The following is a 57,671-nucleotide window of genomic DNA, read 5'->3' on the forward strand; positions in this document are numbered from 1 at the left end:
CTGGCCCAGGAGGAGGAGTCGACGCGGCGGTACGGCTTCGAGTAGCCGGCGCCGGGCACGACGAAGGCCCTCCACCGAAGTGGAGGGCCTTCTTGTTGTACCCCCGACCGGATTCGAACCGGCGCTACCGCCTTGAGAGGGCGGCGTGCTAGGCCGCTACACAACGGGGGCGTGGATCTTGCGTTTCCGCAGACCCGAGCTGGTCTACCAGGACTCGAACCTAGACTAACTGAACCAGAATCAGTCGTGCTGCCAATTACACCATAGACCAATATGGTTTAGACCAACCGCGTACCCCCGACCGGATTCGAACCGGCGCTACCGCCTTGAGAGGGCGGCGTGCTAGGCCGCTACACAACGGGGGCCCTAGCGATCCTGCATGAGAGTCAGCGGGTGCGACCCGGACTGTCTCCCTGGGAAGGATCTGTACCCCCGACCGGATTCGAACCGGCGCTACTGCCTTGAGAGGGCAGCGTGCTAGGCCGCTACACAACGGGGGCGTTGCGGAGTTGATCTCCGCGGTTGCAGATGAGCTCTGCGAGCTGGCCTACCAGGACTCGAACCTAGACTAACTGAACCAGAATCAGTCGTGCTGCCAATTACACCATAGGCCACTGAAACGCAATCCCCCGTGGGGATCTTGTTTTAGCTTGCGCCTCCGGTTCCCGGCCTTTCGGCCCGCTCTCCGGCGGCGCAGGAAGAACATTACCCGAAGGTGGACGGCGCTCCAAAACGACTATCCGCGCCGAGGATCGCGGGGAGTTCGGCCAGCGACGCGATCCGGCGCGGGCCGACCGGTCCGGGCTCGTCGGCGGTGTGAGCGCCGCCACGGTCTATCCAGAAGGAGAGCAGACCCGCGTCGGCGGCGCCGCGCCCGTCGATCTCCGGGTGATCGCCGACGTACGCGACCTGGTGCGGGAGCAGGCCGAGGGCGTCGCAAGCGGCGTGGAAGGCCTCCGCCGCGGGCTTGGAGACGCCGAGCTCGGCCGCGCACAGGACGGCCTCGAAGCGGTCGCGTACGCCGAGGACGCTGAGCTTGCCCTCCTGGACCAGGAGGCTGGAATTGGACAGCACGGCGTGTCGGTGGCTGGCCGCGAGGGCGTCCAGGGCGGGCAGTACGTCCGGAAAGAGGGTCCAGGCGGCTTCGTAGTGCGCGACGTACCGGTCGAACCACGCGTCGGCCTCCGCGTCGTTCAGCGGCTCGTCCAGGAACACCCTGACGCGCTGCCGGCGCTGGCCCTGCCAGTCCGTCTCCCCCGCCGAGAACCTCGCCCACTGGACATCGGTGATCCGCCGCCAGATCGCGAGGGCCTGTTCGACGGACTCGTACCCGTCGAGCAGGCCCTCGGCCGCCAAGTGCCCGCGCATCCCGGCCCGGTCCGCGGCCGTGTAGTCGAAGATCGTGTCGTCGATGTCCCAGACCACGGCCCTGATGCTCATGAACCGACCGTATCTCGGGCGTGGCGGGCGTGTCGTTCAGTTCACGGTTGTCGTTCCGGTCAGGGTCAGGTCGGGCCCTTGGCCGTCGCGCGGCGCGGCGGTGAGCTTCCAGGTGTACGTGCCGCGCGGCACATAGGTCCCGGAGTCGTTCTGGGCGTTCCAGGAGGCGCGGACCGCGGCGGCGGTGGAAGCGCCGGTCAGGGTGCGCACGACGCCGCCCGCCGTGTTGCTCAGGGTCAGCGTCCAGGCCGACGGCTTGTTCAGCTGCCACACGGGCCGCCACGGGTTGGAGGCGCTGGAGCCGCCTGGTTGGGGGTCGGTCTGCGCCTCCGTCTGCGCGAGCGGCGAGGTGGGGACACCCGCGGTGACGATCGCCACTTGGCCCTGCCGCGTCAGGTGGGCGACATTGCCGCCGAAGCGGTCGACGGCCCAGCGCCCGGTGTTGCCGCCGTTGTTCTGGTCCGCGGTGGGCAGCACGGCGATGGTCCGGGTGGTCGCCGTACCGGTGTGGAAGTCGGTGAGCAGCAGCTCGTGCGTGGTGCGGTTCTCGCGGATCAGATAGCCATCGGCGAGGCGGCCCTGCCCGGCCGGGACCGTGATGGCGCGGCCGGCCCCGCGGTCGTAGACGCCGGCGGGGCCGGCCGAGCCGCAGGACCAGTACAGCCAGGTGTTGACGGCCTGGATCTCGGTGGGCGTGCAGGGGGCACCGGTGTCGACGGTGGCGACGTTCTTCTTGGCCTTCAGGTCGTACGCGACCACGCTGCCCTGGGTGCCGCCGGGAATCCACAGGCGCTGGCCCCAGATCGCGGCGGCGGTCCGGGTACGGTCGAGCGCGGTCCCGCCGGCTGCGCCACGCGGGAAGTCGGCGACCTTCTGGCTGCCGGGGGTGCCGCCGTTGTACAGGACGTAGCGCCCGGAGCCGGTGCCCAGGCGGCCGGCCGAGTCCCCGGTGGGCTCGGTGGCGATGGTGCTCGTGTCGAGCCCGACGACGTTCACGGACTCCTGGCCGTTTGCGTCGGTCCACAGGTACGCGATCCTGCCGTCACCCAGCGCCTCGAGCTGGGGGCACGCGGCGTCGCCGGTGAGGCAGGTCGTGGGCTGCAGTGTGGGGCTGCGGCGGGTCTGCAGGCCGGTGGGCCTGCCCGTGGTGTCGAGCGGGATGCCGTAGAAGCCGTGGATGCCGCCGGCGTGCGTGGTGTTGCCGTACATCAGCAGCTCGCCCCCGGCGAGCGCGAGGCCGTCCACCCCGGCCTGCCAGGCGGGTACGTCGAGCACCTTCTGTGCGGTGGTCGCGCCGTCCTCGGTGGGGGTGACCCGGTAGACGTGCCAGTCGACGCTCGACGGTCCGGCCGTGACGAGGGCGCCACCGTCCGGGGTGGCCATGAAGGCGCCCTTGGCGTTGGCGAGGGCCGTGCGCGTCGTGTTGGTGGTGAGCGAGACCGCCGTGAGCTCGGGGGTGGCGCCGCCGGGCAGGAACGAGGCGTTGCCGGTGAGCAGTTGGTCGCCGATGACGGCCTGGGCCTCGCCGAGGTATGTCGCGGTGATAGTGGTGGGCTCGGTGCCGGGGGCGGAGTCCACCCGTATCGACTTGTTGCCGTTGACGAGCCAACGGTCGTTGAAGACGACGCGCGGCTCGCTGCCGACGTTCGTCAGGTAGGTGCGGAAGGTGCCGTCCGCGAGGTCGACCAGGCCCACGGAGGTGGCACCGTCCAGGGTGTAGCCGACGGCCAGGCGCCGGACGGATCCGCCGGTGACGTAGATGCCGTTGGGCTGGGCGCCCGAGGGGAGTCCGGTCACCGGGAGGTCCGAGGTGGTGCCTTCGGCGGCCGCGCGCAGGACGTGCAGGGCGCCCGCGGTGTCCTGGGTCAGCACGCTCCAGCCCGAAGCGGCCCGGTACGTCTGGCCCGCCGGGATCGTGACGGTGGCGCTCGCGCCGGTGGAGCGGTGCTGCTGTGCGACGGTCGTGCCCGACCTGGTGCTGATGACGTCGGTGCCGGTGGCTAGGTCGTCCGGGCCCGCGTGCGACGGCGGGGTGACACCCGGGTAGTCGACCTCGTGGGTCCCGGCCGAACCGCTCTCCGGCAGCCAGTACCGGAATCCGGAAGCTCCCGCCCACCGGTAGCCGACCTCGGTCGGCACCGTCATGCTCAGCTGCGCGGTGGCGACCGGAGTGTCCGCGCCGGGCGCGGCCTGTGCGGGCGTGGTCGGCACGGCGCACGTCAGCGCCACGGCCCCGCCGAGGGCCACTGCGGCAAGTCTTCGTGAACGGGTCACGTTCCCCTCCCCTGAAACATGATGAACACACGCATCATGTGCGCGGAGGACATACAACTTCTGCTGCGGGAGCGGGAGTTCACTGGACGGGTGAACTCAGGGTGACGGCTCGGTGCATACGAAGGGGGCGGCGTCCGAACCGGACGCCGCCCCCGTGCGTACGCCATGCGGGTACGCGCAGTGCTTGCGCTGCGACTACACCGGCAGCTTCGCCAGCGCCGCGTCGATGCGCGCGATCGTCTTCTCCTGGCCCAGGACCTGCAGGGACTCGAACAGCGGCAGACCGACCGTGCGGCCCGTGACCGCGACGCGGACAGGGGCCTGGGCCTTGCCGAGCTTGAGGCCGTGCTCCTCGCCGGCCGCGAGGACGGCGTCCTTCAGCGACTCCGGGCCGGCCCAGTCGGCCTGGAGCAGCTTGGCGCGGGCCGTGCTCAGCAGCTCGGCCGAGCCCTCCTTCATCGCCTTCGACCAGGACGCCTCGTCGTGGACGGGCTCGGCCAGGAACAGGAAGTCCACGTTCTCGGTGATCTCGGAGAGGACCTTCAGACGCGACTGGGCGTGCGGGGCGATCGCCTGCCACTTGGTCTCGTCGAAGTCCTCCGGCGCCCACGGGGCGAACGGGGCCCGCAGCCAGGGGGCGCAGCGCTCCGTGAAGTCCTTCACGTCGAGCAGGCGGATGTGGTCGGCGTTGATCGCCTCGGCCTTCTTCAGGTCGAAGCGGGCCGGGTTCGGGTTCACGTCCGCGACGTCGAAGGCGGCGACCATCTCGTCGATGGAGAAGATGTCGCGGTCCGCCGAGAGCGACCAGCCGAGCAGTGACAGGTAGTTGAGCAGGCCCTCGGGGAGGAAACCGCGCTCCCTGTAGAGGTTGAGCGAGGACTGCGGGTCGCGCTTGGAGAGCTTCTTGTTGCCCTCGCCCATCACGTACGGGAGGTGGCCGAAGACCGGGGTCTCCTTGGCGATGCCCAGCTCGGTCAGCGCCTTGTAGAGGGCGATCTGACGCGGGGTGGAGGAGAGCAGGTCCTCGCCGCGCAGGACGTGGGTGATCTCCATCAGGGCGTCGTCGACCGGGTTGACCAGCGTGTAGAGGGGCGCGCCGTTGGCTCGCACGATCCCGTAGTCCGGGACGTTCTCCGGGAGGTACGTGATCTCGCCGCGGACCAGGTCCGTGAAGGTGATCGTCTCGTCGGGCATGCGGAAGCGGACGATGGGCTCCCGGCCCTCGCCCTCGTAGGCGGCCTTCTGCTCGGCGCTCAGGTCGCGGCAGTGACCGTCGTAGCCGGACGGCTTGCCGGCGGCACGGGCGGCGTCACGGCGGGCGTCGAGCTCCTCCGTCGAGCAGTAGCAGTGGTACGCGTGCCCGGCGTCCAGGAGCTTTCGCGCGACGTCCTGGTAGATGTCCATGCGCTGCGACTGGCGGTAGGGCGCGTGCGGGCCGCCGACCTCGGGGCCCTCGTCCCAGTCGAAGCCCAGCCAGCGCATCGCGTCGAGCAGCTGGTTGTACGACTCCTCGGAGTCGCGGGCCGCGTCGGTGTCCTCGATGCGGAAGACCAGGGTGCCTTCGTTGTGCCGGGCGAACGCCCAGTTGAACAGGGCGGTGCGGACCAGGCCCACGTGGGGGTTGCCGGTCGGGGAGGGACAGAAACGTACGCGGACGTTCGCGTTAGCCACGCTTGATCACCTTGTTGGTGAGAGTGCCGATGCCTTCGATGGTGACGGCGACCTCGTCGCCGACGTTCAGGGGGCCGACCCCGGCCGGGGTGCCCGTGAGGATCACGTCGCCGGGGAGCAGCGTCATGGCCTCGGTGATGTTCACGATCAGATCCTCGATGGAGTGGATCATCTCGCTGGTGCGGCCGAGCTGGCGCTGCTGGCCATTGACCGTGAGCTGGATGGTGAGGTCGCTCGGGTCGAGGTCCGTCTCCACCCAGGGGCCGAGCGGGCAGGAGCTGTCGAAGCCCTTGGCCCGCGCCCACTGCTTCTCGCGCTTCTGGACGTCGCGCGCGGTGATGTCGTTCGCGCAGGTGTAGCCCAGGATCACGTCCTTGACGCGCTCGCGCGGGACCTCGCGGCACATGCGGCCGATGACCACGGCGAGCTCGGCCTCGTGGTGCAGCTCGTTCGAGAAGGACGGGTACTGGATGTCGTCGCCGGGGCCGATCACCGAGGTCGACGGCTTGAAGAAGGCGAACGGGGCGTCGGGCACCTCGTTGCCGAGCTCCTTCGCGTGCTCCGCGTAGTTGCGGCCGAAGGCCACGACCTTGTTCGGGAGCACCGGCGGCAGCAGCCTGACCTTGCTCAGCGGGACCTTCGTACCGGAGAGCTCGAAGTCCGCGAACGGGATGCCCTTGATGATGTCGAGGACGAGCTCGTCCGGCTTGTCGCCCTCGACCGCGCCGAAAGCGACGTTGCCGTCGATGGAGAACCTGGCGATGCGCACGGGATCCTTGCGCCCCTCACTGAGCTGGCTGAAGTCTGACGCTCCAGGCTAACGCGGGGAGGGGTGCGAGCTTCGCGTATATCGACCGGCACGGTGAGCGCGCGGCGCGGTGTGTGCGTACTACTCCGCGACGGAGGCCATGACCGGGGCTTCCATCAGGATGGTCCGGCGAGGGTTGGCGGTCTGGGCGGGGAGGTCGACCGAGTGCTCCGGCTGCTCCTGCGTCTGCAGCTCGTCGGCGTCCTCGAGGTGCGCCAGCGTGGTGCGTCGCGGGTTGGCTATGTTGCGGAACATCATCGTCGTCTTCACTGTTGTACTCGACCTTGTCGTCCTGGGCGCCGGGTGGGCTCAAAGGCCCCGGTGCCCGGCGCGGGTTGTCGGATTCGCCATCCCTGTAAAGCGCCAGGCTAAACATGCAATTCCCTGGCGAAGCCGTGAAGGCGCCATGATCGCTGTGTGAGTTTCCTCACTTACTAGCAGGCAATCCGGTCAATTCAGGCCCTCAACTCGACCCGATGAAACGGACATTGCTCTGCTGAAGCAGACATTCCGCTCCTGATCATGGCGACTGGGACACCCTGCACACCACAACACCTCGTAGGCATACGCCCGTTATGTACGAGATCACTTTCTACGTCTCGTAACGCAGCACTCACAAGCTGTCACGGAGGTCACAGCCTGGTACTCGGGCCTTGTTGGAGATCCGGCACTGTGCTGGAATTCCACGGACCGCCGCGGGATCGAAACCGGCGCGCAGGGGCGCAACGCAGCGCCGAGTGGCGGCGGGAAGGGGGAGCCTGCGCCGGTCACTCACGACCACCAGGGGGCGCATCTGCGCCCCTGTACGACGCCGACACCGTCCCGCCGTTTTCGCGGAGGGGCGCCTGGTCCAGAGGTTGCGACGCTAGTGCAGGGACGTTTCAAGAGGGATGGCAGCGCTTCGGCGGAGCCGGAGCCGCACGGCGGGACCGACCGCGGTTCCTCGCCCCAGCACGCCCAGAACCCGGGACCGGCAGAGGTCGGCAGCGGCGGTGAACACTCCGCTCGCGCCGGCGCCAAGCCCAAGGCTCCCGCCACACCGGCCACGAAGCCGACGGGCCCCACGGGCCCCGGCACGCGAATAGCGCTGCGCAACTGGCGCATTTCGACGCGTCTGGTCTCGCTGCTCGCGCTCCCCGTGGTCGCGGCGACCTCGCTCGGTGCGCTGCGCATCAACGACAACATGGACAGCATTCAGCAGCTGGACAACATGAAGCTGCTGACGGACATGACCCAGCAGGCGACCGAGCTCGCCGCCGCGCTCCAGAAGGAGCGCGACCTGTCCGCGGGTCCCCTCGCGCACGGCGCCACGGCCAACGACTACACGGTCAAGGGCGTCCGCGACGCGACGGACGTCGCCAAGAGGCACTTCCTCGAGGGCACCCAGGAGATCGACGACGCCACCGCGAACGGGCAGCTCTCCGGCGTCCGGGACAGCCTGGTCGGCATCGCGGGCGAGCTGTACAAGCTCAGCAGCATCCGCAAGGAGGCCTACGCCGACCCCAAGAACTCGACGCAGACGGTCGAGGCCTACCACCGCCTCGTCACCCAGCTGCTCGCGCTCTCGCAGGACATGGCCGAGGCGACCAGCAACCCGGAGATGATCCAGCGCACCCGCGCGCTGTCCGCCTTCTCCTCCGCCAAGGAGTACGCCTCCGTCCAGCGGGCCGTCCTCGCCGCCGCGCTGCCGGAGACGAAGGCCACCTTCGGCTCGCTGTCGGAGAACGACCGGCAGTACGCGCTCTCCGCACAGGAGAGCCAGGAATCCGAGATCAGCGGCTTCAAGAACATCTACGGCGACGGCTTCGCCTACCTCCTCAAGCCGATCGAGGGCGGCAACCCGACCATCGAGTCCGCCGACCAGTACGCGAAGCGCGTGCTGGGCAGCCCGGACGGTCTCAAGACGCAGACCAAGCGCTCGTACAAGGACTGGGTCGACGACGACACCTCCAAGATCCAGAACATGTCGACCATCGAGACCACGCTGCTCGGTCAGATGGAGCAGAAGGCGCGTGAGCTGCGCAACGAGTCCGAGAGCGAAGCGATCATCTCGGGTGCGCTGATCCTCCTCGTGCTCGGTGTCTCGCTCGTCGGCGCCTTCGTGGTGGCCCGCTCCATGATCCGTTCGCTGCGCCGCCTGCAGGACACCGCGACCAAGGTCGCCCAGGACCGGCTGCCCGAGCTGGTCAAGCAGCTGTCGGAGTCGGACCCGCAGGACGTCGACACCTCCGTCGAGTCGGTCGGTGTGCACTCCCGGGACGAGATCGGCCAGGTGGCCGCGGCCTTCGACGACGTGCACCGCGAGGCCGTACGACTCGCCGCCGAGCAGGCCCTCCTCCGGGGCAACGTCAACGCGATGTTCACCAACCTCTCGCGCCGCTCCCAGGGTCTTATCCAGCGTCAGCTCTCGCTGATCTCCGAGCTGGAGTCCCGCGAGGCCGACCCGGACCAGCTGTCCTCGCTGTTCAAGCTCGACCACCTCGCGACCCGCATGCGCCGTAACGGCGAGAACCTCCTCGTCCTCGCCGGTGAAGAGCCCGGCCGCCGCTGGACCCGTCCGGTCCCGCTGGTCGACGTGCTCCGTGCCGCCGCCTCCGAGGTGGAGCAGTACGAGCGCATCGAGCTCGCCGCGGTTCCGACCACCGAGGTCGCAGGGCGTGTGGTCAACGACCTCGTGCACCTGCTCGCAGAGCTGCTCGAGAACGCGACCTCCTTCTCCTCGCCGCAGACCAAGGTCAAGGTCACCGGTCACGCGCTGCCCGACGGCCGCGTCCTGATCGAGATCCACGACACCGGTATCGGCCTCTCCCCCGAGGACCTCGCGGCGATCAACGAGCGGCTGGCCTCGCCGCCCACCGTGGACGTCTCCGTCTCCCGCCGCATGGGCCTCTTCGTGGTCGGTCGTCTGTCGCAGCGCCACGGCATCCGCATCCAGCTGCGTCCGTCCGACTCCGGTGGTACGACCGCGCTGGTCATGCTGCCCGTCGACGTCGCCCAGGGCGGTAAAAAGGCTCCGGGCAAGCCGGGCCAGGGCGGTCCGGGCAGCGGTGGTCCGGCCGCCGCGCAGGCCTCGGCCGGTGTCGCCGCGGCCCGTCGCGGAGGCGGTTCGCAGGGCGGTCCCTCGCTCGGTGCCGGTGCTCCCGCAGCCGGCGGTGGCCGCCTCGGCGCCCCGCCGCAGCGCGGACAGGTCGGCGCGGGCCAGGGTCCGCGGGCGGCACTGCCCGGAAGCAACCAGGGCGGCCCCGCGCAGCCGGGCGGCAACCAGGGCAATCGCCCGGGTGCTCCGGGCGGAGCACGTGGACCGCAGGGTCCGGGGAACCCGCAGCAGGGCCGGCCGGCTCCGGCCGGTGCCGGTGCCTTCGGGCAGAGCACGCCGGGTGGCCCGCAGGGTCTCCAGGCCGCCGGGACCGGTACGCCGCAGGGCTTGGGCGACGGACCGGGGGCGGGCCGGAGCGGATCCGGTAACCGTCAGAGCGGCTTCGGTGACAGCGGTCCCACGGCCGCCCCCGCGCAGCAGCAGCCGTCGGGCGGCAAGGGCAGCCGTCGCCGGCCGCAGCTGCCGGGCCGTGGTGGCGCGCGCGCCGAGCTGCCCGGTGCCAACCCGCAGCCCCGTACGCCGAGTTGGAGCGACGACAACGCGCAGCCGCCGGTGCCGCGCACGTCCCTCGACACTCCGCGTGGCCACGAGGAGTCCGAGGCCACCTCGCGCATGCCGCGGATCGACGACCGTCAGGGTCCGGGTGCCACCTCGGAGATCCCCCGGATCGATGACCGCCAGGGTCCCGGCTCGACGTCCGAGTTCGCCCGACCCGACTTCGACGCCCCGCGCCCCGGTGCGGGTGCGCCGCAGAACTTCGGCCAGAACAGCGGCCAGAACACCGGGCAGTTCGTCCGCCCCGACGTGTTCGGCACCTCCAACCCGTCCACCAGCACGGGCCAGTTCGCCACCCCGGGCTACGGCGCCTCTCAGGATCCGTCGTCCACGGGCCAGTTCGCCCGGCCGGGCTACGGCCAGGACCCGTCGTCCACCGGCCAGTTCGCGACGCCCGGGTACGGCAACCGCCAGGACCCGTCGTCCACCGGCCAGTTCGAGCGGCCGCAACAGGGCACCGGCCGGGACAACGCCGACTTTGGCGCTCCCCGGCAGCCGGCCCCGCAGCGTCCGCAGCCGCAGCAGCGGCCCGCCCGTCCGCAGGAGCCCGAGGCGCTGCCGCCGGCGTCGGGCCCCGGTGACGGACGTACGCCGCTGTACGACACCCTGGAGACCAACTGGTTCCACGGTCAGGCGAACGGAGCCCCCGCCAACGGTGCTCACCACAATGGTTCCCAGGGTTCGCCACAGGCCGCGCAGCAGCAGCCGCAGGCTCCCTCGGCTCCGCAGCGGCCGGCTGCCGCACCGGCCCCCGCCGCCCAGGCCTCCTGGCGCAGCTCGCCGAACGACGACCTCGTCCGGCAGGCAGAACGCGTCCGTCAGCCGTCGGCGGGCGGGGTCACCACCTCAGGCCTGCCGCGCCGCGTCCCGCGAGCCAACCTCGTCGCGGGCACGGCACAGCAGCAACAGCACCAAACCGGTCCGCAGGTCTCGCGTGCGCCTGATGACGTACGCGGCCGGCTGACCAATCTCCGTAGGGGCATTCAACAAGGTCGACAGGCCGCTCCCAACGGCCAGACCGGCAGCTTCCCCAGCCCCACTCACCAGCAGGAGCGTTAGTTGAGCCCGATGAGCCAGGCGGCACAGAACCTCAACTGGTTGATCACCAACTTTGTGGACAACACCCCCGGGGTGTCCCACACCGTCGTCGTGTCCGCCGACGGACTCCTTCTGGCACTGTCCGAAGGCTTCCCCCGTGACCGCGCCGACCAGCTCGCGGCCGTCGCTTCCGGGCTCACCTCGCTGACGGCCGGGGCATCCCGGATCTTCGAGGGCGGCACGGTGGCCCAGACGGTCGTGGAGATGGAACGCGGCTTTCTCTTTCTGATGTCCATCTCGGACGGATCGTCCCTGGCGGTTCTCTCCCACCCGGAGTGCGACATCGGCCTTGTCGGCTACGAGATGGCGCTGCTCGTCGACCGCGCGGGCGCAGTGCTCACGCCGGACCTGCGCGCCGAACTGCAGGGAAGTCTGCTCCACTGACGGCCCTGGGTTCTACCCACAGCACGAAATCACCGTCCGGCCGCCACAATCCCCCCACCGGCCCCAACAGACGGCACGACTGACCGACTTGCTGTCCCGCCCGGAGGATTCATGACCCCGCCCACCGCCTCTCATGATCCGTACGCGCAGTCGTACGAGGATGAGGGCGACCAGCCGCTGGTACGTCCCTACGCGATGACCGGCGGCCGGACCCGGCCGCGCTACCAGCTCGCCATCGAGGCTCTGATCAGCACCACGGCCGACCCTGCGCAGCTGATGGGGCTGCTCCCCGAGCACCAGCGGATCTGCCACCTCTGCCGAGAGGTCAAGTCGGTGGCGGAGGTGTCGGCCCTCCTGTCCATGCCGCTCGGTGTGGCCAGGATCCTCGTCGCGGACCTCGCGGAGGCCGGACTCGTCGCCATCCATCAGCCGGGTGGCGATGAGAACAACGGTGGCGCGCCGGACGTGACTTTGCTCGAAAGGGTGCTCAGTGGACTTCGCAAGCTCTGACGGAGGTCGTACGACCACCTCCGCGAAGATCGTCGTGGCGGGCGGCTTCGGCGTCGGCAAGACCACGTTCGTGGGCGCCGTCTCCGAGATCAACCCGCTGCGCACCGAGGCCGTCATGACGTCCGCTTCCGCGGGCATCGACGACCTCACGCACACCGGCGACAAGACCACCACCACGGTGGCCATGGACTTCGGCAGGATCACCCTGGACCAGGACCTGATCCTGTACCTGTTCGGCACCCCCGGTCAGGACCGCTTCTGGTTCATGTGGGACGACCTGGTCCGCGGCGCCATCGGTGCCGTCGTCCTGGTGGACACCCGCCGTCTCGCCGACTGCTTCCCCGCGGTCGACTACTTCGAGAACAGCGGCCTGCCCTTCGTCATCGCCCTCAACGGCTTCGACGGGCACCAGCCGTACAACCCCGAAGAGGTCCGCGAGGCTCTGCAGATCGGTCCGGACGCCCCGATCATCACGACGGACGCCCGACACCGTGCGGATGCGAAGAGCGCGCTGATCACGCTGGTCGAGCACGCGCTCATGGCACGGCTGCGGTAGTAGCCAAGTCGACAGTTCCATAAGGCAGTTGTCGTAGACGCATTGGAGCCGGCTGTGTCATTTGACACGGTCGGCCACAGTGTTCATAACGTTTCGACAGAGAATTTCACTGGCACAGACACGCATCGCGGTCACCCGGTGCCGCTGTGCTCACAAAAGCCCCGCCTTTTGGCGGGGCTCGCTCTTTATGACCGTTTTATCTGGGGCTTACATCACTCGGAACCCCTGGTTCCGAGTGTTTGGAAGGGCGCCGCCTGACGTGCTGGAATGCGCTGAACTGCCCAGTAGTCAAGGGCGCTGGAGACACCGCGGCACAACGTAGGTGCCGACGCCGAGAGGTTGTTGGTCGAGTGAGGCGAAGCAAGAACGGTCCCGAGCCGTCGGCACGGGGCAACTTCACCCCGCCGCCGCGCGGAGCGGCGCCCGCACAAGTGCCCGGCCCGGAGCCCACGGCGGCGCCCGCGCCGAGCGGCGGTCGCTTCTCCCCGCGCAACTGGCGCGTGCCGACCAGGCTGAACGCGATCCTGCTCATACCCGTGGCGGTCGGCCTTGTCATGGGCGGCTTCCAGGTGAAGAGCTCGATCGACACCTGGCAGGAAGCCCAGGACGCGGAGAAGACGGCACGTCTGGTGCAGGCGGCGCTGACCTACGGCGACAAGCTGTTCGTCGAGCGTGACGTCACCGCGGAGCCCCTGCTGAGGAACAAGGGGGGCCAGGGTCAGAAGGATCCGGCCGTCGTCAAGGCCCGCGCGGACACGGACGCGGCCGCCGACGCCTTCGACGAGGCCGCCCAGAACATGCCGAAGACGGCGGGCCTGGAACGGCGCCTCAGCGTCTTCCGCAAGGTCGAGCCCGGTCTGAGCTCCCTGCGGAAGGTCGCGTACTCCTCCCAGCTCACCGGTGTGAAGACCGAAGAGGGCTACCTCCAGATCCAGCACCCGCTGATGGAGTTCGCCAACGAGCTCGGCCTGGGCACCGGAAACATCACCAGCTACGGCCGTACCGTCTACGCGATCTCGCTGTCCAAGGCCGCGCTGTCGCTGGAGCGGTCCATCGGCATGCACATGCTGATCAAGCCGGGCCCCGGCGCCGGCAGCCTCGCCAGCCAGCGCGTCGCCCTCTCCTCGTACGCCTACCTCGAAGGCATCGCCGTCGAGGAGTACATCGGTGGTGGCACCCAGGCCGACGCGGACAAGCTCAACGCGGCCAAGGCCCAGATCAAGACGGAGCTCACGGCCCAGGCCACGAAGGCCCGCGCCGCGAACCCCAGCTACGTGCCGCCGCCCAAGACGATGATCTCGGACCTGGCGCAGCTCAAGTCCCCCCAGCAGACGGACCTCGACGAGCTCGCCTCGACGGGCCTCACCGCGCCGAACTGGTGGGCGGTCAACACCGCCAAGTACAACGCCTACCGCCAGATCGAGTCGGACCTCGCCGACAAGGCCGTGGCCGAGGCCGCGGACATCTCCGACAGCGCCAAGACCGACGCCTTCATCACCGGTGCCGTCGTCGTGGTCGCCCTGCTCGCCGCGTTCATCCTGGCCGGCATGGTGGCGCGCCAGATGAGCCGCTCGATGCGCCAGCTGCGCAACGCGGCCTTCGGGGTCGCCGAGCAGCGTCTGCCGATGCTGGTCGACCAGCTCTCCCGCACGGACCCGGGCCGCGTCGACACCCGCGTGCAGCCCATCCCGATCACCAGCACGGACGAGATCGGCGAAGTCGCCCGCGCCTTCGACCAGGTCCACCGCGAGGCCGTCCGACTGGCCGCCGAGCAGGCCCTGCTGCGAGGCAACATCAACGCGATCTTCACCAACCTGTCGCGCCGCAACCAGTCGCTGATCGAGGGCCAGCTGACTCTCATCACCGACCTGGAGAACAACGAGGCCGACCCGGACCAGCTGGAGAACCTCTTCCGCCTGGACCACCTCGCGACCCGTATGCGCCGCAACGGCGAGAACCTCCTCGTCCTCGCCGGCGAGGAGCCCGGCCGCCGCTGGGACCAGCCGGTCCCGCTGGTCGACGTGCTGCGCGCCGCCTCCTCCGAGGTGGAGCAGTACGAGCGCATCGAGCTCTCCGGCGTCCCGGAGGCCGAGATCCACGGCCGCGCCGTGACCGACCTCGTGCACCTGCTCGCCGAGCTCCTGGAGAACGCCACCACGTTCTCCTCCCCGCAGACCAAGGTCCGCGTCACCGCGACCCGTCTCCCGGACGGCCGCATCATGGTCGAGATCCACGACAAGGGGATCGGCCTCACCGCCGAGGACTTCGCGGACATCAACCACAAGCTGGCCAACCCGCCGACCGTGGACGTCGCGATCTCGCAGCGCATGGGCCTCTTCGTGGTCGGCCGGCTGTCCGACCGGCACGGCATCCGCGTCCAGCTGCGCCCCTCGGGCGAGCAGGCCGGTACCACCTCGCTGGTCATGCTTCCCGACGCGATCACCCACGGTGGTGGTGGCGAACAGCAGCCGATGCGCGACGAGTTCACCGTTTCGCAGATCATCCCGGAGCAGCGGGCGTTCCAGGGCGAGGACTTCGGGGGTCAGCAGCAGCCGCCGCTGCGCACCGCCGCGGAACTCGGCTTCGACGACAGCCGCTACACCGAAGTGCCCGACGACATCCGCGATCTGGACCCCGTGGGCCGCTCGCTGATGCGTGACGAGCGCCGCGCGGCCCTGGAGGCACAGGCACAGGGCCAGGAGGCCATCGAAGGCCCGCAGGGCTACCGGAACGACTTCGACGCCCAGCAGCCCGGGTACGACAACGGGCGGCCGTCGTACGACGGCGGCCCCGCGTACGACAACGGGCAGGGCGTGTACGAGGAGCAGCAGACCACGTACGACCAGCAGACGGCGTACGAGGAACCGCGGCAGGCGTCGTACGACGAGACGTACTTCCCGTCCAATGGCGGCTACCCGGAACCCGGTTATGCGGAGCCGGTCCAGGAGGAGCACTCGGGAGCCCGAGGTGCCGCCTCGGAGACGTTCTCCGCCTTCGAAGAGTCGTCCTACCAGGACGACTGGCCGCAGCAGGACACGCACCAGGGTTCGTACCGGTCCGAGTACGCTCCGGAAGCGGAATCATCACAGGCCGCTGACGTGAGTGAGCAGGACCGCGTAGGCTTCACCCGTCCGGGACCGGCCCCCTCCGCCACCCACGCGCTGACCGACGCCGGACTGCCCCGCCGCGGATCCACCGGAGGCGGCAACGGCAACGGCCGGCGACCCGTGGACCAGCGGGAGCAGGCGGCGCCGGCGGCCACGGCTTCGGCCGCGGAGAGCAACGGTAACTGGCGCTCGTCCAACGACGACCGGTGGCAGCAGGCCGCACAGCTCCGGAAGCCCAAGGCGGGCGGGGTCACCTCGTCCGGTCTGCCGCGGCGGGTGCCCAAGGCCAACCTGGTCGAGGGAACCGCGGAATCGACCCCCCAGGGCGGCCCCCAGGTCTCCCGCGCTCCCGAGGACGTCCGGGGCAGGCTGAGCAACCTGCGCCGCGGCGTACAGCGGGGACGCAATGCAAGCAGTGACACGAACGGCCAGGGCTTCGGTCCTGACAGCACCTACAACCAGGAGCGTTAGTGTGAGCCCGATGAGCCAGGCGGCACAGAACCTGAACTGGTTGATCACCAACTTCGTGGACAACACCCCAGGGGTGTCCCACACGGTGGTGGTCTCCGCCGACGGACTCCTTCTGGCGATGTCCGAAGGCTTTCCCCGTGACCGCGCCGACCAGCTGGCGGCCGTCGCGTCCGGTCTGACCTCGTTGACCGCGGGCGCCTCCCGCATCTTCGAGGGCGGCCATGTGAACCAGACAGTTGTGGAGATGGAGCGGGGATTCCTCTTCATCATGTCCGTTTCCGATGGTTCCTCGCTCGCCGTCCTTGCACACCCGGAGGCGGACATCGGTCTCATTGGGTACGAGATGGCGCTTCTGGTGGACCGTGCGGGTACGGTCCTGACCCCGGATCTTCGAGCAGAGCTCCAGGGGAGCCTTCTCAACTAGCAGACAGACGGTGCGTATTGGCGTCCCGGGGCCGTAAGGTTTCGGGACGCGGTCCCACAGTGATGGGTGCCCGGCGCAGTCGGAGGAGGAGAGACAGTGGCAACACCCCCAGGCGGTTCGTCTTCGGGCAACTGGTCGTACGGCCCCGGCCAGGGGCAGGGCGGCCAGGGTGACGGTTCGCAGAACCCGAACCGGTACAACTTCCCCTCCGCGCCCAGCCACCGGCGTCAGCCGTACACGCCCCAGGGCCCCCAGGGTCCCGGTTCCTCGCCGTACGACCAGCCTCCGGCACCGCGCATCCAGCCTGTGCAGCCGCAGCGACGCTCACCCGAGCCGTCGCCCGCGGGGTCGTCGAACAACCCTCTGGTGCGCCCGTACGCCATGACGGGCGGCCGCACCAGGCCCCGCTACCAGCTCGCCATCGAGGCGCTGGTGCACACCACCGCGCAGCCGCACCAGATGCAGGGCCAGCTGCCCGAGCATCAGCGAATCTGCCACCTCTGCCGGGAGATCAAGTCGGTCGCCGAAGTCTCGGCGCTCCTCACGATCCCTCTCGGCGTGGCCAGGATCCTCGTCGCCGACTTGGCGGAGGCGGGCCTGGTCGCCATCCATCAGCCCGGCGGCGACGAGAACGCCGGCGGCCAGCCAGACGTGACTTTGCTCGAAAGGGTGCTCAGTGGACTTCGCAAGCTCTAGCGGAGGGCCTTCCCGCTCCACCACGTCCGCGAAGATCGTGGTGGCGGGCGGCTTCGGCGTGGGCAAGACCACGTTCGTCGGCGCCGTCTCGGAGATCAACCCGCTGCGCACCGAGGCCGTCATGACGTCCGCTTCCGCGGGCATCGACGACCTCACGCACACCGGAGACAAGACGACGACCACCGTCGCCATGGACTTCGGCCGCATCACCCTGGACCAGGACCTGATCCTGTACCTGTTCGGCACCCCCGGTCAGGACCGCTTCTGGTTCATGTGGGACGACCTGGTCCGCGGCGCCATCGGTGCCGTCGTCCTGGTGGACACCCGCCGTCTCGCCGACTGCTTCCCCGCGGTCGACTACTTCGAGAACAGCGGCCTGCCCTTCGTCATCGCCCTCAACGGCTTCGACGGCAGCCAGCCGTACAACCCCGACGAGGTCCGCGAGGCCCTCCAGATCGGCCCCGACACCCCGATCATCACGACGGACGCCCGCCACCGCGCGGACGCCAAGTCGACGCTGATCACGCTGGTCGAGCACGCGCTCATGGCGCGCCTTCGCTAGCGCGGGCACCGCAGCACTCTCCGAGAACGGCCCTCACCCCTCCCTCAGGAGGCAAGGGGGCCGTTCTCATGCGCGCCTCCACCACTGCACCGTTCTCATGCGCGCCTTTCACCACCGCACCGAGCAACACCACGGCCCCGCCCTCCCGAAGGAGGACGGGGCCGTGTGCGCTGGAAGAGTCAGTGCCAGCTGTGCGGAGCGTGGAAGCCGGGCTCGCGCTCCAGGCGGCGCCAGCCGGCCTTGAGGCGGCCGCGGTGGGCCGGAGCATCAGTGGAAGCGGCGGCCGCGCGGGCCAGGAGGATGGCCGTGATGGCGGCGACTTCCTCGGGCTCGGCGTGGCCCTTCTCGACGCGGATGTCAGGGGTGCTCATAGGTGTCAGTCTCCGTGAGAGAGGTTTCCGCGGGGCTGCCGCGGAGGATCCGCAGGGTTACTGCGGGGGGTTGCCGTGCTTGCGCGAGGGCAGGTCCGCATGCTTGGTGTGCAGCATCGCGAGCGACTTGATCAGGACCTCGCGGGTTTCCGCCGGGTCGATGACGTCGTCGACCAGGCCCCGCTCCGCCGCGTAGTACGGGTGCATCAGCTCGGCCTTGTACTCCTTGACCATGCGCACCCGCATCGCCTCGGGATCGGCTGCCTCGGCGATCTGGCGGCGGAAGATGACGTTGGCGGCACCTTCCGCACCCATCACGGCGATCTCGTTGGTCGGCCAGGCGTAAGTGAGGTCGGCACCGATGGACTGGCTGTCCATGACGATGTAGGCACCTCCGTACGCCTTGCGCAGGATGAGCGAGATCCTCGGAACGGTCGCGTTGCAGTAGGCGTAGAGGAGCTTCGCGCCGTGCCGAATGATCCCGCCGTGCTCCTGGTCGACGCCCGGGAGGAATCCGGGGACGTCCAGGAGGGTGACGATCGGAATGTTAAAAGCGTCACACATCTGGACAAAGCGCGCAGCTTTTTCGGAAGCCTCGATGTCCAGGACGCCCGCGAGGGTCTGCGGCTGGTTGGCGACGATGCCGACGACCTGGCCGTCGAGGCGGGCCAGCGCGCAGATGATGTTGCGGGCCCAGCGCTCGTGGACCTCCAGGTAGTCGCCGTCGTCGACGAGCTCCTCGATGACCTTCGCCATGTCGTAGGGACGGTTGCCGTCCGCGGGGACCAGGTCCAGCAGGACGTCGGAGCGGCGGTCCGCCGGGTCCTCGGAGGCCACATGCGGCGGGTTCTCGCGGTTGTTCTGCGGCAGCATCGACAGGAGGTAGCGCACCTCGGCGATGCAGGTCTCCTCGTCGTCGTACGCGAAGTGGCAGACGCCCGACGTCTCGGCGTGCACATCGGCGCCGCCCAGACCGTTCTGCGTGATCTCCTCGCCGGTGACGGCCTTGACCACGTCCGGGCCCGTGATGAACATCTGCGAGGTGTCGCGGACCATGAACACGAAGTCCGTGAGGGCGGGGCTGTAGGCCGCGCCGCCCGCGCACGGGCCGAGCATCACGCTGATCTGCGGGATGACACCGGACGCCTTGGTGTTGCGCTGGAAGATGCCGCCGTAGCCGGCGAGGGCGCTGACGCCCTCCTGGATACGGGCGCCCGCACCGTCGTTCAACGAGACCAGCGGCGCACCGGCCGCGATCGCCATGTCCATGATCTTATGGATCTTCGTGGCGTGGGCCTCGCCCAGCGCGCCGCCGAAGATCCGGAAGTCGTGCGCGTACACGAAGACCGTACGGCCCTCCACCGTGCCCCAGCCGGTGATGACACCGTCGCTGTACGGCTTCTTGGCCTCCAGGCCGAACCCGGTCGCCCGGTGTCGGCGAAGCTGCTCGACCTCCTGGAACGAGCCCGCGTCCAGCAGCAGCTCGATGCGCTCCCGTGCGGTCAGCTTGCCCTTGGCGTGCTGCGCCTCGGTCGCCTTCTCGCTGGGCCCCCGCAGCGCCTCCGCACGGATCGCGTGCAGTTCGGCCACGCGCCCGCGCGCGTCCGTGGGCTCGCCTGCGGAGCTTGCGGATCCAGCCTCATCCAAAACGGTCATGTAGTGACCTTACGAAGCCCACCTAGGAAAGCGAGCCGTCGACTCCGTACAGTCTCCGGCCCGTTTTCCTGGTACCCCTGAACAGAACCACGACTCCATGCAGGCGATCTGACTGCTCAGAGGGCCTTCGGCTTGTAGAGGTCACACAAAGGAGTCACCTGAGAGCCACCTCACATTCATGAGTGGCGCATGCCATCCTTGGAGTGACACGGACCCTGAGCCGGCGGCCCGTACCGAGGATCTCGACCGTCGGATCCGCGCTGACGACCTCGCGCACCGGCCGGTCCCAGACGATCTCCAGGGGCTCCCCGGTACGCGGCGGCTCGCTCACACAGAGGGTAGCGGTCCGCCCCCGGCGCCGTACCAGCACACTCGCGCCCGCCGAGGCGCTCAGCGGACCCGCCGTGCCGGCCTCCCAGAAGTTCGCGGCCGTCAGACCGAGGGAGCGCACCTGAACGGCCTGGCAGCGGGCGTCGTTGGCGAGGACGCACAGCCAGGCGTGGTCCGCCGCACGGGCCGCGACATCGCCGCGCGAGGCGCCGGGCATCAGGAGATAGGCGTAGGTCGCCTCGGCTGGGTCCGTGCCATGGTCCAGCCAGAGGGTCTGCCAGCGCCGGGTGCGCCGTTCGGTGGTGCTGGTGGTGTTGATGTCGGCCCAGGCGCCGGTGCGGTCCTCGCGAAGGGTGCGCAGGTCCGCCGTACCGCCCGGGAACACCCACCCGCCGTGGCCCTCGAGATGAGCCCATCCGCGGGAGACGATGAACCGCTGCGTGCCCCCCTCCCCCAGGTTGCGGTTGTCGACCACCGTCTCCACGGGCACACCGTCGGTGGCTGTGATCCCCGCGCCCAGGCAGATGAGGGAATCCGTGACGCAGAACCAGGACTTGCGGGCTTCGAGGGTGGAGCCGAGTCCTTTGAGGTGCTGCCCCACGGCCGCGTACGTGCCGTCCGTCGCGCCGCCGACCCAGCGCACGGCGGGCCTCGCCGCTCCCCACTCGCCGCCCTCCTTGTCGGCAAGTCGCTTGGTGGACACGGTCGTTCCTGGCAACCGGTACCAGTCCACGGTGGGCCAGAACCAGTCGGTGTACTGATCGGCCCGCCCCGAGTGCCCCTCGGCCCACCACAGCGTCATCCCGGCACCGGTGTGCCAGCCGCGCGGGTTCTCGCCATTGCCGCACTCGTAGTGCGCGATCCGCTCGGAGGCCATGGAGATGCCCGCGGCGAAACCCGGGCCGCGGTGCACGGCCCGGTCCATGGCCGCGAAGAGGTGGTGTCCGGCGGCCTCGGGTGCGGGCTCTGCGGCCGAGTCGGCGATGGTGCGCAGCCGGGCCAGATCGGCGACCCCGAACTGGGGCGCCGTGCGGATCGGGGTCACCGTGTCCCGCTCGATCCACCCCTTGATCAGTCCGTACCAGCGCTCCCGTTCGACGGGGCTCGCGCCCTGGGCCAGCAGTGCGATCGCGGCGATCAGCCCCTGCCCGTGGAAGTGGTCGCCGCGCATGATGTGCCGGTCGTCGCTCTTCAGGTACCCCCGGCTGATGGCCCGCCCGTTGACACTGTCCATCACCAGCCCGTCGTGGACGAGCGGCGCGTACGCGTGCTCGACACTGTCCAGGACGATCTGCCGGTTCGGGTCTGTCACCTCCCAGGTGGATCCGGCCAGCAGCGCGAACAGCCGCCCGAGGCCGTCCAGCATGACCTGCCCGTACGTCCCCGAGTACGCGACCCAGGTGTGCTGCACGAACGAGCCGTCCGCGTACAGCCCGTCCCCGGTCGTCACGTACGGGAAGACGGGCGAGAGCGCGTCCCGGGCGAGCGCGATCCTGTCGGGGACCCGGCCGAGGACGCCGCGCAGCGCGACGGACCGGCACAGGTCGACGCGGTTGGCGCCGGTGGAGGTGCCCGTGTAGTCGCGGAGCATGGCGTCGGGGATGAAGTGGTCGACGGCGGCGCAGGCGGCCTCCCGCTGGGGCCCGGTCAGTTCGTCGTGCAGGGCGGCGACGATGTCCATGAGGAGGCGGGGGCTGCCGATCTGCCATTCCCACCAGTTGCCGTAGCGGGCGGTGGAGGTGTTGTAGACCGTTGCGGAGAGGTGGCCGAGGCCGCTGAGCACCTTTGCGAGGAGGGTCTCGTCCCCGGTCGATCCGGTGCCGTCCTGGACGTAGGCCTGCGTCATCGTCCACAGCCTGCTGTAGCTCTGGGTGACGCCGGAGGGCGGGTCGAAGGGGTAGCCGGGCCAGAGGGAGACCGCTGTCGGAGCCATGGTCGCGCCGAAGCCGCGGGCGAGTGCGCCGGTTTCGCGCAGGCGGGAGGCGTAGGGCTCGGCGGTGGGGTCGTAGCCGGTGCCGAGGGCGATGTCGAGCCAGCGGTGCCGGAGGGTGGCGTACTCGTCGTCTTCGCCGGCGGCCGCTGTGCGGAAAGGGGCGCTCGCGGCCGCCGTGAGGGCGGCCGCCAGCAGGAACGCACGACGGGTGGGAGTCATGCCCTAGCAGCCGCCGCAGTTGTAGTAGAGGACGTCCCAGTGGTTGCCCTCGTCGGCGTAGATGTTGCCGGAGCCCGACTTGTACTGCGGGGCGCCGTCGCCGCGCAGCCCGATGTAGGTGAAGTTGTTCTTGATGTAGGCGGTGACGCAGGTGTTCTTGCCGTAGTCGAGCTTGTAGCCGTTCCAGTGCGAGTAGGTACCGCTCGCGTGGCCGGTCTCGGTGCCGCCGGTGATGTTGAGCGCGCAGCCACTGGCCCGCTTGAGGGTCTGGGCGCCTTGGGCGGTGGCGAGGTTGAGCTGCTCGAAGGACGTACAGGTGGGGTTGTTCCGGTCGGAACAACCGCCGGACGAGGACCAGGTGATGCCGACCTCGCGGAACATCGAGGTCGCTGTGGCGTGACTGATCTTGGTGACGGCGAACGCGTCGGTGGCGGTGCCGACGACCGCGACACCGGGGGCGACGACAAGGGCGAGGGCGGTCAGGGCGGAGCGGAGCTTCATGGGGACCCTTCCTGCGGACGACCGTGCTTCCTGTGGGGCGGCGGTGCAGGCGGTGCACGGAGATGGTGCCCGAGGTCTACGCGCGTCGGCCAGAGGGCGGACGAAACCAACCCGAAGTAACGTCGTGAACACGCTACGGATGATGTTGAAACTTGAACGGAATAGGTCTACAGTCGTCCACGTTGACCTCGTTGAAGATTCAACAGAATCGACTAATTCTCCCAAGGAGCACGTCATGGGCATCTTCGGCCGCAAGAGCGACGCCAAGGACACCAACGCCACCCCGGCGCCCGCCGCCGTCAGCCCCGACCTGGCCGCGCTGACCGGTGACTACACGATCGACCCGGCGCACTCGTCGTTCGGCTTCGTCGCGCGCCACGCGATGGTGACGAACGTCAAGGGCAGCTTCCAGGACTTCGAGGGCACCCTGCACCTGGACGGCACGGACCCCTCCAAGTCCACGGCCGCCATCGACATCAAGATGGAAAGCGTCGAGACCGGGTCCGCGGACCGTGACGGTCACCTGAAGAGCTCCGACTTCTTCAAGGTCGACGAGTTCCCGACGATGACCTTCCGCTCCACCAAGGCGGAGGCCCTGGGCGGCGACGACTACCGGATCACCGGTGACCTGGAGATCCTCGGCACGACGAAGCCGATCACCATCGACCTGGAGTTCAACGGCTCCGCGAAGGACCCGTTCGGCAACGAGCGCGTGGGCTTCGAGGGCAAGGCCGAGATCCTGCGCTCCGAGTGGGGTCTGACCTGGAACGCGGCCCTGGAGACCGGCGGATTCCTCGTCTCCGACAAGATCAAGCTGAACTTCGACATCTCGGCGATCAAGAACGCCGGCTGAGCCTTCCGCTCCCGCCGGCACCCTGAGCGCGCCCGCCTTCCCATTCCCCCCGAATCCGGAAGGCGGGCGCTCCGGCGTGTCCGGACGGCTGCCCGTCCGGGCCGGCGTCACTTCACCCGCTGCCCCGCCTCCAGCTTGGTGATCACGGCGCGCAGCCGTGCCGCCCTGGTCTCGGGCGCCCTCGCCCTCAACAGGCCCACCACAGTCAGATATTGACCGGTCTTGCCGAGCTGCTCGAAGAAGCGCTCGGCCCCGGGGTTCTGGCGCAGTGCGGCGATCAGGTCGTCAGGTGCGGTGGCGTTCCTCTGCGACTCGTACGCCGCCGCCCATCTCCCGTCCGCCCGCGCGGCTTCGACCTCCGCGAGCCCGCCGGGACGCATCCGCCCGGCCACCGTGAGTTTCTCGACCCTGCGCACATTGACCGACGACCACAGACTGCGCGGTCTGCGCGGGGTGATCCGCTGCAGGAAGTACGACTCGTCGCATCCCTTCCGCCGGCCAGTGATCCAGCCGTGGCAGAGCGTAGGTCGTTGACCTCCACGGCGGTGACAGAGGGCAGGCCCGCGCCCTTCTTCGCGACCTTGCCCCACCCCCCTGGATCGAGCCCGGAGGATGCCGCCAGCCACGCGTCCAGCCGGCCCGCGTCCTCGAAGGCCTTGATCTCTGCACCGTCAGGAGTGGTCATGCCCCCCACGCTAGGAACCTAATAGGTCAGTTTCCGTCCTAAGGATTCCTGAGGCCCTGCGGATTTCTGAGGTGCGCCTGGCGGAGTCATGTGAGCCCGCCATGAAAACGTGAGTGTTCACAATGAAATCAACAGAATTGTTGACACTTTTTGCGGCAGCGCTTTACGTTCGCAACACAAGATCTCGAGTACGGCGCCACGCGCGGGCGACGAACCCGCATGCCGCAAAGGGGAGAGACCGCAGTGAAGTACAGGGCAGTGAAGCGCAGGACCGTCGTCATGGGCATCGGCGCGACCGCCGGGGTCGCAGCAGCCGGCGGCTTCGCCTTGAGTGCGAACGCATCGGGCAAGTCCGCGGCGAAGTCGTCGGACGCCCTGGTCTTCGACAAGGACGGCTACACCGAGCTGACGACGACCATCACCGACGCCGACGGCAACGACAAGGAGGTGGTCTACCACTTCTGGAAGGCCATCACCTATGTCACCGACCCGGTGGACGAGAAGTACCAGAGCCTGAATGTCAGCGTCCCCGTCAAGATCGACGGCAAGGCCGTGGACGCCCCCCACGCCCCCATCGTCTTCGCCAACTCGGTCGGCGGTTACATGCCTTCGTCCGTGGCCGACGCCACCGGCGTGGGCGGCGGTGGCATGACCGGCGCGCCCACCGGCGGGGCGAGCGGCATTGCCGCGCCCTCCGCCTCCGCCTCCGCCTCCGCCTCCGCCTCCGCCTCCGCCTCCAGCAGCATGGGGACGGGCGAGGTGCAGTCGGGCGGCAACGCGATGCTCAACGGTCAGGGCGAGATGGTCAACCTCGGCAAGCTGGGCCTGGCGGCTGGGTACGTCGTCGTGGAGCCGGGCGCGCGTGGCCGGACCCTCACCGACTCGGAGGGCAACTACTACGGCACCGCGCCGGCCGCCATCGTGGATCTGAAGGCCGCCGTCCGGTACGTGCGCGCCAACAAGGGTGTCATCCCCGGCGACACCGACCGGATCGTCTCCACCGGCACCAGCGCCGGCGGCGCCCTGTCCTCCCTGCTGGGCGCGTCCGGCGACAGCCGTATCTACGACGCGTACCTCGAGGAGCTCGGTGCGGCCGAGACGAGCGACGCCATCTTCGCCACCGGCGCCTGGTGCCCGATCACCGACCTGGAGCATGCCGACGGCGCCTACGAGTGGAACTGGGGCACCAGCATCACCCAGAGCACCGGCAAGGTCGTCGACCAGACCGTCTCCAGGGAACTGCGGTCGCAGTTCGCCGAGTACCAGGCCTCCCTCAAGCTGCGCGGCCTGAACGGCTTCGGTCCGCTCACGGCCCGCAACTACGACGAGTACCTGGTGAAGCAGTACTTGGAGCCGTCGGCGACCAAGTACCTGGCGGACCTGTCGGACGCGGACCGCGCGACCTACCTGGCCGCGAACACGTTCATCACCTGGTCCGGCGGCAAGGCGGTCTTCTCCTGGGCCGACTTCCTCACCCACGTGGGCGCCCGGAAGAAGACCACGCCGGCCTTCGACGCCTTCGACCTCTCCGCGGGCGAGAACAACGAGTTCGGCAAGGACAAGACGCAGGCCCGCCACTTCACGGCGTACGGCCTGAAGAACGACACCACGGGTGTCACGAGCAAGCGGCTCGAGAGCGACATCCCCGAGAAGCTCGACCTGATGAACCCGATGTACCACCTCAAGGAGCACAACCCAGGCCGCTCCAAGCACTGGTGGATCCGCCTCGGCACCAAGGACTCCGACACCTCGCTGACGGTCTCCGCCAACCTCGCCGCCGCCGCGGCCGGCCTGGGCGACGACGTGAACCACCTCTACTACTGGGACGAGGGCCACGGCTCGAACGTCGACCCGGCCGACTTCATCACCTGGATCGCCAAGGTGACGGGCCACGGGAAGCGCGCCGCGAAGTAGTACGCCGACCGCGACGCCGAAGCCCCGGCGCGACTGGGGCTCGGCGTCGCGGTGTTGTCATCGCAGTGCCGCGGCCGGTCGAGATGCCCCATGCTGGGCACGTCGACCTCGTGGGAGCCGTCATCACTGTCTCCCCCACGACCTGGAGGGGGCGACTTCGCCGCGGCGCTCGCCGCGGGCATGGTGCGGGGTCAGGAACAACAGGGGCGTCCCGCGAGGCGGCCGGGATGACCTGTTCTCGCCGAGGATCTCGAACTCCTCGCCGGATGACGTGACCATGAACGGGAGAGCGGACCCGCCGCGGTCCGACGGGTCTGCGCCAATGGGCCCCCGATGCGGGGCTGTTCGCACCTGACTCAATCGGTGGCCGGGCGGGCTGTCGTACGCCGTCGGACCACCGGCAGTACCCACCACGCCGACGCCACCGCCAGCGCCGCTCCTGCCGCGATTTCTTCGAGGCGGGTCGGCAGCAGGCTCTGTGCGTTCTGACCGTAGTAGCCGAGGAGGAGGGCCAGGGCGGTGGTCATGCCGGCGGCCCAGTACGCGTAGTTCAGCGGCCGCAGCCACAGGGCGACTGCCAGGACGGCGAAGATCAGCACGACGCAGGTGCGGCCGCTTGCTCCGGCGGCGGCCACGCCGGTGGCCAGCAGCGTGCCGGCGCAGGCGCCGAGAAAGCGCTCGACTCCCTTGCGTACGACGTCGTTCCGGCCCCGGTTGCCGCTCGCGGCGACGTACGCCGTGAGGACCATCCATGGCCAGTGGCGGTCGAACAGCAGCCGCCCGAGGATGAGCGCCGCGGCCACGGCTACCGCCATCTGCAGGGCCATGCGGGTGCTGGGGCGGGGGCGCAGTCGCGAGGGGCGGCGCCCGGTGCGGTTCCGTTCGGGCTCGGGCTCGGGCCGCCAGGGGATGCAGCGGTCCGCCGCCGCCTGCACCAGCCGGACGCAGCCGCACGCCAGCATCCCGATCAGTGCCGCCCACCCCCAACTCACCGCCATCGACTGGGCCTTGGGCGGCAGCGTCGGGCCGGGGACCACGAGCAGCGCGACGAGCGGCAGTGTCATCAGGGTGCCCGCCTTCGTCGCGGCCGGGCCGAACCGGCGGATCCAGATCGGCAGGGAAATGCCGAGGGTGAAGACGGCGGCCCCCAGCGCGTAGTGCTCCGCCATGAGGTGGCCGAGCAGGGTCGAGGCTCCGGCCGCGGCGGGCAGCAGCACGAGGGCCGTGAGGCGTCCGCGGGCGTCGGCGGTCCGTTGGATGCCCGCCACAGTGAGCGTCAGGGCGACCGCGAGAACCAGGACGTCGGTGTGCAGTCCGGCGGCGCCCTCCAACCACAGGGCGGCGGCCCAGCAGAGCAGAACGGCCGCCATGGTGAGCGCAGATTCGTAAGCATTGCGTATGAGTTTTGCGGTCACTATGCCGATAGTACGAGCCATTGCGTCGCTCTGACAGTACGTATTCTCGTACGATCTCCTCATGGATCGACTATCCCGGGCCGCCCAGATCCGCCGCGGCATCGTGCGGCTCAACCGTCGGCTGCGGCAGGAGCGGGGCGAGGGTGGGCTCAGCCCGAATCAGCTGGGGGTGCTCGGGCATCTGCGGCGTCACGGGGCCGCGACGCCGGGCGAGGTCGCGGCGGCCGAACGGCAGCGGCCGCAGTCACTGACCCGGGTCTTCGCCGAACTGGAGGCGGCCGGGCTCATCGCTCGGGAGCCCGGGACCGCGGACCGGCGCCAGTCCGTGCTCACGCTGACCGAGGACGGGCGCCGGGCGCTGGAGCGGGACATGGCCGAGCGCGACGCCTGGCTGGCCACGGCGCTCGGCACGCTGAGCGAGACCGAGCGGGAGGTACTGCGTCTCGCGGGTGCGCTGATGGACCGGCTCGCGGACACCGATCCGAGGTCATGAACCCTGTGCTGGTGGGCTGTTTGTCCGCTCCGGCGAACTACCAGCCCCAGTGCGGGACTTCGCGCAGCGGGTGCAGTTCCTCGTCCGTCCGAGCCCGGGAGTTCTGCTGGGCCACGCGCGAGCCGAACTCGACGTGCGAGCGCACCGCCGCGCGGAAGGGTTCGTCGTCCGGCAGGTCAGCCTCGTCCAAGGACTCCAGATAGACCTGCACGAATCGTTCGCGCTGTTCGTCGGTGATCCGCAGCCCGCGGTGCACCTGGATGATGTGCTCGAAGCCGAGCTCCCGGGTGAAGCGGTCGGGGCCGCCGAACGATTCCGCCGTGAACCAGGTCAGATGGTCGACGTGGTGCGGTTCGCGGCGCGGGAAGACCTCGCACAGGACGGGGTCCGCGAGCGCCTTCGCGTAGAAGATCTCCTCCAGGCGGCGCAGGGCCTCGTCGCCGCCCGCGTGTTCGTAGAGACTCGTCATGCTCTTCATCGTGTCTCATCGCGAGGCGGTGGCTCGGGTTCCGCCCGGCACCTTCAGAAGCCGCCGCCGAAGTCCCCTCCCCCGCCGAAGTCGCCGCCCCCGCCGTCCCCGAATCCGCCGCCGAAGTCACCGGGGTCGAAATCGGAGCCCGAGACGTCGCCGCCGTCGTAACCGCCGCCTCCGAAGTCGCCGTATCCGGAGCCGTAGTCGGCCGCGTACGAGGGGCTGGACATCACGCTGCCGAGCAGCGTGCCGACGAGGAGGCCAGGCAGCAGGCCACCGCCGAAGTAGCCGCCCGCCCAGGGGCCGTAGGCCGGGCCCGCGTCCCAGTACGGACGGCGGCCGTAGTCCGTGTCGACCTCGCGGATCGCCGGGTCGGCGCCGTCGGCGAGGCGGGCCCGGTCCGCCGCGCAGACCGGGACCTGACGGGCTGCGCCGCCGGCGGGCGTCCAGGTGGCGTCGGCGACGGACGGACCGTGCCGCGGGTCGAAGAAGCACGGGGCGCGGCGCTCGGGGATGGGCCGGCCCTCGCGGCGTGCGGCGAGCACCGCGAGCGAGAAGCGGCCGTCCTCCAGGGACTCGGTGACGGCTCGCACGTCCTCGGGGCGCCGGGCAGCGACCATGGACGACTTCGCCTGGTCGTACGCGTCCAGCGCGCGCTCGTAGTCCGCGCGCATCGCGTCGTCCGCGCCGGCCTCCGCGGGGTGGAAGTCGAGCCGGTCGAGTTCCTCGCCGAAGGCCGTGATGTCTTCGTCGACAACCACGCGCAGCTTGTCGAGCGCCGCCTGCTGCTCCTCCGCCTTGCGTCGACGGTTGCGGCGTACGAGCGTGTAAGCGCCCGCGCCGCCGGCCACGACCACGGCGGCGACCGTGATCAGGGCGCCCGTGGATACGCCGCTCGCCGTGCCGCCACCGCTCCAGCTCGCGGGGGACGAGCCGCCGATGTTGGTGAGCGCGCGGTCCGTGAAGTCGTTCAGCTGGGTCTTCGCGGGTTCGCCCTGGACGCTGGTGACAAGGTTCTGCACGGCCGTGCGGGACATCACCGAGGAGTCGGCCCGCGCGTCGAAGCGGTCGCCGAGCCTGATGGCGTACAGGCCGGTGATGCCGGTGGCGGTGCGCAGATTCTGGAAGAGGTTCTGGGTGGGGAAGCCGTCGGGCAGGACCGCCACGAAGACGGGCTTGTCCGCGTTTTTGATCTTCTTCGCGAGGGAGTCGGCGTCGGTGGCCGACAGCTGGGCCGAGACGGCGGGGTCCACGTATACCGGGCCCTTGCGGAGGGCTGCGGCGACGGTGTCGACGCTGGTGGCCGCATGGGCGCCGGGCGCGCCTGCCACGAGTACCGCCAGAGCGGCGAGGGCCAGTGCGATCAGCAGGCCCGGGAGGGCTCGGGTGAGTGCGGCCTTCATGTCTTCGAAGCTACCCGAAGGGGCGCAAATGTGAACATATGGGCTGGCGGGAGCTGTTGCGGTGGGGTGCTCGGAGAGTTTTTTCGCCCCCTCCGCCCCTGCCCGTCCCGTGCCTGGGGGCTGCGCCCCCAGACCCCCGCTCAAAAGATTGCGCAGTTCCCCGCGCCCCTTTCAGGGCCGCGGGGAACTACACAGGCGGGCCTCAGCTTGCCAGGTATGCCTCCTTCAGCTTCGCGACCGCGGCCGCGTACCGACCCGTCAGCAGGAGATGGTCCGCGTCGGCGAAGGGCTTCGCGGTCGCGGGAGTGAGGGTGGAGCCGAGCTTCTGCTGGACGAGGAGGCGGGCCTTGGTCACGGCGGCGCGGCCGGCTTCGCTCGCGCCCGTTCGGTCGGCCGCCTCGGCGACGAGGGCGAGGACCTTCAGGGCCGAGCTGCCCCCTGCCGGCACCTTCGTGAGGGTCGTGAGGCCCCAGCCGTACGGGAACTGCGGATCGTAGGACGTGTCACCGACGTTGATCGGCAGCTGGGACTCGGACCTCGGCCAGGTGACGGGGAGCTGACCGGTGAAGGCCCGCTTCCCGTACAGCACGTCCGCGACACCGTCGCCCTCCGTGCCCGGCAGCCAGGAGGCGACGAGCGCGTCGATCGAGCCCAGGCGGTCCCCCACCAGCTGCGGCCGGCCGGAGACGGTCAGGACCACGCACTTCATGGCCCCGCACACCTTGTCGACAGCGGCCTTGTCGGCGGCGGTCAGCTCCAGGTCGTTGCCGTTGCCGACATCGCCGACACCCTCGGCGTACGGGGTCTCGCCGACGACGACCACACCCACGTCGTAACCGCCCGTCGGCGCCGAGGCGTCCTTCGAGTAGGTGACGTCACCGCCGGCCCGCCGCATGCCCTCCAGGATCGTCGTGCCGTGCGTGATGGGCCCCGACGAGCCCTGCCAGGTGATCGTCCAGCCGCCGGTCTGGTTGCCGATGTCATCGGCGTTCGATCCGGCGACGTACACCTTCTGGGACTTCCTGAGCGGAAGCACACCGCCCGCGTTCTTGAGCAGGACCTGGGACTCGGCCGCCGCCTGGCGGGCCACGGCCCGATGCTCCGGCGAGCCGATCCGAGAGGCGCCCGAGGTGTCCGCGTACGGCTTCTCGAACAGGCCGAGCTTGAACTTCTGCGTGAGGATGCGCGCCACCGCGTCGTCGACCCGGCTCTCGCTGATCCGGCCCGCCCTCACCTCGTCGATCAGTGTCGTACGGAAGTCCTTGTACGCGTACGGGACCATGATCATGTCGAGGCCCGCATTGATCGACGTACGCACGTCGGAGGCGTAGTCGCCCGGGATCTGGTCGATGGCCGCCCAGTCGCTGATGACGAAGCCGTCGAAGCCCATGCGGTCCTTGAGCACGCCGTTGATCATGTCCCCGCGGGCGTGCATCTTCACCGGGCCCCGGCCGTCGCCGAGGATGTCGAGCGAGGAGTAGGAGGGCATGACCGAGCCGATGCCCCGGTCGACCGCCGTCCGGTACGGGGAGAGGTGGATCGCTTCCAGCTGCTGCCGGGTGACCTTGGTGACGCCCTGGTCGATGGTGTACGAGCCCGTCGTCGACGAGCCGTACGCCGTGCCGCCGTCGCCGACGAAGTGCTTCGCGGTGGCCAGCACCTTGTCGTCGTCCTTCAAGTCCTTGCCGTCGGCGGCACCTTGGAGGCCCTGGATGATCGTCTCCATCGACTTGACGAGGGCCGGGTCCTCGCCGAAGGACTCGTAGGAGCGGCCCCAGCGTTCGTCGCGGGTGACGCACAGGCAGGGGGCGAAGTCCCAGGGAATTCCGGTGGCGCGGACCTCGGCGGCGGTCACGGCGCCCGTCTTCTGGGCCAGGCCCGGATCACGGGTCGCGCCGATGCCGATGTTGTGCGGCATGATCGTCGAGCCGACGAGGTTGTTGTGGCCGTGCACGGCATCCACGCCGTAGATCAGCGGGATCTGGAATCTCGTCGCCTGGGCGCGGAGCTGGAAGGAGTCGATCATCTTCGCCCACGCCTGGGCAGTGTTGGGCGTCGGGGTCGAGCCGCCGCCGGACAGGAGCGAACCGAGGTCGTACGTCGCGATGTCGCCCTGCGCCGTGAGCGCTCCGCGCTCGGCCTGCGTCATCTGCCCGGCCTTCTCCTCCAGGGACATCCGGGAGACGAGGTCGGCGACCCGCTTGCGCACGGGCAACTTCGGGTCCAGGTAGGGCAGTCCATGGGCATCGATGACCACCTGCGGGGTCTCGGCGGGGGCCTTCGCGCCGGTGACCGTGAGCTTCAGGGGGATCGTCTCGGCGGATTCGGCGGACTTGCCCTTCAGCGCGGACACCTGGATCGTGCGTGAGGTGCCGGAGGCCGTACCCGCCGGGAAGGTGAGCTCGCCCTTGATGGGCGTGTAGTCCTTGCCCGGCTCAGCGGTGCCGCCCGCGCCCTCGTAGGCGACGGTCACCGGCTCGTCGATCGGAGCGGAGCCGGTGGTGGCGACGGAGACCTTCACCGCGGCCGTGCCGCCCTCCTTCACCGGGTACACGGCGGAGTCGGTCATGACGGATGCCCGCAGGGACTGGTCCGCCTTGCCGTACAACTCGACGTCGTCCATGGCGAATTGACCCTTGACGCCGACCGGGAGGGTCACGGCGTACCCCCACATGTGGGTGAGGCCGAGGACCTGATCGATACCGCCGACGGGCTGGTAGTCCGTGCGATAGGTGAAGTCGGTGAAGGGGATCTCGATCCGTTTCCAGCCGGTGAAGTCATCGGTGAAGGAGGTCGTCCACAGTTCGGAGGCCTCGCCGTTGGCGCCGCCGTCCTTGATCTCGAAGGCCACCTTCTTGGCGTTGTTCTGGCCGTCCCACCAGAAACGGATGCCCTTGTGGGCGGACCAGTCGTGGGCCGGCTGAGCGTAGGCGAAGTCGTGGGTGAAGCCGCCGTAGCCGCTGATGTCGTAGCTGCCGGTGAGGACCTTGGCGCCCTCGGGGGCGTCGGACCGTGCGGTCAGGGCGAGTTGGGGCGGATCGTCGGTGTCGCTGCCCCAGGGAAAAATGCCGTCGGCGGGCGGATTCGCGAACGGAACCTCGCCTTCGAAGGTGTCGACGGCGACCGGGGCCGGGTCGTCGGCCCCCGCCGCGGCTCCCGCGGCGGCCAGGGGCAGCAGCCCGGTGAGCAAGGCGGCGGAGGCGAGCAGGGCGGTTCTTCGCATGGACCTTCCCTCGACTCTCGGAAATCCACTTCAGGGCTCTTCAGCACTCTTGCGACTCATTAGTCTTACGACTTAGATCACGGCGTGAGTTAACTGGCGCCCCGGGAACCCGTCAAGACTTCACGTCAGAACCGGTACACAGCCAATGGCGGGCTGGATCAGGGCAGTTGTTCCTTCAGCCTGTGAACGCGCACCCCCTTGACGCGCGTCCGCAGCCGTCATTTACTCACGCCTCGCATGCCCCACTCCCCCACCCCCAGAAGGGCTGCGCGCATGAGCCTCCTGAGACGATCCACCCGGACAGCACGGCTGCTGCTGGCCGGGCTGCTGACGACCGCGGGACTGACAGCCGTCGGCTCCGTGCCCGCGCACGCCGCGGGCGAGCAGGTCACGGCCTGGCTGACCACGACGGACGACACCGGTGGCCGCCATGTCGTGCGCGGCTTGCAGGCGCAAACCCCCTTCGCCTTCCAGTCCGGCAGCGGTGGCAGCGGTGAGAACATCAGCGTCGACGAGAACACCCGGTATCAGACCTTCACCGGCGGCGGCGCGTCCTTCACGGACACCGCGGCGTGGCTGATGAACAGCAGCGGCGCGCTGTCGCAGAGCACGCGCAACGCCACGATGACGAAGCTGTTCTCCCCGACGGACGGCATCGGCCTGTCCTTCCTGCGCAATCCGATGGGCGCCTCGGACCTCGCCCGGTACGGGTACACGTACGACGACATGCCGGCCGGGCAGACCGACCCGAACCTCACCCAGTTCTCGATCGCACACGACCTGGCGGACGTGGTGCCGCTGACCAGGCAGGCCCTCCAGCTGAATCCGTCGCTGACCGTGATGGCCTCACCGTGGACGGCGCCGGCCTGGATGAAGGACAGTGGGTCGCTCAACGGGGGCTGGCTGAAGGCGGAGGACTACGGGGCCTACGCCTCGTACTTCGTGAAGTACCTCCAGTCCTACCGTGACCAGGGCGTTCCGGTCTCGTACGTCACCGTGCAGAACGAGCCGACATGCTGTTCGGGGTACCCCTCGATGAGCTGGAACGCCTCGGGTCTCGCGTACTTCACGAAGAGTGAGCTGCTGCCGAAGCTCCAGGCGGCCGGGCTGTCCACCAAGGTGCTCGCGCACGACTGGAACTGGGACGTGTACGACTCGTACGCCGCCCAGACGGTCGACGACGCGGCGGTGCGCTCGCACCCCAACTTCGGCGGAATCGCGTGGCACGGCTACGGCGGCGACGTCACCAAGCAGACGACCGTGCACAACCAGTACCTCTCGCTGGACGCCTTCGGCACCGAGCACTCGGGCGGCACCTGGATCGCCAACCAGCAGCGCGAGGACATGCTCAACATCGTCGACTACACCCGGAACTGGGCGAAGTCGGTGACCAAGTGGTCGCTGGCCGTGGACCAGAACATGGGCCCGCACAACGGCGGTTGCGGCACCTGCACCGGTCTCGTCACGGTCCACAACGGTGACGGGCAGAGCGGGACGGTCGATTACACCATCGAGTACTACACGATGGGGCATCTGACGAAGTTCGTACGGCCGGGCGCGCAGCGCATCGCGTCGACCGCGAGCTCGTCCGTCCCGAACGTGGCGTGGCGCAACCCGGACGGCTCCAAGGCGCTGATCGCGTACAACGACGCGTCGACGGCGAAGACGGTGACCATCAACTGGGGCTCACAGCACGCGACTTACTCTCTGCCCGGCAAGACGTCGGCCACGTTCACCTGGTCGGGAACGCAGGCGGGCGGTGGCGACCGGTCGGGGTCCTTCGTCGGGCTCGCGGGCAAGTGCCTGGATGTGGCGGGCGGTTCGAGCGCGAACGGCACCGCCGTACAGCTCTACGACTGCAACGGTTCGACGGCCCAGACGTGGACGGTCAAGGCCGACGGCTCGATCCAGGCGCTCGGCAAGTGCCTCGACGTGGCGTCCGGTTCGACGACGGACGGGGCCAAGGTGCAGTTGTACGACTGCAACGGGACCGGTGCGCAACGGTGGTCGTACAACTCTTCGACCGGTGATGTAGTCAATACGGCAGCGGACAAATGCCTCGACGTGACGGACAACTCGTCGGCGAACGGGGCGCGGGCACAGATCTGGTCGTGTACCGGTGCCGCCAACCAGAAGTGGCATCTGCAGTAGGGCATCGGGCCCTGCTGTCCGGCCGAGAGGGAGGCGGGGCCCATGAGACGCAGGAGTTCGGCCTCGGTGGGAGTGCTGGCGGGGCTGGGGCTGCTGAGCGGATGCAGTCCAGCCTCGCTGTCGCTCTCCGCGGTGTGGCTGGGCACGGACGGGCAGCCGGTCGTGGCGGTGCGGCCGTGCGGCGACGATCGCGCGACGCACCTGAGTATCACCAGCTGGGTCGAGGACGCGTACATCGAGGACAAGAGCGGCGAGATGGTCCCCAACCCCTCCAGCACCGCATCCCCGGGGCAAGTGGACACCCGCTGGTGGGTGGGGAACGGGGTCGAGATCGCCAGGACCACCTTCCCGCTGTTCTCTCCCCCGTCCGTCTGGCACACGCAGAAGACGGGGCCGCAGCGGCTGCTGCCCGGTCGCTCGTACTCCCTGCACTTCGTCGGCGCGCGCCAGGGCTGGCACCCGTACGACGGTTACCTCGGCTTCAGCGCCGCCGACCTCGCGTCGCTGCGCCCAGGCCAGGTCTGGGCCGACGGCCGCGCGATGAGCCTCGGCGAGTTCGAGAAGCTCGCCGAGGACTCCTGCTGAAGCGGCCTTGCGCCGCCGGCTCCACCCCGCTGAAGCGGACCTACGCCGCCGGCTCCACCCCGGCCCGCAGCAGGCCGTACGTGTACGCGTCCTCCAGTGCCTGCCACGACGCCGCGATGACGTTCTCGGCGACGCCCACCGTGGACCACTCGCCGGCGCCGTCCGAGGTGGAGATCAGGACACGGGTCGTGGACTGGGTACCGTGCTTGCCCTCCAGGATGCGGACCTTGTAGTCGACGAGCTCCAGCTGCGCGAGCTGGGGGTAGATCTTCTCCAGGGCGACGCGGAGGGCGCGGTCGAGGGCGTTGACCGGGCCGTTGCCCTCGGCGGTGGCGACGATGCGCTCGCCCTTGGCGAAGAGCTTGACCGTGGCCTCGTTGGCGTGGGTGCCGTCGGGCCGGTCCTCGACGATGGCGCGCCAGGACTCGACCTCGAAGTACTTGCGGGCCTTGCCCTCGGCCTCGGCCCGCAGGAGGAGTTCGAAGGACGCGTCGGCCGCCTCGTAGGTGTAGCCCTGGAGCTCGCGCTCCTTGACCCGCTCGACGACCCGGGCGACCAGCTCGCGGTCGCCGCTGATGTCGACGCCGAGTTCCTTGCCCTTGAGCTCGATCGACGCGCGGCCCGCCATGTCGGAGACGAGCATCCGCATGGTGTTGCCGACCTGCTCGGGGTCGATGTGCTGGTACAGATCCGGGTCGACCTTGATCGCGGAGGCGTGCAGGCCCGCCTTGTGCGCGAAGGCCGAGACGCCGACGTACGGCTGGTGCGTGGAGGGGGTGAGGTTCACGACCTCGGCGATCGCGTGGGAGATGCGCGTCATCTCGCGCAGGGCGCCCTCGGGGAGCACCCGCTTGCCGTACTTCAGCTCCAGGGCCGCCACGACCGGGAACAGGTTCGAGTTGCCGACCCGCTCGCCGTAGCCGTTCGCCGTGCACTGCACATGGGTCGCTCCCGCGTCGACGGCGGCGAGGGTGTTGGCGACCGCGCAGCCCGTGTCGTCCTGGGCGTGCATGCCGAGCCGGGCGCCGGTGTCGGCGAGCACCGTGGCGACGACCGCCTGGACCTGGGCGGGGAGCATGCCGCCATTGGTGTCGCAGAGCACGACCACGTCGGCGCCGGCCTCGGAGGCGGCACGGACCACGGCCTTCGCGTACTCGGGGTTCGCGCGGTAGCCGTCGAAGAAGTGCTCGCAGTCGACGAAGACACGGCGGCCCTGGGAGCGCAGGTACGAGACCGTGTCGCGGACCATCTCCAGGTTCTCGTCGAGGGTGGTGCGCAGGGCGAGCTCGACATGCCGGTCGTGGGACTTGGCGACGAGGGTGATCACCTGGGCGCCGGAGTCCAGGAGCGCCTTGACCTGCGGATCCTGCGACGCGTTGCCGCCGGCCCGGCGTGTCGCGCCGAAGGCCACCAGCTGGGCGTGCTTGAAGTCGATCTCCTGCTGGGCGCGGGCGAAGAACTCGGTGTCGCGCGGGTTGGCGCCGGGCCAGCCGCCCTCGATGAAGCCCACCCCGAAGTCGTCCAGGTGCCGTGCGATGGCCAGCTTGTCCGCCACCGTGAGATTGATGCCCTCACGCTGCGCGCCGTCGCGCAGGGTCGTGTCGAAGACGTGGAACGAATCGTCGAGCTCGCTGGTTTCGGTCATGGTGTTCGGCTCCTGATGTCGGATCTCGGTCTGTACCGGAATGACCGGCTCCACCGTCCCCCCAATAGTCCCTCGCGCTCTCCTCCTGGCTTGAGGTGGGCCAGGAAAACGAAAAACCTCTCGCGGGTGCGAGAGGTCTGCGCGCGGGTCGAGGACGACGGTGTCCGCCCGTACGTGGTGGTACGTGGCGGTCACTGCGGACCGGCGCGCCTGCTGCCAATAATCATGGCGAACGAGAGCACGGGGGCAGTCTGGCACATACCGCCCCCGTGCTCACGGGGTGTCTCAGGATGCGAACAGTCAGCTAGTTCGGCGCAGCCGCCAGTCGGCCTGCGGCTCGGGCCGGGCGACGAGGTTGGTGGCCGTCGAGACGAACACCACGTACCGCCCGACGGCGCTGACGGCCACCGCTGTGGAACCGCGGTCGGCATGAGCGCCGCCCGTGACGACGCTGACCCGTTCCACCCGGCCCATGCGCAGGCCGCGCACGAAGGCGTCCCCCACGCCGTTCGTGTCGCCCGGGACGGCTCGGCGCAGATGAGCCGAACGCGGTGCCGGACGACGCGGCGGGGAGCTGGGCACCGCCGCTGTCCGCGCTCACCCGTCCGGTGCCAGCCGGCGCGGCATGGGCGGGTCACGCCCGGCGTCGGCGCGGCGGCCAGGGCGGCACTCGACAGCAACGGTCTCATCGCCGCCTCTCCAGTTCTCGTACGAAGATGTCGCCGACGCCGTTGCCGTCGCCCGGGACGAGGTTCGTGGCCGTCGAGGAGAAGGCGGCCCGGCCGTCGCGGCTCAGGGACACGACGGCCGAGGCTCCGTCGGCCTGGCTGTCGTCGGCGCCGAGGCTGACCCGTTCGACGGCACCGGTCTTCAGGTCCTTGACGAAGACGTCGGCGACACCGTTCGTGTCACCGGGGACGAGGTTGCTCGCGCTGGAGACGAAGGCGACCCGGCGGCCGTCCGCGCTCACACTCGCGCCGTGGCTCGGGCCGTTGGGCGGGGTGCCGTCGGCGGCGGTGCTCACGCGGACGGTCTTCTGCCGCTCGCGGTCGAAGAGGAACACGTCGGTGTAGAAGTCCTTGTCGTCGGGCACGAGAGAACTCACATTGGAGTTGAAGGCCACCAGCCGGCCGTTCGCGCTGATGGACCCGTCCCACGAACTCTGCTTGTAGACGAAGCGGGTGGGCAGGCTCACCTGTTCGGTCGTGCCTTTCGCCCGGTCGCGTACGTACACGTTCAGCGCGTGGGTGTAGTCGTGCGACGGGTCGAGCTGGGCCGCCGTGTCGAAGACGACGAAACGGCCGTCCGCGCTGAACCCGGTCGCCCCGGAGTCGCTCTCGCCGAGTGTGCCGTCGGTGCGGTACTGGATCAGCTCGGTGCGGCCCGTCCGCCGGTCCAGGACGATCGCGTCGTCCCGGCCGTTGGTGTCGCCGGGCGCCGCGTCCGGGGTCGAGGTGGTGTACGAGACATACCGGCCGCTCGCGCTGATCGCGGGCGAGTAGTTGAGCTTGTAGCGGGGCGGCACGTCCGGGTGGCCGGTGCTGATGCGCTTGGTCCGGTGGGTCCTGCGGTCGTGGAGGTAGATGTCGTCGAGGCCGTTGTCGTCGTCCTTCGCGAGTGCGGCGGTGGTGGCGAAGACAACGTACCGACCGTCCGCGCTCAGCGCCGGGCTCGCGGCCGGGCCCTCGGCGATCCGCGCGGTGCGGCCGGTGCGCAGATCGCGGACGAAGACGTCGGCGACGCCGTTCCTGTCACCGCGGACGAGGTTGCCGGCGGCCGAAACGAACGCCACATAGCGGCCGTTGGCACTGATCGCCGGGGTGCTGGAGGCGCCGTCGCCCTCGTGTCCGCCGGTGGAGGTGCTCACCCGCGAGGTGCGCGGAGCGGTGGAGTCGGCGTGCGCGGCCGTCAGGGCGGCGCCCGCGAGCGCGGCCGTGACGACGGCCGCGCCCAGGGTGGTACGTCGGGCGAGATGCATGGAAGTCCCCCTGAGAGTTCCTTGCGCTGACGGTGGGTGAAAGCAGCTGTTCAGCGGACGCGTCGTACAAGGACGTCGGCGACGCCGTTCGTGTCGCCCGGCACCGGCTCCGCGGCGGCGGAGGTGAAGACGACACCGTTGTCACTCACCGCGCCCGCGGTCGTGCCCGCCGCGTCCGCCGCCCCGGCGACGGTCCGGTCGGCTCCGGTGCGCTGATCGCGCAGGTGCAGTACCGACTGCCCATCGTTGTAGCGGAGTTGGCGTCCGTCCCGGCTGAGCGCGCGGGCCTGGGCGCCGGGGAAGTGCTGGACACGGCCGGTCCGCAGGTCCCGTGCGTACGCGCCGCCGCTCGCCGCGTTCATCACCACAGTGCGGCCGCCCGCGCTGAGCTGAACCACCGAGGACGGTGTCCCGTCGTGGGACGCACGTGCAGCAGTGGACATGATTTCCCCCGAAATCCTGTCGTCCCCCTGTCCCGCGCCACGGGCTCACTTGGATGCAACCGCACCACACACCCCGGGTCAATGCGTTCGATTACGTACAACCCCGGCGACTGATCGACCGTCCGCGAGTACCGGACACCGCATCGGTCAGCCGAGTGACTCGTCCAGGAACTCCCTTACGTGGGACAGGATGTGGCCACGATCGGTACCGCGCAGACCGATGGCCACATGGATCGCGAACCCGTCGAGGAGCGCGCGCAGCCGGGCGGCGAAACGGTCCGGGTCGACCGCGCGGAACTCGCCGCGCGAGATGCCTTCGGCGATCAGCGCCACCAGATCCCGGTGCCAGGCGCCCTCGATGGCGACCTGCCGCTCGCGGGCGTCCTCGTCGGCGTTCTGCGAGCGGTTCCAGACCTCCAGCCAGAGCGTCCAGTGCGGGTCGCGGTGACCGTCGGGGACGTACAGGTCGACGTACGCGTCGAGGCGTTCGCGGGCGGTTCCGCGCCCGGCCAGCAGGCGGCTCCGCTCGGCACCGAGGCGGCCCTCGCTCCACTCCAGGGTCTGCAGCAGCAACTCGTCCTTGGAGTGGAAGTAGTAGAGGAGATGGCCGCTGCTCATGCCGACCTCGCGGCCGAGCGCCGCCATGGTCAGCTTCTCCAGACCGCGTTCGGCGATCATGTTCATGGCGGCGGCGAGCACGTCCTCCCGCGGTGGCGCGTTCTTTCGCGCACCGGCCATCCGTGCCTCCTGTCGTTCCTCAGGCTCTCAGACCTTCGGCTGCTGCTGGGTGATGCAGTGGATGCCACCGCCGCCCGCAAAGATCGTACGTGCGTCCACCAGCGTCACCGTCCGCTCCGGGAACAGCCGGCGGAAGATCCCGGCCGCGATCTCGTCGCGCGGGTCGTCGAAGCCGCAGAGCACGACGCCGCCGTTGCAGAGGTAGTGGTTGATATACGAGTAGTCCGCCCAGTGGCCGTCGGCCTCCAGCACGGTCGGGGCGGGCACCTCGACGACCTCGATACGGCGACCGCGCGCGTCGGTCTGCCCGCAGAGCAGCCCGATGATCTCCTTGCTGACCTCGTAGTCCGGGTGCGCCGGGTCCTGCTGGGAGTGCGCGACGATCACGCCGGGGCGCGCGAAGGCGGCGACGATGTCGACATGGCCGAGCGTGCCGAAGCCGTGCGGCGGGTAGTCGCCGGTCAGTCCGCGCGGCAGCCAGATCGCCTTGCGGGTGCCGAGCTGGGCATGGATCTCCGCCTCGACCTGCTCGCGGGTCCAGTCGGGGTTGCGCTCGGGGCCGAGCTGCACGGTCTCGGTGAGCAGCACGGTGCCCTCGCCGTCGACGTGGATCGCACCACCCTCGTTGACCAGTTCCGAGGCGTACGTCCGTGCTCCGGCGAGGTCCGAGACATACGCGCCGATCTTGCGGTCGTGCTCCCAGCGGGCCCAGTCCTGTGCGCCCCAGCCGTTGAACGTCCAGTCCACCGCGGCGAGTTCACCCTTCCCGTCGGTGAGGAAGGTGGGGCCGATGTCCCGCATCCAGGCGTCGTCGAGTTCCCGTTCGACGGTGTCGATGCCGGCGCCGAGGAGTTCGGAGGCTTCCTGGGACTGTCCCGGACCGCACACGACCGTGACCGGCTCGAAGCGGCGGATCGTACGGGCCACCGCCGCCCAGGCCGCCCGCGACTCGGCGAGGTCGTCCGGGGTGTCGAAGGTGGGGTTGGAACCCGGCCACGCCATCCAGGTGCGCTCGTGCGGGGTCCACTCGGCGGGCATCCGGAAGCCGTCGGCGGCAGCAGACATGGGTGATCCTTAGAGGAAGTACAGGCGGTTGAGAGATACGGAGTCGGCTGGTTCGGAGCGCAGCGGGTCGCCGTCGAGAGTGACCAGGCCCGTGCGCTGGTCGACGTCGACCGCTCCGGTGCGGGAGTTGAGCCGCAGGTCGGCCGGGCCGATGCCGCGGGTGCCGCGGACGGCGACCCGTCGGCGTCGCGTCGGCATGCGGTCATTGCCCTGGTCGAGCGCGGCCTGTGCGACGAAGGCCACCGAGATCTCGGCGGGTGTCGCGCCGTGCGCCCCGAACTGCGGTCCCAGGACGAGGGGTTCGCAGGTGTCGGTGGCGGCGTTCGGGTCGCCGACGACTCCGTACGCCGGGAAGCCGGACTTCAGCACGAGCTGCGGCTTGGCGCCGAAGTACTCGGGCCGCCACAGCACGATGTCGGCGAGCTTGCCGACCTCGATGGAGCCGACCTCGTGCGCGAGGCCGTGCGCGATGGCGGGGTTGATGGTCAGCTTCGCCATGTAGCGCAGGACGCGTTCGTTGTCGTGGTCCTCGGGGGCCCCGAACTCGGCCTTCATCTTTCCGGCCATGGCGAAGGTCCGGCGTACGGTCTCGCCCGCCCGCCCCATGCCCTGCGCGTCCGACGAGGTGACGCCGATCGCGCCCAGGTCGTGCAGCACGTCCTCGGCGCCCATCGTGCCGGCCCGGATCCGGTCACGGGCCATGGCCGCGTCGCCCGGCAGATCGGTCTTCAGGTCGTGGACGGAGACGATCATCCCGTAGTGCTCGGCGACCGCGTCCCGGCCGAAGGGTAGCGTCGGGTTGGTGGAGGAGCCGATGACGTTCGCAACTCCCGCCATCTTCAGCACATTCGGTACGTGACCGCCGCCGCAGCCCTCGATGTGGAAGGCGTGGATGGTGCGGCCTTCGAGGACCCGCAGCGTGTCCTCGACCGAGAGACATTCGTTCAGTCCGTCGCTGTGCAGGGCGACCTGGACGTCGTGGTCCTCCGCGACCCGCAGCGCGGTGTCGAGGGCGCGGGTGTGGGCGCCCATGTCCTCGTGGACCTTGAAGCCGCTCGCGCCGCCCTCGGCGAGGGCCTCGACCAGGGGCGCTTCGCTGGACGACGAACCCCGGCCCAGGAAACCGATGTTGACCGGCCAGGCGTCGAAGGCGCTGAAAGCGTGGCGCAGCGCCCAGGGGGAGTTGACGCCGACGCCCCACACCGGGCCGAACTCCTGGCCGATGATCGTCGTCACGCCGGAGGCGAGCGAGGCCTCCATGACGCGCGGCGACAGCAGGTGGACATGCGTGTCGACGGCTCCGGCGGTGGCGATGAGCCCCTCACCGGACACGATGGACGTGCCCGTGCCGACCACCACGTCGACGCCGTCGAGGGTGTCGGGGTTTCCGGCCCGCCCGACGGAGCAGATCCGCCCCTCGCGGATGCCGATGGAGACCTTGCGGATCCCCTGCGCCGCGTCGATCACCACGACATTGCTGATGACGACGTCGCAGGTGTCACGAACGGCGGCGGCCTTGAGGTGCAGCCCGTCGCGCGCGGTCTTGCCGAAGCCGGCGAGGAACTCGTCGCCGTGCTGCTGGGCGTCGGACTCGACGCGGATCGTCAGCCCCGAGTCGCCCAGGCGGACACGGTCGCCCGCACGCGGACCGTGGGTGGCGGCGTACTCGTAGGGATTCATCGTTGCCCAGCTCCCTCGGTTCCGAGATATCCGCAGGCGGCGGCCCTGCGCAGGGCCTCTTCCTTCGCCCCCGGCGCGTCCAGCGGCCCGTCGACCAGGCCGGCGAACCCGATCGCGATCCGCTCTCCGCCGATGGGCAGCAGTCCGACCTCGACGCTCTCGCCGGGTCCGAAGCGGACGGACGATCCGGCGGGCACGGCAAGCCGCATGCCGTAGGCCGCCGTCCGGTCGAAGTCGAGCCGCGGGTTGGCCTCGAAGAAGTGGAAGTGGGAGGTGACGGAGACGGGCACGGTGGCCGTGTTCCGCACGAGGAGCCGTACGGCCGCCTCGGGCTCGGTGTGCTCCGGGCCCGGCAGCAGCGCGCCAGGAGCCAGGTCCCCGAGGCCGCCGCCGATGGGGTCGCCGACGACCGCGAGGCGTGAACCGTCGTCGAAGACGGCCTCGACGTGCACCTCGGTGACGACGTCGGCGACGCCCGGCAGTACGTCGTCGGGGCCCAGCACGGACCGGGCCGCGTCGATGGCCTCCGCGAGCCTGCGCCCGTCACGGGCGGCTTCGCAGACGGTGTCCGCGATGAGCGCGGTCGCCTCCGGCACATTGAGCCGCAGGCCGCGCGACTTGCGGGCCCGGGCCAGTTCGGCGGCCGAGAACAGCAGCAGCCGGTCACGCTCCGTAGGGGTCAGTCGCACGCCACGACACCTCCTTGCCTTCCTCGCTTAGAGCATCACTCTAAACGGCGGATTCATGAAAAGGAAACATTGACGGACCACCTTCGAAGACGTCACATTGAACGTCGCTCAAACTTCTAGGCGGCCGATCGAAGGAGACCAGCCATGCCGATAGAACAGCGCGGAGTCGACACCATTCCGGACGAGGAGCGCACCAGCGGTCCACGTGACCTGATGTCGATCCTGCTCGGGTCCAATCTGTGTCTCGGCGTGATCATCTTCGGCTGGCTGCCGCCGTCCTTCGGACTCGGCTGGTGGGCGTCGGTGAGCGCGATCGTGGCGGGCACGGTGATCGGCACGGCGCTGACGGCACCGCTGGCCCTGGTGTCGCTCCGCACCGCGACGAACCTCTCCACCTCCTCCGGCGCCCAGTTCGGCGTACGCGGCCGTCTGGTCGGCTCGGTCGTCGGCCTGCTCCTCGCACTCGGCTACACCGCGCTGACCGTGTGGATCGGCGGCGATGTGATGGTGGGCGTCCTCAACCGCCTGTTCGGACTGCCGGTGTCGGGAGTCTCGTACGCGGTGGTCTACGGACTGCTCGCCGCGGCGACCGTGGCGGGCGCCGTGTACGGATACCGGGTGCTGCTCGCGATGTCCCGCGTTCTGGCGATCGGGATGACGGCCCTGCTGGTCGTGGGCGTGATCGCGTACGCCCCGCACTTCACCACCTCCGCGCTCCCGGAGACCGGCGGCTATCTGCTCGGCTCCTTCTGGCCGACCTGGCTGCTGGCGGCGGTGGCGGCGGGCCTGTCCGGTCCGATCGCCTTCATCACGCTGCTCGGCGACTACACGCGCTACATCTCCCCGGCCCGCCACTCCTCCCGCACCGTCCTGCACGCCACCTGGCTGGGCCTGATCGCCGGTCTCCTCGTCCCCCAGCTCTTCGGCACCTTCACGGCGTACGCGGCCCACGCGGCCCTCGACTACGCGGGGCCGCTGGTCTCCGCCTCCCCCGCCTGGTACCTGATCCCGCTCCTGCTCGCCGCCTCCGCGGGCTCGGTCGGCAACGCGGGTCTGATGCTCTACTCCATGGGCCTCGACCTCGACGCGATCCTGCCCCGCGCCTCGCGCGCCCGTGCCACCTACACCGTGGCCGCCGTCGCCACGGTCTGCGTCTTCGTCGGCCACTACGCCTGGGACGCGCAGTCCGCGATGACATCCTTCGTGCTCCTGCTGACCGCGATCGGCACCCCCTGGGCCGTCATCACCCTCATCGGCTTCGCCCGCTGCCGCGGTGCCTACGACCCGGACGCCCTCCAGGTCTTCAACCGCCGCTCCCGGGGCGGCGTCTACTGGTACCGCGGCGGCTGGAACGTCCAGGCCGTGGTGTCATGGGCCCTCGGCGCGTGCACCGGCCTGCTGGCGGTGTCACTCCCCTCGTACGAGGGTCCGCTGCTGACGCTGACGGGCGGGGTGGACTGCAGCTTCGTGCTGTCGGGGCTGGTGGGCGGGGTCGTCTATCTGGCGTTGAGCGCGCGAACCGCTCAGGATTCGGTGCCTTCGGACGCGAAATCGCCGGACACGGAACACCAGCGGGCCTCGGCCGCGTCGTAGCGCAGGGTGCCGTGCCGGAACCGCGCGAGGTCCAGGGCGCGCAGCTTCCGGTACGCCTCGTCGTCCACCTCGGGGCCGAGGACGATCCGGGCGCCGGTGGCGGTGTCCTGGAGGACGACGGGGCGCGGCGCCCCCGGGGCCTGATCCGAGGGTGTCCGGCGCAGGGCGCTCTGCATCCGGCGGTACACATCGTCGGCGAGCCGTCCCCCGAAGCCGCCCAGGAAGGACTGCAGGGGCAGGGCTATGAGGAACAGCCAGTGGAGCTCGTCCGGACCCCGCCGAGTCGGCCAGACCCGCACCCGGACCTGGGCACCGAGCGCGACGAAGGCCTCGACCAGCGGGGTTTCGGAGCCGCGCGGTTGCTTGGCGTCGACGTAGAGGTCGACGAAGTCGTTGGCGAGTGGCGTGAGTTCGTCAGACACTGCGCTCCTCCGGGAGCGGGATCAGCCAGGCCTTGCCGCCACCCACGGCGGCCAGATGTCTGCCGTCGGGGCTGCAGGCGACCCTGAGCATGGTCACGGAGCCGAAGTCGCCGTCGAGTTCGAACACCATGGCGCGCGTCGGCAGATGCCAAACCGACACCGTCGCGCCGGAGGCCACGGCCAGACGGCTGCCGTCGGGACTGAACGCCACGCACCGGACGCGGTCCGCGAGTTCGAGCTGCACGACGCACTCCCCGGTCGTCGCGTCCCACACACGTGCCGTGCCATCGAGGCCGGCCGTCGCGAGACGGGTGCCGTCCGGGCTGAAGTCGACCGCGAACACCATCGCGGAGTACTCGACCCGCATCAGCCGCGCGCCCGTGCGGACGCCCCACACCTGCACGAAGGTGCGTCCGGCGGTGGCCAGGCGTGTCCGGTCCGGACTGACGGCCACCGCGTAGACGGAGGCCTCGTGATCGATGGTGTCGATCCGTGTGGGCCGCTCCACCGTCCAGAGGCCGACCAAGTGATGGCTTGCAGCGACCAGTTGGGCGTTCCCGCAGAACGCCAACGCGGACACGTCGTACCGACCCGCGGCGATCTCCACCGCTCGCTTCCCCGTGTCGCTGTCGCAGACCCGCACCTTGGAGTTCCCGCTCATGGCGATCCGCTGCCCGTCCGGCGTGAATGCCAGGCAAAGGACGCGCTCGTCGGAGCCGGCCGTCTGCAGTGCGGCCCATACGCCACCGGCCACCCCCGGGGCTGCGACGAGACCGACTCCCTTGAGAGCCGCCGCATCGACGGGGGGACGAGTCGTGCCATGCCGATGTCCCGTCAGGTCGAAGATCGTCGCGCTCCGTTTGTCGCACCCGACGGCCACCCGGTGGCCGTCGGGGCGGAAGGCGACCGACCAGGCCGGTTTCGGGGTGACCAGTTCGACGATCCGAGCCCTCGGCGTCCCGGCCCGGCCCACGTGCGTCGGCACCTCCGCCGCGTCCGGGGAGGGCGTCCACCCCGCGACCTCCCGCCGCGCCGCCGCCACCGCTCCGTCCGGATCCGGATTCTCCGGCGAGAGCTCGGCGAGGCGCTCTCCGATGGCGAGCACCGCGTCCCACTGCCCGGCCGCATGCAGGGCGAGCGCCTCCGCGCGCAGCGACGCCCGTACCTGCCGGGTACGGGCGAGTTCGAGACGGCCGAGTACATCGCGGTAACCGGGGTCGACGGCGAGGATCGCGGAGAGGTGCTCCACCGCGGCGTCCCAGTGCCCTGAGTCGGCGGCGCCCAGGGCCGCGATGTAGAGATGGTGCAACCGGCGGCAGCGAAGGGCCTCTTCGAGTTTGGCGGCGGTGTTCCGGTACGTGCGGTCACGCGCGACCACCGCGCGGAACGCCGCCACCGCGTCGTCCCAGCGCTCGGTGTACAGCGCGGCGAGACCCTGGACGTACAGCTCGTCCACGTCGGTCGTCCGCCGAGCGGCCGGCTCCTGGCCGATGTCGAAGAGCAGGCCGTCCAGCGAGCGCATGTACAGCACGGGCGTGCCCCATTCGAGGGTGCCCGGGAGCTCCAGAAGGATCGACTGGCGCGCGTCCATCACCGCCGCGTCCACGCCGCGCCGCAGCGCGAGCGCCTCGTAGAAGCTGCGGCTGAACTCGATGGCGGCCCGGTCGGAGACGGGGTACTGCATGGCGAGCGCGGCGGGCACCCCGGCCCGCATCAGCGCGCCGCCCACGCTGGAGAAGGGGTCGGCCGGCCCGGCCCGGCCGGTCTCGCAGGCATTGAGGACGACCAGGCGCAGCGAGGGATGGCTCTGGAGCACCATCGCCAGGTTCTCCGCGCCCAGCTGGTAGGTGCCTCCGGCCCCGTCGGCGAGTGCCAGGGTGCCTTCCTGGGCCACCCGGTCGAAGCCGCCGTGCCCGATGAAGTGGAAGATGTGCCAAGGGCCGTGGCCCAGGCGGAGTGCGGCACGCAGATCGCGCCAGGTCTCGCCGCCTACCCAGCCGAGTTCGATCATCCCGTCGCGCTGCAGCTCCTCCAGGGCGCCGGCGAGGCGCTCCTTCTCGAGCTCGACAGCGAGGGCCTCCTGATCGTCCGGGCGGGCAATCATGCACAGGATCCTCAGCGGCGGCTCGACGCGCAACGGCCGCTGAGGCATGGGTACTTGGGGATGCCGGATGAGTGAGGCGGTCTGGCACACATAGCCGTTCAGGCCGGGATCGAAGAGGAACTCCCAGGGCAGCCTGGCAAGTTCGGGTGGTCTCACGCGCAGAACCAGACGCAGATGCCGTTCCTCGCGTGCGGCGGTGTGCCGGGCTGCGGCCAGCAGGGCCCGGCCGTCTCCGACGGTGAGGGTTTCGAAGAGGCTCCGGCCGAGGAGCTGCACGGGTTGCTCGTCGGGGCTCGCGCTGCGGCGGACGCGCGCCGACGAGGCGATCACGGCGTCCGGGATACGGGCGGCGAGGGTCCGCAGCTCCTCGGGGGACAGCGGCATGCGCGTACGAGTGGAGGTCTCGGCGCCGTCGGGAGCACGCAGCGCTATCTCGTAGACCTGCGGTTCTGTGGCCGTGATCTCGACCTGGAAATCAAGGACTTCCATGGACGTCCCACCCCCCGTCGGACGTTACTCACCATCCCACAGACACCGCCCGCAAGGCAGACAAAAGACGGGGTCCGCCCCGGTGCGCACCGGCGCGGACCCCGTCCCGCTCACCTCAGCCCAGCGGATGCATCCACCCGTGCTTGTCCTCGGTGACACCGCGCTGGATGTCGAGCAGCGCCTCGCGCAGCTTCAGGGTGACCTCGCCGGGCTTGCCGCCCGACTGCTGCCACTCGGCGCTGGTGCGCTTGACCGTGCCGACGGGTGTGATGACGGCGGCGGTGCCGCAGGCGAAGACCTCGGTCAGGGTGCCGTTCTCCGCGTCGCGCTGCCACTGGTCGATGGAGACGCGGCCCTCCTCCGACGCGTAGCCGAGGTCGCGGGCGACGGTGAGCAGGGAATCGCGGGTGACGCCCTCCAGGATGGAGCCGGTGAGGGACGGGGTGATGATCTTGTCGCCGTACACGAAGTACAGGTTCATGCCGCCGAGTTCCTCGACCCACGTGTGCTCGACCGCGTCGAGGTAGCAGACCTGGTCGCAGCCCTTCGCCGCGGCCTCGGCCTGGGCAAGGAGAGAGGCCGCGTAGTTGCCGCCCGTCTTGGCGTCGCCCATGCCGCCGGGGACGGCACGCACGCGGTCCTCCGAGAGCCAGATGGAGACCGGCTTCACACCGCCCGCGAAGTACGCGCCCGCGGGCGAGGCGATGACGAGGAAGAGGTACTCGTTGGCGGGCTTCACGCCCAGGCCGACCTCGGTCGCGATCATGAACGGGCGGAGGTAGAGGGATTCCTCGCCGCCGTGCGCCGGGACCCAGTCGCGGTCCTGCTGGACCAGCACGTCGCAGGCCTCGATGAACGTCTCCACCGGCAGCTCCGGCATGCCGAGCCGACGGGCGGAGGCCTGGAAGCGCTTGGCGTTCTTGTCCGGGCGGAAGGTGGCGACGGAGCCGTCGGGCTGACGGTAGGCCTTCAGGCCCTCGAAGATCTCCTGCGCGTAGTGCAGGGTCATGTTCGCCGGGTCGAGCGAGAGCGGGCCGTACGGAACGAGCTGGCCGTCGTGCCAGCCGCGACCCTCCGTCCACTTGATCGTCACCATGTGGTCGGTGAAGTGGCGGCCGAACCCGGGGTTGGCCAGGATCGCCTCCCGCTCCGTGGCGGAGAGCGGAGTGGCGGAGGGCTTGAGCTCGATCGTGGGCTGCGTCATGAGTGGTTGTCCTTCACCGGTTGTGTGTGACGGGCCGCGCTCACGCCCGTAACTGCCAGTGGCCAGTGTTAGGACGTCCGAGCATTCCCTCATTCCGCGGCTCCGCGTTCGATTATCGCCTGCGGGGCTCGATGGACGAAATGGCTCGGATGCGTACAGCTTGCGGCGCCGCTCACGATTGATTCGTTCGTGTGATGGTCGACCTGTGGGCTTGTGGTGGACTGCAAGCCCGCAGGTAGCGTGGCCATGCGGCTCGAGACGTCGGGGGTGGCGCCGGCATGCAGGGCCCCTGCGCCACCAGAGGGATGGTTCAGGGCCTCCCCGCCGCCTTTTTGGCCGCGTCCATGGCCGAGTCGTCAGGGAATCCGCCCGCCCGGATCGGACCACGGACAGGATCCGTGTCGCCGCCCGGGGTGAGTATGCGGACGACCAGTGCGCCCAGGACCGTTCGGGGCGTGCCGGTGCAGGGGCTCATCGTCCCGCACTGCCAAGGAACGGTTGATGGTGGCACCCGGTGACCGGTGCCCGGACACAAGAAGCCGCCGGGCCCATGCGACCCGGCGGCTGGTGTCAGTACCGGCGGGTCAGCCGGCTACTCGGACGGCGAGCGCGTCGCCGATTTCGTCGGTGCTCCGGGCGGGCTTGCCCACGCGCTCCGCGAGGTCGGCCGAGACGGCCTGCTCGATGCGGGCGGCCTCGGCCTCGTAGCCGAGGTGGCGCAGCAGAAGGGCGACGGACAGGACGGTGGCGCTCGGGTCGGCCTTGCCCTGGCCCGCGATGTCGGGGGCCGAGCCGTGCACGGGCTCGAACATCGAGGGGAACTCGCCGCTCGGGTTGATGTTGCCGGAGGCGGCGACGCCGATGCCGCCGGAGACGGCCGCGGCGAGGTCGGTGATGATGTCGCCGAAGAGGTTGTCGGTGACGATCACGTCGAAGCGCCCGGGGTCCGTGACGAGGTAGATCGTCGCCGCGTCCACGTGGATGTAGTCCGTGGTGACCTCGGGGAACTCCTGGGCCACCCGGTTGAAGACGTTCGTCCACAGGTGACCCGCGAAGGTCAGCACGTTGTTCTTGTGGACCAGCGTGAGCTTCTTGCGCGGGCGGGCCTGGGCGCGGGCGAAGGCGTCGCGGACGACCCGCTCGACACCGAAGGCCGTGTTCACGGAGACCTCGGTGGCGACCTCGTGCTCGGTGCCCTTGCGGATGGTGCCGCCGTTGCCGGTGTACGGGCCCTCGGTGCCCTCGCGGACCACGACGAAGTCGATCTCCGGCTGGCCGGCCAGCGGGGTGGCGACACCCGGCAGCAGCTTCGAGGGACGCAGGTTGACGTGGTGGTCGAAGGCGAAGCGGAGCTTCAGGAGGAAACCGCGCTCGAGGACACCGGACGGGACCGAGGGGTCGCCGATCGCGCCGAGCAGGATCGCGTCGTGCCGCTTCAGGGCGTCCAGGTCCGCCTCGGTGAGGGTCTCACCGGTGGCGTGGTACCGCTTGGCGCCGAAGTCGAACTCCTTGGTCTCCAGCTTCACATCCTGCGGAAGGACGGCGGAGAGGACCTTGAGCCCCTGGGCCACGACCTCCTGGCCGATGCCGTCACCGGGAATCACTGCGAGATTGATGCTGCGAGACATGACGGCACCGTACTCCTTGTCCCATGGGATGACACGCGGTGTCCGCCATACGGACACGACGGAGTGTCGCGGAGGCCACTCGTAAGCCTGTGTTCACCCTTACGTATGGCCGTTGTTGGGGCTTGCTGGGAAGTTTCCAGTCATGGACACCCCTGACGTCGGCATTCCCGAGCAGCTCGCGCGCGGTATGAGCATGGCGGAGCAGCACGAGTACCTGCGGACGAAGCTCACGCGTCGCCGCGCGCTGGTGACGGCGGGCGCGTTCGCGGGCGGCGGGCTGCTGGCCGGTTGCTCCTCGGGGACGGCGACGCGCACCTCCACCGCGACGGCGAGCCCCAGCCGCGTACCCGGCTCCGTCGTCGTGCCCTTCGGCCGCCACCTCGCCTTCGGCGCGGACCCCAAGACCCAGATGCGGATCTCCTGGCAGGTGCCGTTCGCGGTCAAGAAGCCCTACGTGCGTGTGGGGCTGACGCCCTGGGGGCTGAGCCGGAAGATCGAGGCCGAGGTCCGCGACCTGCACACGCCGGGGCTCGCGGGCCAGCGGTTCGCGCTGGACCAGTACTACCTGCACGCGGCGCTCGACGGCCTGCGCCCCGGAACGACGTACTACTACGGGGTCGGCCACGAGGGATTCGATCCCGCGTCCCGGGAGCGGCACTCCACGATCGGCTCTTTCCGTACGGCCCCCGCCGGCCCCGGGAAGTTCGTGTTCACCGCCTTCGGCGACCAGGGCGTCACCCCGGACGCACTCGCCAACGACAAGGTGCTCCTCGGCCGGCATCCGTCGTTCCATCTGCACGCCGGCGACATCTGCTACGCGGACTCGGTCGGCCTCGGCAAGGACTCCGACGTCTACGATCCCAGCGCCTGGGACCTGTTCCTCAAGCAGACCGAGTCGGTGGCGAAGTCGGTGCCGTGGATGGTGACGACCGGCAACCACGACATGGAGGCCTGGTACTCGCCGAACGGGTATGCGGGCCAGTCCGCACGCTGGACGCTCCCGGACAACGGCTTCGACGCGCGCAAGGCGCCGGGCGTCTACTCGTTCACGTACGGCAATGTCGGGATCGTGGCACTGGACGCGAACGACGTGTCGTACGAGATCCCCGCGAACAAGGGCTACACGGACGGCAAGCAGACGGCCTGGCTCGACAAGCGGCTCGGAGAACTGCGCAAGGCGGTCGATTTCATCGTCGTCTTCTTCCACCACTGCGCGTACTCGACATCGACGCACGCCTCCGACGGAGGCGTGCGGGACGCCTGGCTGCCGCTGTTCGCCAAGCACCAGGTGGACCTGGTGATCAACGGGCACAATCACGTGTACGAGCGCACCGACGCCATCAAGGGCGGCAAGGTGGGCAAGCAGGTGCCGGTCGGCGCGTCGACCGATCCGACGCGGGACGGGATCGTGTATGTCACGGCGGGCGGGGCGGGCAAGAGCCTGTACCGGTTCCCCGCCGGGGTGAAGGACAGCTACGAGGGGAAGGTCACGCACCGCGAGTCCATCGAGACCTTCCACTGGACGAAGTCGCAGCACCAGAAGCCGGACACCGTGGAGTGGTCGCGGGTGCGGTACACCGGCTTCTCCTTCCTCTCGGTGGAGGCGGAAGCGGGCACCTCACCCAGGCTCAAGGTGTCGGCACTGGCGCAGAGCGGCGAGCGCATCGACTACTTCGAGGTGCGGCGCGGCGGATGAGCCGCCGAGGCACGGCGCGCGGACTCAGCACTCCGAGGTGCGGCGCGGGGCACAGGCCTCGCGCCGCACCCCGTGCGGGTGCGGCTCCCGGTATGTGCGGTGGTGCGAGAGGTCAGTGACCCGTCGCGCCGCCGTTGTCCCTGCGGTCGAGGGCGCGCTGGAGTGCGGCGGCGGCGTTCTTGCGGTCGGACTCGCTCGTACGGGAGATGTGACGGACTCGGCGGACGGTCGTCTCGGCCATGATGAATCGACTCCTTGCCTCCGAGAGGCCCGGGAAGGGCTGCCGGAAGTGCGGTGAGGAATTTACGAGACGCCGGAAGGGGCGGGGAGCGGTGCCGCAGGGGTTGCCTGCCAGGGGCTCCGGCTCACGACCGCCATTCGCTGGGTCGAGCGAGACGTTCGGCTCCTACAAAACTAGGCGAGGAGCGGGCATCTGTCTCCACAATTACTCGGACTTCCTACTATCTGAGACGGTGGAATGGGGCACACGCCTCTGACCTGGGACGACCGTCCGAACGGCGTCACCCGCCGTCGGGTGCAGACGGAGGGCGCCCGCCGTCGGAAGAAGGCAGAGCACACCGAGCGCCACGAACGCGACGGCGTACGCCGAGCGCGGGCCGTCGGTCAGCGCCGCGCCCCCGCGCAGCGCGACCGTGACGATGGCGACGCCCAGGCCCGCGGCCAGTTGATGGGAGGTCGCGAGGAGCGCGTTGGCGTCGCGCAGCCTCTCCTGCGGAGTCTCGCTGAAGGCGATCGTCGCGTAGCCGCCGAGCCCGACCGAGCGGGCGACTCCGCCGAGCATCGCGACGACCGCGATCACCGCGACCGGAGTCGCCGCGGTGAACAGCGCACAGCTCGCGGTCGCGGCCGCGAGCCCCAGTGTGGAGACGATCAGCAGCGGCCGGAAACCGAACCGGTTGATCAGATACGTCGTCGCGGGCTTGATCCCGATGTTGCCGACGAAGACGAAGAGCACGACCGCGCCCGATTTCACCGCGCTCCAGGCGAAGACCTCCTGGAAGAGCAGCGGCAGCAGGAAGGGGATGGCGGAGACGACCGCCATGTAGAGCGAGCCGTCGAGCGCCGCGGCCCGGAAGGACGGGACGTCCAGGGTGCGGAGGTTGACCAGCGGGTGCGGGGTGCGGAGCAGATGGCCTGCGGCAGCCACGAGGGCGACGACGGCGATCACACCACTCACGGCCGCCTCCACCGGGGCGCTCCGGGCCTCCGAGACCAGGTGCGCGGTCCAGGTCAGCGCCGCGAGGCCGGTGCAGGTGAGCAGGACGCCGGTCACGTCGAGCGGCGGCGTCCGCCCCGGCGTGCCCGGCGCGATCAGGCGGCGCGCGACGAGGAGGGCGAGGGCGCCGAGGGGCACGTTCAGGAAGAAGATCCAGTGCCAGGAGGCGTATGTGGTGATCACGCCGCCGAGCAGGGGTGCGACGACCGGGGCGACGAGCCCGGGCCACACGATGCAGGCGACCGCGCGCGGCAGGTCCTGCTTGGCGGTGCCGGCGAGGACGACGAGGCGGCCGACCGGCACCATCATCGCGCCGCCGGCACCCTGCAGGACGCGCGTCCCGACGAGGACGCCGAGGTTCGGCGCGACGGCGCAGGCCAATGAGGCGAGGGTGAAGACCGCGATCGCGCCGAGGAAGACGCGACGCGGCCCGAAGCGGGCGGTGAGCCAGCCGGAGAGCGGGATGAGTACGGCGAGGGTGACGAGGTAGGCCGTGATGATCAGGCCCACGGAGGCAGGGGTGGTGTGCAGGTCGTGGGCCATCTGCGGGGCGGCCGTCGACACGATCGTGCCGTCCAGCATCTCCATGAAGAAGCAGCCCGCGACCAGGAGCGCGGTGCCGCGCCGGCGCGAATCCATCATGGGTCCAGATTCGGGGCGGTCATTGCTGCGCACAAGGTCCGATTACTTCATGCAGAATTGCGTCTCATGCAGCAGTCATCGGACGTGGCAGCACCTCTTCCGGACATGAACCTCCTCCCGGCCCTCGACGCCCTGCTCCGCGCAGGCAGCGTCGCGGGCGCGGCGGCCGAGCTGAACGTGTCCCCCTCGGCGATGAGCCGCACCCTCGGCCGGCTGCGCCGGGTGGTCGGCGACCCGCTCCTCGTACCGTCGGGCCGGGGCCTGACGCTCACGCCGCGCGCGCACGAGATGCAGCCCCGGGTGCAGGCGGCGCTGGCCGGCGCGATGGCGGCGCTGCGGCCGCCGCTCGAGGTGGAACTCGCCTCCCTGCAAAAGGAGTTCAGGATCCGCACCAACGACGGGGTCGCCATGTCGCTGGGCGCCCCGCTGCTGGAGCTGGCGGCCCGGGAGGCACCCGGTGTACGGCTGCGGCTGCTGCCCGAGGGCGACGAGGATCCGGCGGACCTGCGCACCCATGTCGACCTGGACGTGGGCGAGTTGCCGGACCCACTGCCGCACGATGTGCGCAGCGCGCCCCTGCACGAGCACCACTACGTGGCCGTCGCGCGCGCCGACGCCGGGTTCGCGCGCGGGCCGCTGACCGCCGTCCGGTTCGCCGCGCTGCCGCACATCACGGTGACCCGGCGCGGCCGCACGCACAGCGTGGTGGACGAACGCCTCGCCGAACTCGGCCTGCGCCGCGACATTCTGGCCACCGCGCCGACCTATGGCGCGGCCTGCTTCTTCGCCCTCCGCACGGACGCGCTGGCGCTGGTTCCATCAGAGGTCGCGACCGAGGCGTCCCGGGTGCTGCCGCTCGCGGTACTGGAGATTCCGCTGGACCTGCCGACGGTCGCGACGGGCCAGGCCTGGCACATTCGGGTGGACACCGATCCGGCGCATCGGTGGCTGCGGGGAGCGCTCGCCAGAGTGGCCGCCGCGACCGCCCCCGGTCGATGACGATCGCTCAGAGCACGTCGCCGTCACGCCAGTCGAAGACCAGCTCGTGCGCCGGGTCGAGGGGACCCGCCGACGTGGGGCGCACGAACGTGGTGCCCTCCTCCTCCGGCAGCCGCACGACGCCGTCCGGGCCGAGCACGTAGATCCGGCCCGGCCAGACCTGCCAGCCCCGGGCCGTGTACAGGGCGGCTCCCTGCTCGCTCGCGGAGAGCGCCCCGAGCCCGTACGCCCCCTCGACGATCCGCTCCAGCTCGGCCATCACCCGCCCACCGAGGCCCGTGCGGCGCGCATCGGCACGCACCCCGACCGCCTCCACGTATCCGACACGCAGCGAGCGGCCGCGGTGCAGGACGCGCCGTTGGATCACCGAGCCGTGGGCGGCAAGGCCGCGCTCGTCGTGCGCCAGGACGTGGATGCCGCCGAGCGCGTGCTCCCAGTCCTCGTCGCTGAAGTCCCCGTCGAAGGCGTCGTCCAGGAGGTCGCGGGCCGCGCGGAGTTCGGCGGGGGTGAGGTCCGCCGTGTGGGCGGTGCGCAGTCGGGTGGTCATCGGCCCAGTATTCACGGGGCCCCACTGATGCAGGAGCAGATCGAGCACATCCCGGATTGCTCCTACCTCTGATCCTGTGAGACACCTTGACAGCTCCACAGAGCCACTCCACCCTCGCAATCATCGGATGACTGCGAGAAGGAGGGTGCCATATGTCGGTCCAATTACGGGACCGCGCGGCCCAGTCACGGGCCCGCTCGGCCCCATTGCGTGCCCGCACCATCGTGTTGACGCTCTGCTCCGCCCTGCTCGCCACCGCCGCCACCGCGCTGCCGAGTCGCGCCGACGCCGCCGCGCCGGGCGGGCCGGCCTGGGAGGTGAGAGGACCCCACGGCTCCCCGACGGCGGTCGTGGCGCTCGATCCCGCCGACGGGCACGCGACGCTCGCGGTGAGACGTGACGGCGCAACGGTCCTGGAGCCCTCCCCGGTCGGACTGGTCACCGAACAGGCCGACTTCTCCCGGGGACTGACCTACGCCGGACGCTCCGACCGCACGGTCACCGAGCACTACACGAGCCCAACGGGCAAGTCCCGCAAGCGCGTGGCCCATATGACCGAGGCCCGTTTCCGCTTCCGCACGGCGGCCGGTGCCCGGCTCGATCTGGTGACCCGGGTCGCCCCGGACGGTGTCGCCTACCGCTACGTCCTGCCGGGGGCCCACGGCAACGTGCTCCGCGAGACCTCGGCCTTCACCCTCCCCGCCGGCTCGAACGCCCTCCTCGGCGGCTACCGCGCGGACAACGAACTCCGCTTCTCCCGCTACGACTCGGCCGCGACGGCTCCGGCGGGCGCGTACATGATGCAGGCGCTTTTCGGAACGCCCGGCGGTTACGCCCTGATCGCCGAGTCGGATGTCAACGGCAGCTACGCGGGCGCCCATCTGACGCACTCGGCGGACTCGTCGACGTACCACCTGAGCCTGTGGAACGACGAGCCGATCCAGACGTCCGGCACGCTCACCACCCCCTGGCGCGCGCTCGTCACCGGCGATCTCGCGACCGTCACCGAGTCGAC

Annotated in this window: 46 protein-coding genes, 5 tRNA genes and 1 pseudogene (2 of these 52 only partly in view); 18 read left to right on the top strand and 34 right to left on the bottom strand. The window is 70.0% G+C overall.

Features of this window, described 5'->3' with window-relative positions; all coding sequences use genetic code 11:
• A protein-coding gene (locus tag ACIBK0_RS19230; RefSeq protein ID WP_399081149.1) for a MerR family transcriptional regulator crosses the window boundary here: on the top strand, positions 1-45 show its end. 600 nt of this gene lie to the left of the window's left edge; 45 of the gene's 645 nt are visible here — the last part of the coding sequence; its start codon lies off the left edge, out of view; the stop codon is at positions 43-45.
• 53 nt (positions 46-98) lie between these two features.
• On the opposite strand, the gene ACIBK0_RS19235 is transcribed toward ACIBK0_RS19230, so the two are convergent.
• The 10 genes from ACIBK0_RS19235 to ACIBK0_RS19280 all read right to left on the bottom strand — a co-directional run bounded on the left by ACIBK0_RS19235 (position 99) and on the right by ACIBK0_RS19280 (position 6,463).
• Positions 99-171 (bottom strand) — tRNA-Glu (locus ACIBK0_RS19235).
• Positions 172-199: 28 nt separating this feature from the next.
• A tRNA-Gln gene (locus ACIBK0_RS19240) sits at positions 200-271 on the bottom strand.
• Positions 272-292: 21 nt separating this feature from the next.
• Positions 293-365, bottom strand: a tRNA-Glu gene (locus tag ACIBK0_RS19245).
• A gap of 62 nt (positions 366-427) precedes the next feature.
• Positions 428-500 (bottom strand) — tRNA-Glu (locus tag ACIBK0_RS19250).
• 42 nt (positions 501-542) lie between these two features.
• A tRNA-Gln gene (locus ACIBK0_RS19255) sits at positions 543-614 on the bottom strand.
• Positions 615-705: 91 nt separating this feature from the next.
• A complete protein-coding gene (locus tag ACIBK0_RS19260; protein WP_399081151.1) occupies positions 706-1,440 on the bottom strand; it encodes an HAD family hydrolase in 735 nt (244 codons plus the stop codon).
• Between the two features lie 36 nt (positions 1,441-1,476).
• Entirely contained in the window at positions 1,477-3,714 is a 2,238-nt protein-coding gene (locus ACIBK0_RS19265) for a FlgD immunoglobulin-like domain containing protein (protein WP_399081153.1), read from the bottom strand.
• A 195-nt stretch (positions 3,715-3,909) separates the two neighbouring features.
• Positions 3,910-5,385, bottom strand: coding sequence for a glutamate--tRNA ligase (gltX, locus tag ACIBK0_RS19270; protein WP_399081155.1), 1,476 nt, complete (start codon positions 5,383-5,385; stop codon positions 3,910-3,912).
• Entirely contained in the window at positions 5,378-6,154 is a 777-nt protein-coding gene (locus ACIBK0_RS19275) for a fumarylacetoacetate hydrolase family protein (RefSeq protein WP_399081157.1), read from the bottom strand. The genes gltX and ACIBK0_RS19275 overlap by 8 nt, the downstream gene beginning before the upstream one ends.
• 120 nt (positions 6,155-6,274) lie before the next feature.
• Positions 6,275-6,463 carry a hypothetical protein gene (locus ACIBK0_RS19280; protein ID WP_399081159.1) on the bottom strand — a complete coding sequence of 63 codons (189 nt, stop codon included), beginning with the start codon at positions 6,461-6,463 and terminating at the stop codon, positions 6,275-6,277.
• Between the two features lie 598 nt (positions 6,464-7,061).
• On the opposite strand from ACIBK0_RS19280, the gene ACIBK0_RS19285 reads away from it, so the two are divergent.
• From ACIBK0_RS19285 to ACIBK0_RS19320, 8 genes are all read left to right on the top strand, one after another.
• Entirely contained in the window at positions 7,062-10,904 is a 3,843-nt protein-coding gene (locus ACIBK0_RS19285; RefSeq protein ID WP_399081161.1) for a nitrate- and nitrite sensing domain-containing protein, read from the top strand.
• A 9-nt stretch (positions 10,905-10,913) separates the two neighbouring features.
• The gene (locus ACIBK0_RS19290) at positions 10,914-11,327 is read left to right on the top strand and encodes a roadblock/LC7 domain-containing protein (protein ID WP_037764993.1); all 414 of its coding nucleotides are present in this window, start codon (positions 10,914-10,916) and stop codon (positions 11,325-11,327) included.
• Positions 11,328-11,438: 111 nt separating this feature from the next.
• Positions 11,439-11,837 (top strand): DUF742 domain-containing protein, encoded by a 399-nt coding sequence (locus tag ACIBK0_RS19295; RefSeq protein WP_028802396.1) that lies wholly within the window; start codon positions 11,439-11,441, stop codon positions 11,835-11,837.
• Positions 11,818-12,393, top strand: coding sequence for an ATP/GTP-binding protein (locus ACIBK0_RS19300; protein ID WP_054235412.1), 576 nt, complete (start codon positions 11,818-11,820; stop codon positions 12,391-12,393). Before ACIBK0_RS19295 ends, ACIBK0_RS19300 begins: the two co-directional genes overlap by 20 nt.
• A 350-nt stretch (positions 12,394-12,743) precedes the next feature.
• Positions 12,744-15,971, top strand: a complete 3,228-nt coding sequence (locus ACIBK0_RS19305) for a nitrate- and nitrite sensing domain-containing protein (protein WP_399081164.1) — start codon at positions 12,744-12,746, stop codon at positions 15,969-15,971.
• Between the two features lie 10 nt (positions 15,972-15,981).
• Positions 15,982-16,395: a roadblock/LC7 domain-containing protein gene (locus ACIBK0_RS19310; protein WP_054219305.1), complete on the top strand. Its 414-nt coding sequence runs from the start codon at positions 15,982-15,984 to the stop codon at positions 16,393-16,395.
• Between the two features lie 96 nt (positions 16,396-16,491).
• Positions 16,492-17,091 (top strand): DUF742 domain-containing protein, encoded by a 600-nt coding sequence (locus ACIBK0_RS19315; protein ID WP_399081167.1) that lies wholly within the window; start codon positions 16,492-16,494, stop codon positions 17,089-17,091.
• Complete coding sequence (locus tag ACIBK0_RS19320) at positions 17,072-17,653, top strand: ATP/GTP-binding protein (RefSeq protein ID WP_161225504.1); 582 nt, start codon at positions 17,072-17,074, stop codon at positions 17,651-17,653. Before ACIBK0_RS19315 ends, ACIBK0_RS19320 begins: the two co-directional genes overlap by 20 nt.
• Positions 17,654-17,832: 179 nt before the next feature.
• Here ACIBK0_RS19320 and ACIBK0_RS19325 read toward each other — a convergent pair whose 3' ends face one another.
• The 4 genes from ACIBK0_RS19325 to ACIBK0_RS19340 form a co-directional block, all read right to left on the bottom strand.
• The gene (locus ACIBK0_RS19325) at positions 17,833-18,024 is read right to left on the bottom strand and encodes an acyl-CoA carboxylase subunit epsilon (protein WP_399081169.1); all 192 of its coding nucleotides are present in this window, start codon (positions 18,022-18,024) and stop codon (positions 17,833-17,835) included.
• A 57-nt stretch (positions 18,025-18,081) separates the two neighbouring features.
• Positions 18,082-19,680 (bottom strand): acyl-CoA carboxylase subunit beta, encoded by a 1,599-nt coding sequence (locus ACIBK0_RS19330; protein ID WP_399081171.1) that lies wholly within the window; start codon positions 19,678-19,680, stop codon positions 18,082-18,084.
• A gap of 154 nt (positions 19,681-19,834) precedes the next feature.
• Positions 19,835-22,162, bottom strand: a complete 2,328-nt coding sequence (locus tag ACIBK0_RS19335) for a polysaccharide lyase 8 family protein (protein WP_399081173.1) — start codon at positions 22,160-22,162, stop codon at positions 19,835-19,837.
• Between the two features lie 3 nt (positions 22,163-22,165).
• Positions 22,166-22,663 (bottom strand): hypothetical protein, encoded by a 498-nt coding sequence (locus ACIBK0_RS19340; protein WP_399081175.1) that lies wholly within the window; start codon positions 22,661-22,663, stop codon positions 22,166-22,168.
• Between the two features lie 235 nt (positions 22,664-22,898).
• Here ACIBK0_RS19340 and ACIBK0_RS19345 point away from each other — a divergent pair, with 235 nt between their 5' ends.
• Entirely contained in the window at positions 22,899-23,516 is a 618-nt protein-coding gene (locus ACIBK0_RS19345) for a YceI family protein (RefSeq protein ID WP_399081177.1), read from the top strand.
• Positions 23,517-23,623: 107 nt separating this feature from the next.
• Here the strand turns inward: ACIBK0_RS19345 and ACIBK0_RS19350 are convergent.
• Positions 23,624-24,201, bottom strand: a pseudogene (locus ACIBK0_RS19350) (YdeI family protein).
• A gap of 279 nt (positions 24,202-24,480) precedes the next feature.
• On the opposite strand from ACIBK0_RS19350, the gene ACIBK0_RS19355 reads away from it, so the two are divergent.
• Positions 24,481-26,115: a subtype B tannase gene (locus ACIBK0_RS19355; protein WP_399081416.1), complete on the top strand. Its 1,635-nt coding sequence runs from the start codon at positions 24,481-24,483 to the stop codon at positions 26,113-26,115.
• 356 nt (positions 26,116-26,471) lie between these two features.
• On the opposite strand, the gene ACIBK0_RS19360 is transcribed toward ACIBK0_RS19355, so the two are convergent.
• A complete protein-coding gene (locus tag ACIBK0_RS19360) occupies positions 26,472-27,530 on the bottom strand; it encodes an FUSC family protein (RefSeq protein WP_399081179.1) in 1,059 nt (352 codons plus the stop codon).
• Positions 27,531-27,591: 61 nt separating this feature from the next.
• Here ACIBK0_RS19360 and ACIBK0_RS19365 point away from each other — a divergent pair, with 61 nt between their 5' ends.
• On the top strand, positions 27,592-28,023 hold the full coding sequence (locus tag ACIBK0_RS19365; RefSeq protein ID WP_399081181.1) for a MarR family winged helix-turn-helix transcriptional regulator: 432 nt from the start codon (positions 27,592-27,594) through the stop codon (positions 28,021-28,023).
• Positions 28,024-28,060: 37 nt separating this feature from the next.
• Here the strand turns inward: ACIBK0_RS19365 and ACIBK0_RS19370 are convergent, their stop codons facing one another.
• The 3 genes from ACIBK0_RS19370 to ACIBK0_RS19380 form a co-directional block, all read right to left on the bottom strand.
• A complete protein-coding gene (locus ACIBK0_RS19370; RefSeq protein ID WP_399081183.1) occupies positions 28,061-28,492 on the bottom strand; it encodes a group II truncated hemoglobin in 432 nt (143 codons plus the stop codon).
• Between the two features lie 53 nt (positions 28,493-28,545).
• The gene (locus ACIBK0_RS19375) at positions 28,546-29,898 is read right to left on the bottom strand and encodes a hypothetical protein (protein ID WP_399081185.1); all 1,353 of its coding nucleotides are present in this window, start codon (positions 29,896-29,898) and stop codon (positions 28,546-28,548) included.
• Positions 29,899-30,100: 202 nt separating this feature from the next.
• Positions 30,101-33,121, bottom strand: a complete 3,021-nt coding sequence (locus ACIBK0_RS19380) for a glycoside hydrolase family 3 protein (protein ID WP_399081187.1) — start codon at positions 33,119-33,121, stop codon at positions 30,101-30,103.
• A 273-nt stretch (positions 33,122-33,394) separates the two neighbouring features.
• Between ACIBK0_RS19380 and ACIBK0_RS19385 the strand changes: the two genes are divergently transcribed.
• A complete protein-coding gene (locus ACIBK0_RS19385) occupies positions 33,395-35,272 on the top strand; it encodes a lectin (RefSeq protein WP_399081189.1) in 1,878 nt (625 codons plus the stop codon).
• 42 nt (positions 35,273-35,314) lie between these two features.
• Entirely contained in the window at positions 35,315-35,857 is a 543-nt protein-coding gene (locus ACIBK0_RS19390) for a hypothetical protein (RefSeq protein WP_399081191.1), read from the top strand.
• Positions 35,858-35,897: 40 nt separating this feature from the next.
• Here the strand turns inward: ACIBK0_RS19390 and cimA are convergent, their stop codons facing one another.
• From cimA to ureA, 8 genes are all read right to left on the bottom strand, one after another.
• Positions 35,898-37,502, bottom strand: a complete 1,605-nt coding sequence (cimA, locus tag ACIBK0_RS19395; protein WP_399081193.1) for a citramalate synthase — start codon at positions 37,500-37,502, stop codon at positions 35,898-35,900.
• A 300-nt stretch (positions 37,503-37,802) separates the two neighbouring features.
• The gene (locus ACIBK0_RS19400; protein ID WP_399081195.1) at positions 37,803-38,084 is read right to left on the bottom strand and encodes a hypothetical protein; all 282 of its coding nucleotides are present in this window, start codon (positions 38,082-38,084) and stop codon (positions 37,803-37,805) included.
• A 103-nt stretch (positions 38,085-38,187) separates the two neighbouring features.
• Positions 38,188-39,480: a TolB family protein gene (locus ACIBK0_RS19405; RefSeq protein WP_399081197.1), complete on the bottom strand. Its 1,293-nt coding sequence runs from the start codon at positions 39,478-39,480 to the stop codon at positions 38,188-38,190.
• 50 nt (positions 39,481-39,530) lie between these two features.
• Positions 39,531-39,923 (bottom strand): hypothetical protein, encoded by a 393-nt coding sequence (locus tag ACIBK0_RS19410; protein WP_399081199.1) that lies wholly within the window; start codon positions 39,921-39,923, stop codon positions 39,531-39,533.
• A gap of 147 nt (positions 39,924-40,070) precedes the next feature.
• A complete protein-coding gene (locus tag ACIBK0_RS19415) occupies positions 40,071-40,661 on the bottom strand; it encodes a TetR/AcrR family transcriptional regulator (RefSeq protein ID WP_399081201.1) in 591 nt (196 codons plus the stop codon).
• 27 nt (positions 40,662-40,688) lie between these two features.
• Entirely contained in the window at positions 40,689-41,726 is a 1,038-nt protein-coding gene (locus ACIBK0_RS19420; protein ID WP_399081203.1) for an agmatine/peptidylarginine deiminase, read from the bottom strand.
• A 9-nt stretch (positions 41,727-41,735) separates the two neighbouring features.
• The gene (locus ACIBK0_RS19425) at positions 41,736-43,406 is read right to left on the bottom strand and encodes an urease subunit alpha (protein ID WP_399081205.1); all 1,671 of its coding nucleotides are present in this window, start codon (positions 43,404-43,406) and stop codon (positions 41,736-41,738) included.
• Positions 43,403-44,095, bottom strand: a complete 693-nt coding sequence (ureA, locus tag ACIBK0_RS19430) for an urease subunit gamma (RefSeq protein WP_399081207.1) — start codon at positions 44,093-44,095, stop codon at positions 43,403-43,405. The genes ACIBK0_RS19425 and ureA overlap by 4 nt, the downstream gene beginning before the upstream one ends.
• Positions 44,096-44,239: 144 nt before the next feature.
• Here ureA and ACIBK0_RS19435 point away from each other — a divergent pair, with 144 nt between their 5' ends.
• Positions 44,240-45,688 carry a cytosine permease gene (locus tag ACIBK0_RS19435; protein ID WP_399081209.1) on the top strand — a complete coding sequence of 483 codons (1,449 nt, stop codon included), beginning with the start codon at positions 44,240-44,242 and terminating at the stop codon, positions 45,686-45,688.
• Here ACIBK0_RS19435 and ACIBK0_RS19440 read toward each other — a convergent pair.
• The 4 genes from ACIBK0_RS19440 to ACIBK0_RS19455 all read right to left on the bottom strand — a co-directional run bounded on the left by ACIBK0_RS19440 (position 45,619) and on the right by ACIBK0_RS19455 (position 51,535).
• Positions 45,619-46,110: a hypothetical protein gene (locus ACIBK0_RS19440; RefSeq protein WP_399081211.1), complete on the bottom strand. Its 492-nt coding sequence runs from the start codon at positions 46,108-46,110 to the stop codon at positions 45,619-45,621. The genes ACIBK0_RS19435 and ACIBK0_RS19440 overlap by 70 nt on opposite strands.
• On the bottom strand, positions 46,103-48,703 hold the full coding sequence (locus tag ACIBK0_RS19445) for a CHAT domain-containing protein (protein ID WP_399081213.1): 2,601 nt from the start codon (positions 48,701-48,703) through the stop codon (positions 46,103-46,105). Before ACIBK0_RS19445 ends, ACIBK0_RS19440 begins: the two co-directional genes overlap by 8 nt.
• Positions 48,704-48,818: 115 nt before the next feature.
• Positions 48,819-49,907 (bottom strand): branched-chain amino acid aminotransferase, encoded by a 1,089-nt coding sequence (locus ACIBK0_RS19450; RefSeq protein WP_399081215.1) that lies wholly within the window; start codon positions 49,905-49,907, stop codon positions 48,819-48,821.
• A 584-nt stretch (positions 49,908-50,491) separates the two neighbouring features.
• Positions 50,492-51,535, bottom strand: coding sequence for a 3-isopropylmalate dehydrogenase (locus tag ACIBK0_RS19455; RefSeq protein WP_399081217.1), 1,044 nt, complete (start codon positions 51,533-51,535; stop codon positions 50,492-50,494).
• 142 nt (positions 51,536-51,677) lie between these two features.
• On the opposite strand from ACIBK0_RS19455, the gene ACIBK0_RS19460 reads away from it, so the two are divergent.
• Entirely contained in the window at positions 51,678-53,231 is a 1,554-nt protein-coding gene (locus ACIBK0_RS19460; protein WP_399081219.1) for a purple acid phosphatase family protein, read from the top strand.
• 112 nt (positions 53,232-53,343) lie between these two features.
• Here ACIBK0_RS19460 and ACIBK0_RS19465 read toward each other — a convergent pair whose 3' ends face one another.
• Positions 53,344-53,472, bottom strand: a complete 129-nt coding sequence (locus ACIBK0_RS19465) for a hypothetical protein (RefSeq protein ID WP_362510650.1) — start codon at positions 53,470-53,472, stop codon at positions 53,344-53,346.
• A gap of 204 nt (positions 53,473-53,676) precedes the next feature.
• Positions 53,677-55,110 (bottom strand): MFS transporter, encoded by a 1,434-nt coding sequence (locus ACIBK0_RS19470; protein ID WP_399081221.1) that lies wholly within the window; start codon positions 55,108-55,110, stop codon positions 53,677-53,679.
• A 66-nt stretch (positions 55,111-55,176) separates the two neighbouring features.
• Between ACIBK0_RS19470 and ACIBK0_RS19475 the strand changes: the two genes are divergently transcribed.
• Entirely contained in the window at positions 55,177-56,109 is a 933-nt protein-coding gene (locus ACIBK0_RS19475; RefSeq protein WP_399081223.1) for a LysR family transcriptional regulator, read from the top strand.
• A gap of 7 nt (positions 56,110-56,116) precedes the next feature.
• On the opposite strand, the gene ACIBK0_RS19480 is transcribed toward ACIBK0_RS19475, so the two are convergent.
• Positions 56,117-56,656 (bottom strand): GNAT family N-acetyltransferase, encoded by a 540-nt coding sequence (locus tag ACIBK0_RS19480; protein ID WP_399081225.1) that lies wholly within the window; start codon positions 56,654-56,656, stop codon positions 56,117-56,119.
• Between the two features lie 152 nt (positions 56,657-56,808).
• Between ACIBK0_RS19480 and ACIBK0_RS19485 the strand changes: the two genes are divergently transcribed.
• A protein-coding gene (locus ACIBK0_RS19485; protein WP_399081227.1) for a glycoside hydrolase family 97 catalytic domain-containing protein crosses the window boundary here: on the top strand, positions 56,809-57,671 show its 5' portion. The gene runs 1,096 nt beyond the window's last position; only the first 863 of its 1,959 coding nucleotides appear in the window; the start codon lies at positions 56,809-56,811; its stop codon lies off the right edge, out of view.

This window comes from Streptomyces sp. NPDC050564 (assembly GCF_044457265.1).
Taxonomy (GTDB): domain Bacteria; phylum Actinomycetota; class Actinomycetes; order Streptomycetales; family Streptomycetaceae; genus Streptomyces.

Coding starts and splice junctions, on each gene's coding strand:
- ACIBK0_RS19455 (WP_399081217.1), bottom strand. CDS start 51,535: ATGTCTCGCAGCATCAATCTCGCAGTGATTCCCGGTGACGGCATCGGC.
- ACIBK0_RS19365 (WP_399081181.1), top strand. CDS start 27,592: ATGGATCGACTATCCCGGGCCGCCCAGATCCGCCGCGGCATCGTGCGG.
- ACIBK0_RS19260 (WP_399081151.1), bottom strand. CDS start 1,440: ATGAGCATCAGGGCCGTGGTCTGGGACATCGACGACACGATCTTCGAC.
- ACIBK0_RS19460 (WP_399081219.1), top strand. CDS start 51,678: ATGGACACCCCTGACGTCGGCATTCCCGAGCAGCTCGCGCGCGGTATG.
- ACIBK0_RS19465 (WP_362510650.1), bottom strand. CDS start 53,472: ATGGCCGAGACGACCGTCCGCCGAGTCCGTCACATCTCCCGTACGAGC.
- ACIBK0_RS19335 (WP_399081173.1), bottom strand. CDS start 22,162: ATGACTCCCACCCGTCGTGCGTTCCTGCTGGCGGCCGCCCTCACGGCG.
- ACIBK0_RS19470 (WP_399081221.1), bottom strand. CDS start 55,110: ATGATGGATTCGCGCCGGCGCGGCACCGCGCTCCTGGTCGCGGGCTGC.
- ACIBK0_RS19330 (WP_399081171.1), bottom strand. CDS start 19,680: ATGACCGTTTTGGATGAGGCTGGATCCGCAAGCTCCGCAGGCGAGCCC.
- ACIBK0_RS19435 (WP_399081209.1), top strand. CDS start 44,240: ATGCCGATAGAACAGCGCGGAGTCGACACCATTCCGGACGAGGAGCGC.
- ACIBK0_RS19340 (WP_399081175.1), bottom strand. CDS start 22,663: ATGAAGCTCCGCTCCGCCCTGACCGCCCTCGCCCTTGTCGTCGCCCCC.
- ACIBK0_RS19450 (WP_399081215.1), bottom strand. CDS start 49,907: ATGACGCAGCCCACGATCGAGCTCAAGCCCTCCGCCACTCCGCTCTCC.
- ACIBK0_RS19295 (WP_028802396.1), top strand. CDS start 11,439: ATGACCCCGCCCACCGCCTCTCATGATCCGTACGCGCAGTCGTACGAG.
- ACIBK0_RS19355 (WP_399081416.1), top strand. CDS start 24,481: ATGGGCATCGGCGCGACCGCCGGGGTCGCAGCAGCCGGCGGCTTCGCC.
- ACIBK0_RS19445 (WP_399081213.1), bottom strand. CDS start 48,703: ATGGAAGTCCTTGATTTCCAGGTCGAGATCACGGCCACAGAACCGCAG.
- ACIBK0_RS19415 (WP_399081201.1), bottom strand. CDS start 40,661: ATGGCCGGTGCGCGAAAGAACGCGCCACCGCGGGAGGACGTGCTCGCC.
- ACIBK0_RS19385 (WP_399081189.1), top strand. CDS start 33,395: ATGAGCCTCCTGAGACGATCCACCCGGACAGCACGGCTGCTGCTGGCC.
- ACIBK0_RS19405 (WP_399081197.1), bottom strand. CDS start 39,480: ATGCATCTCGCCCGACGTACCACCCTGGGCGCGGCCGTCGTCACGGCC.
- cimA (WP_399081193.1), bottom strand. CDS start 37,502: ATGACCGAAACCAGCGAGCTCGACGATTCGTTCCACGTCTTCGACACG.
- ACIBK0_RS19410 (WP_399081199.1), bottom strand. CDS start 39,923: ATGTCCACTGCTGCACGTGCGTCCCACGACGGGACACCGTCCTCGGTG.
- ACIBK0_RS19420 (WP_399081203.1), bottom strand. CDS start 41,726: ATGTCTGCTGCCGCCGACGGCTTCCGGATGCCCGCCGAGTGGACCCCG.
- ACIBK0_RS19310 (WP_054219305.1), top strand. CDS start 15,982: ATGAGCCAGGCGGCACAGAACCTGAACTGGTTGATCACCAACTTCGTG.
- ACIBK0_RS19345 (WP_399081177.1), top strand. CDS start 22,899: ATGGGCATCTTCGGCCGCAAGAGCGACGCCAAGGACACCAACGCCACC.
- ACIBK0_RS19480 (WP_399081225.1), bottom strand. CDS start 56,656: ATGACCACCCGACTGCGCACCGCCCACACGGCGGACCTCACCCCCGCC.
- ACIBK0_RS19475 (WP_399081223.1), top strand. CDS start 55,177: ATGCAGCAGTCATCGGACGTGGCAGCACCTCTTCCGGACATGAACCTC.
- ACIBK0_RS19380 (WP_399081187.1), bottom strand. CDS start 33,121: ATGCGAAGAACCGCCCTGCTCGCCTCCGCCGCCTTGCTCACCGGGCTG.
- ACIBK0_RS19375 (WP_399081185.1), bottom strand. CDS start 29,898: ATGAAGGCCGCACTCACCCGAGCCCTCCCGGGCCTGCTGATCGCACTG.
- ACIBK0_RS19290 (WP_037764993.1), top strand. CDS start 10,914: ATGAGCCAGGCGGCACAGAACCTCAACTGGTTGATCACCAACTTTGTG.
- ACIBK0_RS19325 (WP_399081169.1), bottom strand. CDS start 18,024: ATGAGCACCCCTGACATCCGCGTCGAGAAGGGCCACGCCGAGCCCGAG.
- ACIBK0_RS19425 (WP_399081205.1), bottom strand. CDS start 43,406: ATGAATCCCTACGAGTACGCCGCCACCCACGGTCCGCGTGCGGGCGAC.
- ACIBK0_RS19370 (WP_399081183.1), bottom strand. CDS start 28,492: ATGACGAGTCTCTACGAACACGCGGGCGGCGACGAGGCCCTGCGCCGC.
- ACIBK0_RS19390 (WP_399081191.1), top strand. CDS start 35,315: ATGAGACGCAGGAGTTCGGCCTCGGTGGGAGTGCTGGCGGGGCTGGGG.